The organism is Bacillus sp. AFS059628, from assembly GCF_002571225.1.
GTDB lineage: Bacteria > Bacillota > Bacilli > Bacillales > Bacillaceae_G > Bacillus_A.
The window spans coordinates 292,387-349,776 of the sequence record NZ_NVEC01000003.1; the positions used below are offsets into that span (position 1 = coordinate 292,387).

Genomic DNA, 57,390 nt, shown 5'->3' on the forward strand with positions numbered 1-57,390 from the left:
TGTGAGCTTATCCGAAGAACAATTGGCTTAGCACATGTAGCTGATTTAGATGAAATAGCAAATAAAGAAAAGAGAATTCAAGCCAAGAAACAAGCGTTATCCTTAGGTAAAGAACTAATAAAATATGAATCTAAGAACGCCGATATTCAACTGTTCCGAACATTATTTCAACAGACAGTTTCTGGAGGGGTAAAAGCATGAGTACAGTTGTTACTATTCCGAGGTCTGTCAGTTGGAAAGGTGATGCCATTGCAGTATTAAATCAAACAAAGTTGCCGCATAGCACAGAATACAAAACATTAACGACGATTGAAGAGGTATGGAAAAGTATTGTCATGCTAGAAGTAAGAGGAGCACCTGCAATTGGAATTGTAGCTGCATTTGGCTTGGCGCTTGCATCAAAAAAATATACTACTTTACATATTGAAGAATTTCAAAAGAAGTTTAATAGAGATTGTAATTATTTAGGGACGTCACGCCCGACAGCAGTCAATTTATTTTGGGCAATCAATCGTATGAGAGAATCTATTCAAGAAATTACTACAATAAAAGAAGCGCAAAAAATATTAGAAGAAGAAGCGCTTCTCATTCAGCAAGAAGATGAAGCGGTATGCCGAAGTATTGGAGAACATGCATTATCATGCTTTAAAGACGGTGATAACATTTTAACGATTTGTAACGCTGGCAGTATCGCAACTGCTAGATATGGTACTGCATTAGCGCCGTTTTATATTGGGAAAGAAAAAGGTGTACGGTTACATGCGTATGCGTGTGAAACGAGACCGGTTTTACAAGGCGGGCGTTTAACGACTTGGGAATTGAAACAGGCAAATATTGATGTAACACTTATTACAGATAATACGGCAGCGCATGCTATTCAAACGAAGGAAATAAACGCGATTATTGTAGGTGCGGACCGAATTGTCGCAAATGGAGATACGGCAAATAAAATCGGAACAATGAATTTAGCTATATTAGCAAAGTATTTCGATATCCCGTTCTACGTTGCAGCTCCGTTATCGACATTTGATATTACGAAACAAATAGGCACTGAAATAGTTATTGAAGAAAGAGACGAAACAGAAGTTACGAAAATTTTTGGGAAACAAGTAACGCCAGTTGGAACTACTGTTTATAATCCAGCATTTGATGTAACGCCAAACGAATTAATTACAGGCATTATTACTGAGCGAGGTATTATACGCGGGGATTATAAACGAGAAATTGCATTATTATTTGAAAGACAAGCTAATACATAATAGCTTGTTTTTTTATGCCTAACTGTTTCCTTTTCTCTTATTTATATAATGGAAGGAGGCGGAAAAGATGGAAGAGTGGATCAGGATGGTAGGTAATGTAGGGTTTCCGATTGTTGTAACATTATATTTACTCCACCGTATTGAAAGTAAATTAGATGGGGTAATTGTTGCCATCGAGAAACTCCCTAAACAATTACTAAAGTAGGAAGATCCCTGGGATAAAAAATAAAGTTTGCTCACAAAGAGCAAACTTTATTTTTATTGAGCGGTATAACCACCATCAATAACGACAGCTTGACCAGTTATACCTTTCGCTTTTTCGCTCGCTAAAAATATAGCATAATCCGCGATTTCTTGTACTTGTAATAAGCGTTTTTGTGGTACAAGTGGATAAATGACATCCTCTAAAACATTTTCAAGTGGTACATTTCGTGTTGTAGCTAAGTCGTTTAGTTGATTACGTACAAGAGGGGTATCGGCATAACCAGGACAAAGCGCGTTAACGGTAATTCCATGAGTAGCGCCTTCTAAAGCGGCAACTTTTGTTAATCCAATTACGCCATGCTTCGCGCTATTGTAGGCGGATTTCCCTGCAAATCCAACGAGACCATTAATGGATGCGACATTAATAATCCGACCATACTTTTGTTTTTTCATGATCGGGAAGGCATGTTTAATAGCAATAAAAGGAGCGATTTGCATAATTTTAATAAGTAGTTCAAACTTTTCGGTTGGAAAATCTTCAATTGGTGAAACGTGTTGCATGCCTGCATTATTAATTAATATATGTAATGAACCGAAATGATTAACTGTTTGAGAAATTGCAGCTGTAATTTCTTCTTCAGATGTAACATCACATTTTAAACCGATAGCTTGGTAGCCTTCTTTTTGCAATTGTTCAGCAGCTTCTTTTGCACGTTCTTCAAGACGATCGGTAATAACGACTTTTGCACCTTCTTTTGCAAAAGCGTTTCCCATTTCATAACCAATACCACTTGCAGCACCTGTTAAAAAAACAACTCGATTTGTAACCATGATGAAAAACATCCCTTCTTAATAAAGTTCTCCTATTGCTCTATTTAGAGAGTGGATAATAAAAATCCTGCAAAGATTTGGAAAAATGTTGTTAGCTATCTTGTTTTGCAAAATAGTCTCTGCTATACTATTTTGTAAAGCAAGATACTTACGCTTATCTATCTTGTAAAACAAGATAGTAGGAGGATTTGAATTATGTCGACAAGTCAAATGCTGAAAGGGATTTTAGAAGGTTGCTTACTTGCTATTATTTCTGAAGGTGAAATATACGGTTATGAAATGAGTGAAAAGCTGGCGAAGTATGGCTTTACAATGGCGAGTGAAGGAAGTATTTATCCGTTATTAATACGAATGCAAAAGGAAAGGCTAATAACAAGTGTAATGAAGGAATCTCCATCTGGCCCAAAGCGAAAATATTATACATTAACAGAAAAAGGCGAGGAAGCACTCGATGAATTTATGGATCGCTGGGAAGCGATGCAAAGTAGTGTAGAGCGTCTACTTGAAGGGAAGGGAAGAAAAAAATAATGCTATCAAGTGAAGCACGAAAGTTTTTATTAAATATGAGATTATTTTTAACGGCAAAGGGTGTGAAAGAAAGCGATATTGAAAATTTTATAGAAGATGCAGAACTTCATTTAATCGAGGGTGAGAGTGATGGGAAAAGTGTAGAAGATGTTTTCGGAAGCTCACCGAAAGAATATGCAAATGAACTTGTAAAAGTAATGGAAAAGGATAGACAGGAAACGTGGAAGCAAATTGGTTTTACAGTAATGAATATCGTATCGCTTTGGATTATTGCTTCTATTCTAATAGTGAATAACGGATTGTTACAGATGTCACTTATTCAGTGTGTTGGGTACAGTTTTGCATTGATTTTAGTTGTGATAGGTCCTAATTTTCTACTTCGCAAAATGACTTTTGTAACAAGTTTTTCAAAAACGTGGTTTTCTATGTGGTTTTTAGTGATGATAGCGCCAATGTTTTTAATGGGAGTTATTACGGTACTAGATGTGATATATCCTACAAAAATGTTTATATTCACTCAAATGCAAAGTTATATATTAGCTGGTGGGATTTTTATCATTACAGTAGCGATAAATATGTATTTTGATGGATGGTTTAAAAACTTATATTTAATTATTCCACTTTCAATTATGTTACTGTTTAAAACATTTACATCAGAAGATCTCGTGCCAACGTTATTTCAAATTATATGTTTATACGGAAGTTTGTTTATTTTAATCTTCCTTGAAATTATGATGAAGACGAATAGAAGAGAAGCAGTTAAATGAGGGAGGGATAACCATGCAAATTTCTAAAGAAGGTGAAAAGTTTTTAATCGATACGAAAGTATATTTAATAACAAAAGGAATGAAAGAAGATGATGTGGATGCTTTTCTAGAAGATGCAGAACTTCATTTAATAGAAGGTGAGAAAGAGGGAAAGACGGTAAGTGATATATTTGGTGATTCACCAAAAGAATATGCGGAAGAATTAGCGAAAGAGATGGAAACGGATAAAGGCGGGAGTATAAAGAGTATTCTTGCGATGATAATTGGTATTGGCGGGTATTGGCTACTAACTAATATATTATTTGAAAATCCTAATCATGAATTTACATTAACGAATGTACAGTTGATTGGGTACCCAATTGTTTTAATGATTACTATTGTGGGGACTATATTTGCTTTTAGAATGTCATCATTTAAGAGCAAAATAAAAGAATTTAGCATTATTTATGTAGCATCGTTGCTACCAATTTTATTACTAGTATTATTAATGTTTATGAACAAGTGGTATGGGACACCTGTATTGCAATTAACTACTATACAAAGTTATATATTAGCTGGAATTGTCTTATTAGTGCTGTTAATTGGTGAAGTATATGTTCTTGGCTGGATGGGTGTTTTTGTGCTAACTGTTCCTCTTACGATTATGTTCTTATTTAAAGACTTAAAAGAAAGTAATGTATTTTGGGGAATTGCAAAGGTCTTACTTATGTATGGAAGTATATATGGATTAATGAAATGGTCTTTAAAAATTGAAGAAAGAAAAAGTGTGAACTAGAAATTCAATAAAAAGCGGCTGCCTTGGATATACAAAAATTATTTCCAAAGAAATACTATATTTTGATTTTTAGAGGGATTCGGTGTAAGCGTATAGTGTATCCTTTGCAGCCAGTATATCGTTTATAGATTGGAATAAGTTGTTTTAAACAGTAACAAGATTGTTACTGTTTTTTTCTTTGCAATAAAGCACTTTGTAAAGAGAGTGCTTTTTGTTCGTTCGTTAATAGGGATTGAATATGGACATTTTCAGGACGAGGTACGATAGGGTACATAAGATTTGTTGGAGAAGGATGGTGCTCTGAGCCAGTTGGGGAATGAGGATCTGCGTGAGTAAGTTTTCCGTGAACACGTCTTGTAAATAAAATATGACCGATTTCGTGAGCGAGCGTATATATATTTTTCATGGGAGCAGCCGAATTTGTTAACACAATATAACCGGTAAATTGCTGTTGTTTTGCTAAGGAGTAAGCACAGGCAATTACTGCTGTTTCTTTGAAATAATCACTGCCAATGTAACAAATATAAAGGTCGCATTCAGGAGCTTCATTTACACATGTTTGGAAAAAGGATGCTAATTTTTCCTGACTTTGAATAGAATTTTTATAACTAATTTCGCGGTCAGAAAAACGAAAAAGTTCATTTAAAATAATTACTTCTTTAATTTGAAATGTAATCGGGTGCCAAATTGACTCTGCAACTGCTAAATCTTTTGCGATACGATCATTAGAAATATCGGCGCCTGGAGTAATGCAAATACATATATTGACGTATGGATCCATAAGGAACACCTCAACTGAAAAAATTCTTCCTATAATATATGTTGGGAAAAGACCCTATGTATGGATAAACGCCTCGTTTATTACAAGACAAAAAAATTTCATAGTTCTATAACGTAGTGTGATCATCTTTTTGATATAGTAAAGAAAAGGGGGAGAATATATGTATACATTAAAAATCGTTTCAGACAGAGAAGCACTGTATCAATTTGCAAGTTATGTAAGAGTTGTGCAAGGGGTGGAAGATGTATATGTAGAGGTGGGAGAACCTTTATATGAACATCCATTAATGAAATTTTATGTACATATTAAGTTGGAGGAAACATATGAGCAACAGAAAGCGTTACAAGAAATAGCAAGATTAGTAGAAATAGGGCGTTTTACATACGTCCATTATCGTAATGATGAAATTGAAGAAGCTTTCGAAGCTGTAAAATATGAAAGTTTTAAGAAATAGAAGTGGGAAAAAAGGAAGCGAAAGCTTCCTTTTTTTTCTTGGAAATTACATCAACAAAAGGAGAAAAATTTTGTTATGATAAGGGAGGGTGAGGAAAGGAGAGTTTACATATTGGGGTATATTGAAGAGTTACGCAAAGTCGTTGGGACAAGGCCACTTATTCTCGTTGGATCAGCAATCATTATATTAAATGATAATCAAGAAGTATTGCTTCAATATCGTTCAGATACATATGATTGGGGTGTACCTGGCGGCGCGATGGAACTAGGAGAAACGACAGAAGAAACTGCTCGTAGAGAATTATTCGAAGAGACGGGGCTACAAGCAAAAATTATGCAATTTCTTGGTGTCCTTTCAGGAAAAGAAGTATATTTCCGTTATCCTAATGGGGATGAAATTTTTAATGTCATTCATCTGTATCAGGGGCATCATGTAAGTGGAGAATTGAGGCTTGATCATGAGGGAATAAAGCTTCAATATTTTCCGGTAGACAAGTTACCAAAATTAAATGAAACGACAGAGAAAATTTCACAAAAATTTTTATACGCATTGACAGAATAGAAGGTTAATTCCTTCTATTTTTATTATATTAAATATTTTGATTTTTTAGTATGTTTATAGTATGATAGTTATAGACATACATCTTATGGAATTTCACCTAAAAACTGACTAGGGTACATAAGAGAGGGGCAAGTGCAAAATGCATAATGTTGTTATTACAGCTGCAGTTCGTTCGCCAATTGGAACTTTTGGGGGAGCGCTAAAAAATGTAACGCCAGTAGAATTAGCTGTTCCTGTACTTCAGGAAGCTGTAAAACGAGGCGGGGTAGAACCACACGAAGTTGATGAAGTGATTTTAGGTCATTGTATTCAAAGGACTGATGAAGCAAATACGGCAAGAACAGCTGCATTAGCGGCAGGATTTCCTGACACAGTTACAGGGTATACAATCCAACGCCAATGTTCTTCAGGTATGCAAGCAATTATGTCAGCCGCAATGCAAATACAATTAGGTGTAAGTGATGTTGTTATTGCAGGTGGAGTAGAAGCAATGAGTTCAAGCCCTTATGCATTGAAACAACACCGCTGGGGACAACGTCTACAGCACGGAGAAATTCGTGATACGGTGTGGGAAGTGTTAGAAGATCCGATTCATCATATTATGATGGGGGAAACAGCGGAAAATTTAGTTGAACAATATGAAATTACAAGAGAGGAACAAGATGAAGTTGCTCTTCGCAGTCATACATTGGCGCTGAAGGCAATCGAGTCTGGATACTTTGACGATCAAATTGTTCCTATTACAATAAAAGAACGTAGAAAAGAAGTAGTATTTTCAAAGGATGAACATCCACGTGCTGATATTACAGCAGAAAAATTAGCTGGATTAAAACCAGCTTTCCGTAAAGGCGGTTCAGTAACTGCAGGTAATGCATCTGGCCTGAATGACGGAAGCGCGGTTCTAGTATTAATGAGCGAAGAAAAAGCGAAAGAAAAAGGCTTACAACCGTTAGCTAGAATTGTTGGATATTCAGTAGCTGGAGTAGATCCGAAAATTATGGGTATTGGACCAGCGCCAGCAATTCGTAAAGGATTAGAAAAAGTAGATTGGTCATTAGAAGATGCGGATTTACTGGAAATTAATGAAGCTTTCGCTGCGCAATACTTAGCTGTAGAGAAAGAACTAGGTTTAGATCGTGAAAAAGTGAATGTAAACGGTAGTGGTGTAGGACTTGGGCATCCAATCGGTTGTACAGGAGCTCGTATTACTGTAAGTTTAATTCATGAATTGAAGAGACGCGGGTTAGAAAAAGGAATTGCCTCTCTATGCGTCGGCGGCGGTATTGGGGTAGCATTATTTATAGAAGCACTATAAAAAGAAGCAGCAATCGTTGCTTCTTTTTTTTAAGCATTGAATAAATGATGAAATAATCGATCACGATTTTCAAAGAAAAGTTTCGTCGTTTGGTAATGCTCGGTTTCTTCTAATGTGGATTCGTGGATCCCTTCTTGTGTTAAAGAGTATATAGTGGATTCAGGGTAAGCCATTAAAATAGGAGAATGCGTCGCGATAACAAATTGTGAACCTTGTTCCGCTAGTTCGTGCATTCGAATGAGCATGGAAAGTTGCCTCATTGGTGATAGAGCGGCCTCAGGCTCATCTAAAATGTATAAACCTTGTCCTGAAAAACGATTCATAAATAATGAAAAGAATGATTCACCATGGGATTGTTCGTGAAGTGAAACACCGCCATAAGATTTTATAGCATCTATTTCATCAATATAAGAAGCAACGTTATAAAATGATTCAGCGCGAAGGAAGAAACCATCGCTTGGTGTATTGAAACTTTTTGAAATGCGAAGGTATTCATGTAAAGATGAATGTGAATCGTTTGTGCTAAAGCGGAAATTCTTCGTTCCACCTTCTGCATTAAATCCTAAAGCGATAGCAATTGCTTCGAGTAATGTCGATTTACCCGTTCCATTTTCTCCAATAATGAATGTTACATTTGGGTGGAAAGCTAGTGAGTGTAATGTTCGGATAGCCGGTAAACAGTAAGGATATGTGGAAAAACTAGGGATACTTTCTTTTTTTAATGTGACATTTTTTAAAAAGGGTACGTCAATCAATATATAAACCTCAATTCATAACGGATTTTGATTCTAAAAAAGTAGCAAATACAATTGGTAATGGCACATGAGTCCTTCTTATTTTCTGAATATTTTATGTGGATTATAACATGTAAACTATCATATTCCAATGTGAAAATAAATATTGCATGTAGATTATTCATGTCGTTATGATAGTATGTAATCTATTGTAATTATAAAAAGGAGTTAAAACATGCCGTTTACATTTGCGCATCCAGCAGCAGTCCTTCCTTTTGTGAAAAAGCAGTCCAAATATATTTCAGTAACGGCTCTTATATTAGGGAGTATGGCGTCTGACTTTGAATATTTTTTACATTTTAGACCGCATGGTGTTATTGGTCATACATGGCTTGGGTTCTTGTATTTAAATTTACCACTTGTATTTCTGCTCGCATATATATATCATTACATTTTAAAAAAGCCGTTTATAACACATTTACCTAAACCGTTTGCTGGCTACTACACATATGCAGTAGATGAGAGGTGGGGGCTTCATACATGGAAGGATTTCTTTGTATTTTGCTATTCTGCTTTATTTGGTATGCTCACGCATGTCGTTTGGGATGCGTTTACTCATCATACGGGCTACTTCGTTATGAAGATACCATTTTTACAAAGAGAATTACATAGTATTCCAGTGTATAAATATATGCAACACGGGAGTACATTTGTTGGTTTATTATTACTAGTATACGTACTATGGAAGTATAAAGATGAAACAGGGAAAGATATTATGATAGCTTCAGAAAAAAGGAAGTATTGGATTTCGGCAATCATTGTGGCAGCTCTTATATTTGTCGTTCACGCGTTCGTAGATCCCTATTTTCATATTTTCCAAATAGGAGGTATAATAGTATCTGGACTGACAAGTTCGTTTTGTGGACTTCTCATTGTTTCTATAGTTTACAAAGCAAAGGACTAATTAATATTAATGAATGATAGTGTTAGGAGAAATTATATGATGAAAGCATGGAAAAGTATTTTTGTTTTATGTAGTTTTCTTCTTATGTTAAGTGGTTGCTTCCATCAAGAAGAAAAGAAAGTTGAACCGAAGAAGAAAGAGTCTATTCCTGAAACAAAAGAATATGGCGGGCGTGAGCTGAAAAAAGTAGGACAAAAAGTGAAAGAAACAGGTTGGGGTACTTTTAAGTTAGAACAGATTCATTCTGTGAATCAAACATTTGAAGTAGCGCCAATGAAAATTCACGTACAAGATGTGAAGGTAATCTCTTTATCACAGATGAGTAAAGATGCAAAAGATACATTAAAAGTATATACGGCATTAACTCCTGAAGAAGTAAAGCGTAGATTAGGAGATAAAGTAAGTCAAGAAGATGCAGAGTTATATGCATCGCTAAGTGGAACAGAGATTAGTGATACGATTCGTTACGTTGAAATTACATATAAGGTGGAGAATAGCGGGAATAAAAATATCCAATTTTTCTCTATGAATGATGTTGCAATTAATGATAAGCAACATTTTAAAGTAGCAACTCAAAACTTTTTATATGATGAAGATACGCTCGTTGGTACAAAGAATGTATCTAGAGAAGACTATAAGCCAGGTGAAACAAGAGATGGTATTATCGGGTTAATACTTGATGATGGAAAAGAAAAGGTAAGGGATATTAAGTTTACAACAGATAATGTAGTCGCAGCAGATACAGAAACGCAAGATGTTGTAACAGAGCCACAAACTTTTAACATCTCACTTTCTGAGTAATTTGTTTTTAAATATATGTAAGAAAAAACAGTCAGCACTGAAAATATTATGCTGACTGTTTTTTCTGTTCTTTTATGTATGAATCTACACTTTGAAAAGGCACCTTAATTTTAAACGCATCTTTTTGTTCATTAAATTGCTTTTCATTATAGGGACCAAACCGTTTATTATGCTTTACGTCAATAATCCAATAATGCTCACTTTTTTTATTTGCAATTGCTGCGTCAGGATTATTCGGATCTGACTTTTCCTCAGTTTGTTTTGCAATAATGTATTTATCATCCCAGGCTATGTCTGTAATTTTTGCGGGAATGTATTGTGTGGCATATACAGCATCTTGCGTGGGGAAAAGTTCAAATGCATTTCCAGAAGTACGTATGAGTTCGTATTCATCGTTAATCGTATATGTTATATGATTTGTATTTCCAGCACAACCGGCTAATAGGAATGCGATGAATAGGATTATCCATTTTTTCACTATGGGAACCTCCTTTACAATGCTGTTGTAACACATTGTACAAGAAAAGTAAGAGAAAGGCTAGTTTACAATGTTTTTTAGAAGTGGTACGATGAGACGGGTAAAGAAGGATATGAAGGAGTCGACATAAAAATGAAGTTAAAGATGCATCGTCCAGCGCTTGTAATGAATCGCATAGGTGCTTCCCTAATTGACATGTTTTTAATTTCGGTTATGTATGGTGCAGTAGTAGCTGTTATGACTGGAAATTATAGTGCTATTTTTAATCGCTTTAATATTAGTTTTGGCGATTATAGATATGATCTTGCAGTAGTTTTTATATTAATGGCAATATATTTTATTTTGGTACCCATTATTTGGAACGGTGTAACACTTGGTAAAAAGGTAACAAGAATAAAATTAATTTCATTGAAGAGTGAAAAGTTAACATTACAAACATTAACGATACGGTTTTTTGTATTGTTATTACCGAACATATTACTACTTGGAATTCCAATATTATGTAACGTATATATGATGTTATTCCGCAAAGATAATTGTGGTTTTCAGGATTTAATTACAAAAACGAAAGTGATAAGTCTTGTATAATGGAAAAAGACCTTTTTATATATAAAATAAGAAGGTCTTTTTTGTTATACAAATACATTTCAAAAGATAGATAATAATATCATTTTTAGTTTTAATAGATTGAAAATTAAGAAAATGTTATAATAATTAAAATAATATCTTTATATAATAAGGGGGAAATTGAAATGACTGGAGGTAGCGTAATATTTTGGGGGATTTTAATTTTTATCGGTTTAGCTTTCGATCAGCGTAATAGTAAGAAAAAAGAAGGAGTAAAAAGGTAACCGCTTACAAACTGATAAGCAACTTTTCTTGCTTGCAGACTAATCTCATAAAGCAGTATACTGAATAACGGTAAGACTTATAGAAGGGGTAATGAAAATGAAGCTTGCAGGAAAAGTTGCTATCGTAACTGGCGGTGGCATCGGTATTGGACGTAATACAGCTCTTTTGTTGGCTAAACAAGGCGCAAAAGTAATTGTGACGGACATTGATCAAGAAAGTGGACAAGCAACAGTGGAGGAGATTACGAATCTAGGCGGAGAAGCACTTTTTGTATCCTATGACATGGAAAAGCAAGGAGATTGGCAACGCGTAATCAGCATTACTTTGAATGCATTTAGTCGCATCGATATGCTTTTTCAAAATGCTGGTTTATATAAAATAGATTCTATTTTTTCACGCCAACAAGAGAACGATTCCAATGTACTTTGTATTAATGACGTATGGATAGAGATAAAACAATTAACGTCATCTTTTATGAAACAGCAAGAAGAAGTGGTGCTGAGTGACTTACCGATCTTCGGTATTATTGGCACGAAAGGACAATCATTTCATACAGTAGAAGCCCTCGTATAATAATGAAAACCGCCCTCAATATATGTGGACGGTTTTTTTGTATGTTATATTGTTGGAAATTATTTTTTAACGAATACGTTGTTCGGTTTGGCTATCAAAGAAATGTGCTTTATTCATATCAAATGCTAGTTTAATTTGGTCACCAGGTGAAAATGTATGTCTTGCATCAACACGTGCTGCAAAATCTTGATCTCCCAGTTTCATATATAAAATAGATTCAGCACCTAACAATTCAGCAACTTCGATTTTTGTTGTAAAAGCAGTAGATTGTGAAGCTTCTAAAAATAATAGTTCATCATGAATGTCTTCAGGACGAATACCTAAAACAATGTCTTTATTTACATAGCCTTGTTCACGTAACATCTTCATTTTGCCTTCAGTTACTTTAATTTTTATTGCATTGTCTATAACGAAAACGGTTTCAGTTAATTTACCACGGAAGAAATTCATCGCTGGAGAGCCGATAAATCCACCAACAAAAATGTTTTCAGGTGTTTCATATACTTCTTTTGGAGTTCCAATTTGTTGAATCTTTCCGTCCTTCATAACAACAAGACGAGAAGCCATTGTCATTGCTTCAGTTTGATCATGTGTTACATAGATTGTTGTCGTTCCAAGGCGATGGTGTAACTTAGAAATTTCTGAGCGCATTGCAACACGTAATTTAGCGTCTAAGTTAGATAAGGGCTCATCCATTAAGAACACTTTCGCGTCTCGAACGATAGCTCTCCCTAATGCAACACGTTGACGTTGCCCACCGGATAATGCTTTCGGCTTTCTATCTAAATATTGTTCCAGTCCTAAAATTTTTGCTGCATCTTTCACACGACGATCGATTTCATCTTTTGGTATTTTTCTAAGTTTTAATCCAAATGCCATATTATCATACACACTCATATGTGGATATAGAGCATAGTTTTGGAAGACCATTGCGATATCGCGATCTTTTGGAGGGACATCATTCATTAGCTTACCATCAATTGAAAACTCTCCTTTTGAAATATCTTCAAGTCCAGCAACCATTCGTAATGTTGTAGATTTTCCGCATCCAGAAGGACCGACAAATACGATGAACTCTTTATCTTGAATGTGTAAATTGAAGTCTGTTACAGCTGTAACGTTATTATCATATATTTTATAAATGTTTTCTAATTTCAGTTCTGCCATGGTATTTCCCCCTAGAAATAATTATGCAAACGTTTTCTTTGAGTTCATTATAAACGAATAGATTCAAAAAATAAACAAAAAAAATAAAACGTTTTCATACGTGAGAGGAATATTAGTAATTTTCATATGTTTTCCTAGAAAAATAAGAATAAAAGTTGTAAGCGCTATTTTAAATTGAGGTAGAATCTGTTATCATTCATTAATGAAAACGTTTGCGCCTTAAAAAAGAGAAAATTGAATTATGAATGAAATGGGGTAGCATAATGGAAAAACAATGGTGGAAAGAAAGTGTAGTATATCAAATTTATCCTCGTAGCTTTATGGATAGTAACGGTGATGGCATTGGGGATCTTCGCGGTATTATTTCAAAGTTAGATTACTTAAAAGAATTAGGGATTGATGTAATTTGGTTATCACCAGTCTATGAATCTCCAAATGACGATAATGGTTATGATATAAGTGATTATTGTAAAATTATGAATGAGTTCGGAACAATGGAAGATTGGGATGAGCTATTACATGAAATGCATGAACGTAATATGAAACTTATGATGGACTTAGTTGTGAATCATACTTCTGATGAACATAATTGGTTTATTGAATCACGTAAATCAAAAGATAATAAATATAGAGATTATTATATATGGCGTCCTGGAAAAGAAGGGAAAGAGCCGAATAACTGGGGAGCAGCTTTTAGTGGATCAGCATGGCAGTATGATGAATTGACAGATGAATATTATTTACATCTGTTTTCTAAAAAACAGCCAGATTTAAATTGGGATAATGAAAAGGTAAGACAAGATGTTTATGAAATGATGAAGTTTTGGTTAGAGAAAGGAATTGATGGCTTCCGTATGGATGTGATTAATTTTATCTCTAAAGAAGAGGGATTACCGACTGTCGAAACAGAAGAAGAGGGATATGTTTCAGGTCATAAGCATTTTATGAACGGCCCAAACATTCATAAATATTTACATGAAATGAATGAAGAAGTATTGTCTCATTATGATATTATGACGGTTGGTGAAATGCCTGGTGTAACAACGGAAGAAGCAAAATTGTATACTGGGGAAGAACGTAAAGAACTGCAGATGGTATTCCAATTTGAACATATGGATTTAGATTCAGGAGAAGGCGGAAAATGGGATGTAAAACCATGTTCACTCCTTACTTTAAAAGATAATTTAACGAAATGGCAAAAAGCATTAGAGCATACGGGATGGAATAGTCTGTATTGGAATAACCATGATCAACCTCGCGTTGTATCTCGTTTTGGTAATGATGAAATGTATCGCATTGAATCTGCGAAAATGTTAGCGACGGTGCTTCATATGATGAAAGGAACACCGTATATTTATCAAGGAGAAGAAATCGGAATGACGAACGTTCGATTTGAATCGATTGATGAATATCGAGATATTGAAACATTAAATATGTATAAGGAAAAAGTTATAGAGCGCGGTGAAGATATAGAGAAAGTGATGCAGTCTATTTATATAAAAGGACGAGATAATGCTAGAACACCGATGCAGTGGGATGATCAGAATCATGCAGGATTCACAACAGGTGAGCCTTGGATTACGGTAAACCCTAATTACAAAGAAATTAATGTGAAACAAGCGATCCAAAATAAAGATTCAATTTTTTATTACTATAAAAAATTAATTGAGTTACGTAAAAATAATGAGATTATTGTGTATGGATCATATGATTTAATATTGGAGAATAATCCATCTATTTTTGCATACGTAAGAACATATGGAGAAGAAAAACTTGTTGTTATTGCAAACTTTACTGCGGAAGAATGTGTGTTTGAATTACCTGAGGACATTAGTTATAGTGAGACAGAGTTATTCATACACAATTACGACGTAGTGAGTGGATCGATAGAAAACATGACATTACGTCCGTATGAAGCGATGGTATTCAAATTGAAATAAGAAAAAGCCTTATACCACTTCGGTATAAGGCTTTTTGGGTTACCATTTTAATATGGAGAATCCATATGGAGGAAGTGTAACTTGTAACACACTTGCTTCCGCTGAAAATTCTTCGTTTGTATAAATGTTAATGATTTTCTTTCCGGTAACATGGAGAGGGAGTGAAGCTGTAATGTCACTGTTAGTCGGATTTAAAACGAAAAAGATTGTTTCATCTTCATACGTTTTCGTATAAGAAATATAATTATGTTCATCATTTGCTTCAATGAATTGGAAAGTACCATGTCCTCCAAATGCTTTATATTGCATTCGTAATGAAATTAATGTTTGTACATGTGTAAATAATAGATGATCTTGTTCTTTCGTATCCCAAACCATACATTTGCGACAATCTGGATCCATACCGCCATCCATACCAATTTCGTCTCCGTAATAAATGCAAGGAGAGCCGATGAAAGAAAGGTGGAATACATAAAGTAACTTTAACTTATTTTTATCTCCGTTACATGTTGTCAATATTCTTGGTGTATCATGGCTATCTAATAAATGAAACGCTGCTTCATTTACATTCATAGAGTAGGAATGTAGAGATTCTGTGATTTGTTTCATAAATTCATTTGCTTTAATGGAATCGTTAGCAAAGTAAGACAGTAGAGCATTTGTAACGGGATAGCTCATTACAGCATCAAATTGATCTCCTTGTAGCCATGGAAGTGCATCATGCCAAATTTCACCTAAAATATATACTTCAGAATTTAATGCTTTTATCTCACTTCGGAATTCTCTCCAAAAGCTATGGTCGACTTCATTTGCTACATCAAGGCGCCAACCGTCTATGTTGAATTCTCTTACCCAATAACGCCCTACTTCAAGTAAGTATTCTTTTACATCTGGGTGCGCTGTATTTAATTTAGGCATATACGGTGTAAACGCGAAAGTATCATAATTTGGAAGTGGATCAGTTTTAATTGGGAACTCATGAATATGGAACCACTCTTTATATGCTGATTGCTCACCCTTTTCTAGTACGTCTTGAAATTTATCGAAAAAGTATCCGCTATGATTAAATACGGCATCGAGCATTACTTTTATACCGTGTGTATGACATGCCTGAACGAGTTCTTTGAAAGTTTCTTTTGTGCCAAATTGAGGATCGATTTCCATGTAGTCAATTGTGTCATACTTATGGTTTGAATGTGCTTTGAAAATAGGTGTGAAATATATTCCCGAAATTCCAAGCTTAACAAGATAATCAAGGTTTTGAATAATACCAGCAAAATCTCCCCCGAAGAAATTAGTTGGAGTAGGCTCAGCGCTGCCCCAAGGAAGGGTGTTTTCTGGATTTAATGCACAATCTCCATTAGCGAACCGTTCTGGGAAAATTTGATACCAGACAGTATCTTTAATCCAGGAAGGCGCTTTGAATACATCATGTGCATGAATAAATGGGAAACAGAAAAAGTTACCAACGTCATCATTTGGAATGCTAGAAAAAAATCCTCGCTCTGTATAAATAAGCGTTTCTGTCTCCGTGTTTAATTCGAAACCATAACGTAAGCGCTTAAATTTTGGTTCAATGGAAATGGACCAGAAATCAAACAATGCAGTAGAACCAGTTTTTTTCATCGGTGTACTTGATGTAATCCATTTCCCGTCTTTCCAATCATAAGGATCACCATAAACAAGAGTGGCACTTTGAATATCGTCTCTTTTCGTACGTATTCGGATATGAATTGTTTTTTCATCGTAAGCGTAAGCGTAATTATCTTTTGGCCTATGATAAATGGCTTCTTTAAGCATATAGAAAATCCCCCTTTAATATCTCCATGCATATTGTTTCCTTACGTATAAAAATAAAGCATATGTTGCAAACGATTGCTTTTTGCATAGATTTAATATTGCTTATAAGAGTAGTATTCATTTCATATAAAGTCAATGTATAAAGAGTGTAGTAATAATATTTTAAAATTAATATTTGCAAAATGAATAAAAGAATGTATAATGATAGACAAATAGCGCAAACGTTTTCATAGATTGAGATATTGTTTGCGCTTCTATTAAACCATTAAATGCAAACGTTTTCAATTAGTAAGGTACATATACAATTCAGGGAGGTTTTTGGGATGAAGAAAGCATTATCATTATTAACGGTTTCAGCATTATCAATTGGTATGTTATCTGCATGTGGACCGAAAGATTCAGGGGAAAAAGAAGAAAGTAAGGCAAAGAAAGATTACGATCTTCTCGTTTGGGAAGATGATAAAAAAGGTGTTGGTTTAGAACCAGCAGTGAAAAGCTTTGAGGAAAAATATAAAGTAAAAGTAAAAGTTGTGGAAATGCAAATGACCGATCAAGTGAAGAAATTACGCCTTGATGGACCAGCGGGGACGGGACCAGATGTTGTAACATTGCCACATGATCAAATCGGAAACGCAGTAACAGAAGGTTTACTTTCTGAAGTGAAAGCTGATGATGCTGTAAAGAGTAAATTTACTGATTCATCAATAGAAGCACAGACATATAACGGAAAATTATATGGTTTACCAAAAGCAATTGAGACACCAGTTTTTATTTATAATAAAAAATTGATGCCAAAAGCACCAGAAACGATGGACGAGCTGTTTAATTTCTCAAAAGAATTTACGAAAGATGGCAAGTACGGATTTTTAGCATTAGGAGATAACTTCTACTTTGCTAATGCATTCATGGCAGGTATGGGTGGTTATGTGTTTGGCGAAAAAGATGGAAAGCCAAATGCAGGTGATGTTGGGTTAAATAATAGCGGAGCAGTACAAGGTGCTGAATATCTTCAAAAATGGTATAAAGAAAAGCTATTCCCGAAAGGTATTATCGGTGAATCTGGTGGACCTGCTGCTGATGGACTATTTAACGAAGGAAAAGCAGCATCTATCATGAATGGCCCATGGGCGTTCCAAGCAATGGAAAAGAACGGAATTGATTATGGCGTTGCTCCAATGCCAAAATTACCGAATGGTCAACCAATGAAAACATTTGTTGGAGTTAAAGGATGGCATGTAACAAGTTTCTCTAAACAGAATGATTTAGCTACAAAGTTCACTGAATGGGTAACGAATGAAGAGAACGCAAAAATTCGATTTGAGAAAACAAAAGAAATTCCTCCAGTAAAAGCAGTAATGGAAGATTCAATTATTAAAGATAACGAAGCTGCGAAAGCAGTTGCAACGCAATCTGAAAATGGAATTCCAATGCCGAACATTCCAGAAATGCAAGAAGTATGGAAACCTGCTGGAGATGCGCTTCAATTAGTTGTTACGGATAAAGAGGCACCAAAAGCAGCACTTGATAATGCAGTGAAGCAAATTAAAGGTAATATTGAGGCAAATCATAGTAAGAAAAAATAAGGTGAAATTCGCGCCTCTCATATGAGGGGCACGAATTCTCTCCCAGAAAAAAGGGGGAAGGAACATGCAAACATCTATGGAACCAGCAAACGCTTTAAACGGTTCAAAGCATAGGAAAATGGCAACCATGTTATCTATCATTCCAGGCGTGGGCCAAATGTATAATAAGCAATTTGTAAAAGGTCTTATTTTTCTTGTATTAACAGGTTCATTTATTGTAGCCTTTGCTGATTTATTAAATATGGGATTATGGGGAATTGTAACGCTTGGTACAGAAGTTCCACGTGATCATTCTGTCTTTCTATTAGTAGAAGGAATCTTGGCACTCATTGTCATCGTATTTGGGCTCGGAATATATGCATTTAATTTATATGATGCATATCAAAACGGGAAAAAACGTGATATAGGAACACCATTAAACTCTGTAAAAGAGCAATACCGTAATTTACTAGATCAGGGTTTTCCATATTTAATGGTTTCACCAGGTTTTCTATTACTTATCTTTGTAGTTGTATTTCCAATCATCTTCGTAATTTTAATTGGATTTACGAACTATGATTTATATCATTCTCCTCCAGCTAAATTAGTAGATTGGGTAGGGTTTAAAAACTTTATTGATATCTTTACATTACCGATGTGGAGAGAGACATTTTTAAGTGTATTTTCTTGGACTGTCATTTGGACATTTGTTGCAACGACATTACAAGTTGCGCTTGGTATTTTTTTAGCGATTATCGTAAATCAGCCTGGTATTAAAGGGAAAGCAATTATTCGAACAATCTTCATTTTACCATGGGCAGTTCCAGCATTCGTATCTATTCTTGTTTTCTCTGGTATGTTTAATGAAACATTTGGAGCAATTAACAACCAAGTATTGGCTTTATTCGGAATCGAAAAGATTGCTTGGATGACAGATCCATTTTGGGCGAAGATTGCTTTAATTATGATTCAAACGTGGCTTGGATTCCCATTCGTCTTTGCGATGACGACAGGTATACTGCAATCGATCCCAGGGGAATTATATGAAGCAGCTACAGTAGATGGAGCTACAGCTTGGCAACAGTTTCGTAAAATTACATTGCCACTTGTTCTATATGCAACAGCACCAATATTAATTACGCAATATACGTTTAACTTTAATAACTTTAGTATCATCTATCTATTTAACGGCGGAGGTCCTGCTGTAGCTGGGCAAGACGCAGGGGGAACAGATATTTTAATTTCATGGATTTATAAGTTAACGATGACTTCGGCTCAGTACGGAAAAGCAGCAGCTCTTACAATGATCTTATCGTTAATCGTTATTACAGTTGCGTTATGGCAATTTAAGAAAACAAAATCATTCCAAGAAGAGGATATGATGTAAATGAATATTAAAAGACAAAAGATGTTACGTCTCTCATTAAGTTATCTCGTTATTTTCGTAATGTGTGCCATCATTTTCTATCCATTATTATGGATTATTGGCTCATCGTTTAATCCGGGTGATAGTTTATCTGGGTCAAGTATTATTCCACAAAACGCAACATTAGATCATTATCGTAAGTTATTAGATTTAGAGAATAGTAATTATTTACTATGGTATAAAAACACATTAAAGGTAAGTGTTTTAACGATGATTTTCTCAGTGTTGGCGATTAGTTTTACTGCTTATGCATTTTCGAGATATCGTTTTGTTGGAAGAAAAAATGGTTTATTAACATTTTTAATTCTGCAAATGATTCCAAACTTTGCAGCGTTAATCGCTCTATACATATTAGCGCAGTTAACAGGATTAATTGATACGCACCTTGCATTAATTTTAATTTATGTGGGCGGGGCAATCCCAATGAATACATGGCTTATGAAAGGGTATTTTGATACGATTCCGAAAGAATTGGATGAGTCAGCTCGTATGGATGGAGCAGGACATTTCCGTATTTTTTGGCAAATCATTATGCCACTTGCAAAGCCGATTGTAGCAGTTGTAGCGTTATTCACTTTCATCGGTCCATTTACAGATTTCATTTTAGCAAGTATTATTTTGCGCACACCAGAAAATTATACGTTAGCAGTGGGGTTATATGAAATGGTAGCGAAGAAATTTGGTAATGAATTTACAACGTTTGCAGCGGGTTCGGTATTGATTGCAATCCCAATTTCAATTTTATTCCTATCACTACAAAAATACTTTATCTCTGGTTTAACTGCTGGAGGTACGAAAGGATGAAAAATGGGACATTACGTCCCATTTTTCTTTTCATCTCCCTATAAANNTTTATAGGGAGATGAAAAGAGATTTGACATCACATATGAAAAGAAGTGAAATAAATAGTATATTATAGTATAGGAAAAAAGAGCTATATCCCTTACAATACATGGAGAGGGAGAATATGATAGGTTTTGCAATATAGAATCAATAAAAGTTTATGACTTCTCCTATTACTTGCAACGGGTGCAAGATTAAAAATATATATAAAATGGCAGAGAAGTGAAAGGAGGGGGATTTTTATGACAGTTACAATTAAAGATGTGGCGAAGAAGGCGAATGTAGCACCATCTACCGTTTCTCGTGTAATTGCTGATAATCCAAGTATAAGTGAAAAAACAAAGCGTCGTGTGCGGAAAGTAATGAGTGAATTAGGGTATCATCCCAATTTAAACGCAAGAAACTTAGCTAATCAAACAACAAAAACACTTGGTCTTGTTATGCCAAGTTCTGCAAGTAAAGCTTTTCAAAATCCGTTTTTCCCAGAAGTTATAAGAGGGATTAGTTCATTTGCACATGTGGAAGGGTATGCGCTTTATATGTCGACAGGTGAAACGGAAGATGAAATTTTTAATGGTGTTGTAAAGATGGTGCAGGGACGCCAAATTGGTGGCATTATTCTTTTATACTCAAGAGAGAACGACCGGATTATTCAATACTTGCATGAACAAAATTTCCCGTTTGTTTTAATTGGGAAACCATATGACCGAAAAGATGAAATTACATATGTAGATAATGACAATTATACAGCTGCAAGAGAAGTAGCAGAATATTTGATTTCATTAGGGCATAAACAAATCGCGTTCATCGGCGGTGGATCCGATTTACTTGTAACGAGGGATCGTTTGGCTGGTATGAGTGATGCTTTAAAATTAGCAGACATTGTATTACCAAAAGAGTATATTTTACATTTTGATTTTTCAAGAGAAAGTGGTCAACAAGCCGTGGAGGAATTAATGGGACTGAAGCAACCACCAACAGCAATTATGGCAACGGATGACCTGATTGGACTTGGTGTGCTAAGTGCACTTTCAAAAAAAGGATTTGTTGTACCGAAGGATGTTTCAATTGTAAGTTTTAATAATGCTTTATTATCAGAAATTTCGAGTCCGCCACTTTCAACAGTTGATGTGAATATATATCAGCTAGGATATGAAGCTGCAAAAGCTTTAGTTGATAAAGTAGAGAATGCAGAGTCTACTGCAAAGTGTATCATTATTCCGCATAAATTACTGAAGCGTCAAACTTGTGATCAGTATGCATAAAAAAGCTAAGAGTTTAACTCTTAGCTTTTTGTTGTAGAAAGGCTTCTAAACGGTCACAGCCTTCTTTTAACGTTTCGATACTATACGCATAGGATAAGCGGAGGTAGCCTTCACCATATTCAGAGAATGCTGTTCCAGGAACGACGGCAAGTCCAGCTTCTTTGACGAGATCAAGTGCAAAGTCAAAGGATGAAGTTGTTAAATGGCCAACATATGGGAATAAGTAAAATGCACCTGTTGGCTTTTCGACTGTTAAGCCCATTTGAATGAGTCTATTATATACGTAATCGCGGCGTTTTTTGTATTGATGACGCATCATTTTTGGTGCATCTTTAGCAGCTGTTAATGCTTCAATTGCAGCGTACTGAGCGATTGAGGTAGCGCATGTTACGTTGTATTGATGGACTTTTAATATATGTCCTGCTAAATAGCTTGGTGCGAATAATAGACCGATACGCCAGCCAGTCATAGAATGAGATTTTGATAAACCGTTAATGACGATAGTCTTTTCACGCATTTCTGGGAAATGGGCAATAGATGTATGTTTTTGTTCATATACAAGTTCGCTATAAATTTCATCAGAAAGGACGAAAATGTTTTTATCTTTTAAAACATCTACAATATCTTGTAGTTCTTCTTTTGATAAAGTTACACCAGTTGGATTAGAAGGATACGGCAGTACGACGCATCTTGTTTTTTCTGTAATAGCATTCTCTAGTGCTTCAGCTGTTAAGCGGAAGCCAGTTTCACGAACATCGATAAAAATCGGTGTTGCGCCGCATAATCGAATAATCGGCTCGTATCCTGGATAAATAGGGGCAGGTAAAATGACTTCTGTTCCTGGCTCTAAAATCGTTCGAAATGCAACATCAATTGCTTCACTGGCACCGATTGTAACGATGGTTTCGTTTTCAGGTGAATAATGTAAATCGTAGTTATCTTTTACAAAGTCACAAGCTGCCTTGCGTAATTCTAATAAACCAGCGTTATGTGTATAGCTCGTATAATTTTCTGTAATGGCCCGTTTTGCCGCTTCTTTTACGAGAGAAGGTGTAGGAAAATCAGGTTGTCCAATTGTTAAAGAGATAAGATTATCATAGTTTTGAATCATGTTAGAGAATTGACGGATACCAGAAATCTGGATGTCCTTCACTCTAGGATTAATGAATTGTTCCATTGTATCTCCCTTTCTTCCGTTTGAAAATTAAGTTCATTTTAACATATTTTCTATAATTTCGCTTGCGTACATGTTAGGGAGAAAAGGAGGGATAATAGAAAAAAAGCCGCTGTAAGCGACTTTTAATATCCGTACTCCCAATCTATTTCATCTTCATTCCAAAGTACAGAGGATACTTTGCCAAGGTGAACAACTGATTCATTCACAGCACATGTACAATTTTCATCTCCTGTTTTATGCTGCAACTCTTCATATACTGATTTTTCAACATTCTCTAGAACGACCAAATTTTCTTCTTTTAAAACAAGCGTAGTACCTGCCATATTTATCTTCCTCCTACTAAAATAATGATCACTTATTTGTAAACATAGATAGTATGGATTATATGCTGTATTTTGCTATAGTTGTCCGTCTCATGAAGTATTTTTTATTTTCTTTGTAATCCGTATTCATTGTATACTGCCAGGTAGAAATTTGGTACAGGGTTTACATTCATTTCGAAAATCTGTAACAATTATTATGCGTTGTTAACAAAGAATTAACAAATATGTTAAGAAAAATCAAAATCTTAAAACAAATACGTCTGTAAAATGATATAATCATATCAAAATACATATAGGGGATGAGAGGCTATGGAGCTTATCCGTGATTTAATGATCCAAATTGCCATCATAATTTTGCCACTATTTTTATATGAAGCGATTCGTTTAAATCGTTATCAAGAAATGCCTCCGAAGCCGAACCGCTACTTTATTATGTTTTTATCTAGCATTACACTCGTTCTCTCCATGACATACTCTATTTGTTTTGGTGATGTTTGTGGGTATAACTTTCACCCAATCCCGATTGTTAGTGGTTTTCTATATGGTGGGATTGTTGGTTTAATCCCGGCCGTTATTTTTGTTGCATATGAATGGACGCTAAAAGGAATAAACCTTCTTCCAGTCATAGAAGTAATATTTCTATTGATAATTCCATTATTTTTATCAAAGAAATGGTCGTTATTTTCAAGGGATAAGAAGCTAATTTTGGCATTTATGATTTCATCATTGTACGTACTTGTTTCTTTAGTGATCGGCATGATTAACGTTCTGTTAGAAACGGGGTTCACACCGTATGTTTCCCACGTATATAGCGGATATATATTTGCTTCGCTTATTATGGTTATGACAATGGTATTTCAGGTGTACTTAACAGAATATTTAAATGAAAATGCAATATTGCGTACGGAGATGCAAAAGTCAGAAAAGCTTAATATTGTAAGTGAGTTAGCAGCAAGTGTTGCACATGAGGTTCGAAACCCACTCACCGTTGTTCGTGGTTTTATTCAATTGCTAGAAAGTACAGAAGATGTGAAGAATAAGGATTATATGCGTCTCGTATTAGCTGAATTGGACCGGGCAGAACAAATTATTTCAGATTATTTGAATTTAGCAAGGCCACAAATTGAGAAGAAAGAACATATCTGCCTATCAGCTCAATTAATAGAAATGACAACTCTTATGTCATCATTTGCAGCGATGCAAGGGGTATATTTGCAAGTTGAGATTTCAGAAAGTCTTTATACGATCGGTGATAAGACAAAATTGAAGCAAGCTATTATGAATGTTGTTAAAAATGGTATTGAAGCAATACAAGGAAATAAAGGATATTTAAAAGTAACGGCTATGCAAAAAGATGAAACGATTGTAATAAGAGTTAAAGATAGTGGCGTTGGAATGACGAAAGAACAATTAGCAAGGCTAGGACAACCGTATTATTCTTTAAAAGAAAAAGGGACAGGATTAGGGCTTATGGTAACATTTAGTATTTTACAAGCGCATAATGGTACACTGGAATATAAAAGTGAAAGTGGAAAAGGGACTGAAGCGATTATTATATTGCCAGCTGTAAGAAATAAGGAATAAAAGTTACCGATGAAAGGTAACTTTTTATTTTATATAGGAAAAATATATTATTCATTTGTTTTTTCTTGTTTTGTTCGGCTAAATAAACTTCTAAATGATTGGAAAAAACTTTGTTCTTTTGAAGCTGCGACTAATCTTTTTGTTTCTTGAATTTCGCGAATTACTTGCATAAGTTGTGCATCACGATTGCTGTCTTTATTATAAATTTGATTTACGAGTTTATTCATTTTTTCTTCTTGCTTAGATTCGCGTTTATACATATGATTCATTAATAAGTCCATCTTTTCTTTTTGCAGGGCATCTGTTTGAGCGGCATGATCTACTAACTCTTGTAGCATTTTTTCTTGAGAGCCTTCTTTTACATAAACTTGTTGCATCAGTTCATCTAGCTTTTCATCTTTTAAACGATTTTGGGTAATAAGGGTAGAATTTTGATGAATAATTGCTTCGTTTAATTGAGCGAGCATTTCAAGTTTTAACATGAACTCCTCGAAGTTACGCCCATCTTCTTTTTCTTTCGGTTGTATTTCTTGCGTATCTTGTATAACTGGTACAGGTGGGGCCTCTTTTTCTTTTAAAATAATTGGTATCGTTTCTGAAATATCTTCTTGCAATGTAGCAGCTCTTTCATGTATAGATTTCAATAGTTTTAAATCATCCAGTTTATAAATACGAGCATCAGCTGTTTTGGAAATCATATAACCGTGTTCCTCTAACAGTTGACTATATTTGCGAACTATATGTTTTGGGATGCCTGTTTTATTCGTGACATCTTTCGTTTTATAGGTAGCTTCCATAATATTTCCTCCCCAAAAAGTATCGTATATATCATTTCAATCTTTTATGAGGACTTCCTTTGAAAAAGAATGTCGGAAGGTTATTAGTTTTCTACAGCATTAGTGAAAAGATGAAGAAAAATGAGAGTTTTTGGCGGAATGGTGAAGAAGAGCTAAAATAATGTCTGAAAACATATACAGGAGAAGTTTGTTATAATAACTGAGGAAAAGAAACTGGTAGAATCATGGAGGTATACATGAAGCAATTAAAAGGTATTATCATTTCAATTATTGCAATTCTTTCTATTGTAGTAGCGGTGTATGAAGTACTTGTTCCAGAGGAAACAAGTATCAAAAAAACAAATGCGTATGATCAAGTTCTAGAATTTCCGAAAGAGCGATATCCAGAGACAGGAAAACATATTACGGATGCGATAAAAGAAGGGCATTCAGAAGTTTGTACAATCGACCGTGGTGGCGCTGCGGATAGAAGAAAATTATCGTTAGCTCCATTTCCATCAAAAAAAGGATATGATCGTGATGAATGGCCAATGGCGATGTGTAAAGAGGGCGGAAAAGGAGCACATATTGAATATATAAGTCCAGCAGATAACCGCGGAGCAGGCTCTTGGGTAGGAAATAAGTTAGATAAATACCCAGATGGTACGCGCGTGAAGTTTGACGTGAAGTAGTAGTTGCATATTTCATAATGAAGGAGAAGGGAACTATGGAGTTAACAATTTCGTATTCGCAATTAATGTTGATGAACTATGACGGGGATCAGCCTTACGTTGACTGGACGAATGAAGATTTTGAAAGAGGTTATGCGAAGGCGGATGGAACTGTTATTTTTGAAGCACTTTCTGATTATACTTGTGAAGTAAAAGTGACCTGCGGGAAACATATTGAGAAAGAAGAAGTGATTAGAACCGTTACAGTTCCGTTTACAGTTGAAAATGAATGTATCGTTGTAACAAGTATTCTTTCAAATAAATTTCAAATCCCTATTCCAAATGGTGAGTATACGGTTGTACTACAAGCAACGCCTCTTGAAGAACCAACGGATGATGAATTATATAAAATACAATATGAATTCTTTTTTGAAAGTAAAGAATAAAAAATGGGTTATCCTCAACAAGGATAACCCATTTTTGTTATGCGTTTGTTTTTAGAAGGGAACGAGCATCTTTCGCTGCTTGCACCATGTGTTCTAAAGCCGGAATCACTTCTTCTGTTCTTCTCGTTTTTAACCCACAATCAGGATTAATCCAGAAATATTTAGGATCGCATACTTGTAGAGATTGTTCTACGATCTTATACATTTCATCTTTACTCGGTACACGTGGGCTATGAATATCATATACACCTAGACCGATGCCTTTTTCATATGTTGTATGTTTTAATGTATCAATAAATTCACCGTGACTTCTTGATGTTTCGATAGAAATTACATCTGCATCTAATGCGCGAATCGCATCAACAATATCTTCGAAGTTACTGTAACACATATGAGTATGAATTTGTGTTTCATTTGCTACAGAAGAAGTTGCTAAAAGGAAGGATTGTACTGCCCATGTAATATAAGCGTCCCAATCTTTTTCTTTTAACGGCATTCCTTCACGAAGTGCTGGCTCATCGACTTGGATCACTCGAATCCCCGAAGATTCAAGTAGTTCAATTTCGTGACGAAGAGCTAATGCAATTTGATACGAAACTTCTTTTCTTGGAATATCATTTCGAACGAAGGACCAATTTAAAATCGTAACAGGTCCAGTTAACATTCCTTTTACAACTTTCTCTGTTAAGCTTTGTGCATAAACAGTTTCCTTAATAGTCATTCCGTTAATAAAGGCTACATCACCATAAATAACAGGCGGTTTTACGCAGCGTGAACCGTATGATTGTACCCAACCGTTTTTAGTGAATGAGAAACCAGCAAGGCGCTCACCAAAATATTCGACCATGTCAGTTCTTTCAAATTCACCATGTACAAGGACATCAAGACCAATTTCTTCTTGGTAACGAATCCATTTTTCTGTCTCTTTTTCAATAAATTGTTCATATTGTTCATTTGAAATAACACCGTTACGCCATTCTTTTCGTGTTTGACGAACTTCAGTTGTTTGCGGGAAGCTACCGATAGTTGTTGTTGGTAACAATGGTAACTCCAAGGCAACTTGTTGCAATTCGTATCGTTTTTCAAATGGAAGAGGACGTGAAAAATCTTCTTCTTTTAATGCTGTTCGTGCTGCTTTAACATCTTCTCGGTTACGTGCAGCAGATGACCGAATTGTATGATGTACATTTCGGTATGTTTCCAGCTCCTTACTAATGCTTTCTGTACCTTGAGTCAGAGCGGAACGAATAAGAACTAACTCTTCTAATTTTTGATTTGCAAATGCTAACACGTCAAATAGCTCAGTCGATAAGTGAGTTTCTTCTGTTTTATCGATTGGTGTATGCAATAAGCTACAAGAAGGCTGAACGATGAAATCTTTTGTCTGGACTTGTTTTTGTAACGTTGTAAATAACGTAAGAACTTCATCAAGGTCAGCTCTCCAAATGTTACGGCCATCTATACAACCAACAGCTAAAGTTTTATCAGCTGGGAATCCATATTTTGAAATAGCATGTAGATTACCTTCTTTACCATGAACGAAATCTAATCCAAAACCAGATACAGGGAATGTAATGATTTCTTCATAGTTTTCTTCTACACTATCAAAATATGTTTGTAAAAGAAGAGTTGCATTTGGAACTTCTTTACGAATAGCTTCATAAATTTCTTTTGCTTGTTGAATTTCATCTTTCGTTAAAGAAGCGAAAATCGGTTCATCAACTTGAATGACTTGTGCACCAGCTGCATGTAGTTCTGAAAGCAATTGTACGTATGGTGCAACTAATTGTTTTAAAATAGTCGCGAATTGTTCTTGTGTATAACCTTTAGCTAATTTTAAGAAAGTATATGGTCCTAAAATAACAGGCTTTCCATCTACTCCTAATTCTTGTTTTGCCTCTTCATATAAGCGAAGTGGACGATTATCTTTTAAAGAGATTTGTAATCCCTCTTCATATTCAGGAACGATATAGTGATAGTTTGTGTTAAACCATTTTGTCATTTCGGAAGCTACGTGATCTTTAGAGCCACGGGCCATTGCGAAATATACATCAAGGTAAGATGTAAACTCAGAAAAACGTGATGGGATAAATCCTAGCATATAAGCAGTATCCAAAACGTGATCATAATATGTAAAGTCGCCAATTGGAATGAGTTCAATCCCTTTTTCTTGCTGTACTTTGACGTGTTGAAGGCGAATCTCTTTCATCTTTGTTAAAAATTGTTCTTCATCAATTTTATTAGACCAAAAAGCTTCCAATGTTTTTTTCCACTCTCGTTGTAGTCCGATGCGTGGATAACCTAAATTACTTGTTTGAATTGCCATTTTAAATTCCTCCCTAATTGAAAGTAAGCATTTCCGTTTACTAGGAAATACCTATAACAAAAAGCACAAAGGCATAGAAAATAAGCCTTGCTTTTTGTTTTAACACCTCATCATCATCCGTGAATCTATCAGTGTTGTTAAAACAGGCAGGTCTCCTGACTTATGCTTCATATAATTTCTTTTACCTTCCCGTTTTCACAGTGGCATAGAAAAGAAATCTCAGCATTTACAGTGGCGGGACCGTGTTGGAGTTTCACCAATCTTCCCTTTTAAACACGAAAAGAAATTTTCGTGTACCTATTTTCCTTTTGAAAGGAAGTTAACAAGCGATATGATATTGAAACAAATTCTAACACAATTTTTGGAATTTTGTCTACTGTTTTAAAATAAGAAAATTCTAAAGTTTTTTATTTTTATTATTCAGATTATTCCTGTTTTTTAGAGTGAAAAAAAGTAAGGGGAATTGAAAGGAAGTGCGATTAAACTTACAAAGAAGTAGATACTTGTACAAAGATAAGATGCTAGTTATGCAATTTAATAATAAATTCAATTTATATCGAAAATAAAACAAGCATAGCTCCGTCCTAAATTAGAACAGGGCTATGCTTTAAAATTTAACATGAAATAACTTTATCGTTTTTTACAACCTCTTCTTTATAATTTTACCCTTCATCTATATCAATTTCTGAAAGGCGTCCTGCAACTGCATCTGTAAGGAGGGTGTTTAACCATTGTAATTCAACTGTAATATGTTCAATAACGCTTTGTAAAATATATAGTTGTGCACGTGGAATTTGTCCTTTGCTACTATCATAAATAGCTTGCATTTTATGTAAATATTGAACGGTATCATTTTTCTTTTTTTCTAAAATAGGAACTAACTCTTGGTCATCACCAAAATGAGCGAAAGAGAGTGCCGAATAAATCGGTTTATATATTTGATTTTTTGCCTCGAATTGTTTTAATAGTAATTTGTGAAATAATTGTTTACCTTCTTCTGTTATATGAAAGATTGTTTTATCTGGTCTATTCGTATCTCGAACAATCGTGGTAATACAAATTGCACCTTGCTTTTCTAATTGCTCGAAGGCGTAGTAAAGTGAACCTTTTGCATATTTAATATAACAATCCATTTGTCTTTCTTTCATGATGTGTTGCACTTCATATGGATGTTTATCCCCTTCGAGTAGCAAACCGAGAATGACTAATTTCATGCTCATTCTGTCTCAACTGCTACTAAAAATATAGACAAATGTATATTCTTAGAGTATTCCTGCTTCTACGTGCCCTGCCTCGCTAATCACTTGCTACTACAGTTTGCTGTGATACTCCACAGGCGTAAATTCCGATGTAGCCCACCGTACATATATACAATCTATTTACGTTAGTATTGTATATTCTTTTGCTTGTAAAAGGTTGATCGCTGCGTTCAAATCTCTATCCATTACATTGCCACATTCACATGTATATACTCGGTCAGATAGCTTTAAATCCGCTTTCTTTTGACTGCAACATGAGCATAACTTTGACGATGGATAAAACCGGTCTACTTGACGTAATTCAATTCCATATTCCTCACATTTCGTCAAAAGCCACGTTTTAAAAGCAAAAAAAGACTGCTTGGCAATTGTTTTAGATAAATGTTTATTCTTCATCATACCTTTCACATTCAAATCTTCCACTGTAATAAACGTTGGCTTGGTTTTCACCACATTCGTTACAATAGACTTTACATACTCTATTCGAATATTCGCTAATCGAGCATGCAACTTTTGCACTCTAAGAACATTTTTATCTATATTCACTCTTTTATTAGTAACAGATTTTTCACCTCTCTTTTTTAGATTTTCAAATTTACGTGTTAAAGAGCGTTTTTCACGTTTTAACCGTTTTTCTATCTTTTTTACTTTTATTGTTTTGTTGATGTTTTCATGAACGATACCATCGCTACGTGTAGCAAAATCCTTCACTCCTAAATCAATCCCTAGACCTATTTTATTGAGTGCTAACTTTGTTGCCATTTCTTCCAATTCGCAAAGTACAGATACAAAATATCTTCCTGCTCTTTGATATACTGTGCCACTTTTTACAGTTGCATTTTTAGGGATATATCCATATTCTTTTAACCTTACCCAACCAATTGTAGGAACTTTTACTCTATGTCTTTCTACTGTCCAATCTGTTTTGTTGTTTTTCGGAAAGTAGCACTTCACATCTTGCTTCCTCTTTTTTTATATCGTGGAAACTTAGATAAACCTTTAAAAAATCGCTTAAAAGCTTTATCTCCATTCATAATCGCTTGTTTTACCGCTTTGCTCGACACTTCTTTAATCCACTGGTCACACTCTTTTGTATGAATATTGTTCAGCCATTTGGAAAAGTCATAGCCACTAAGAAATTTCCCCTCCGACTCATATGCCTCTTTATTTTTAGAGATATACAGGTTATATACATATCGACACACCCCAATAGTTTGACGGATTTTACTAACTTGTTCAGTTGTCGGTTTGATTTCTATTAAATATGCTCTTTTCATAAGTCTTCATCCTCCGACATTTTCTTTTTGTATTTTCTCAACCCATATATTCTACAGCTAAATACATGAATGATAGATATTAAATCCTGAACAAGTTCTTCTTGAATACCCATATATTCCTTATACTGTTCTTCTGTATAATATCTTCTTCCTTTTTGGTTTCGGTAAGCAGTTAAAACACCTTGATTGTCCCACCTTTGCAATGTCTTAACAGAGACATTAAGCATTTCTGAAAATTCTTTTGGTTTATATTGTTTCATAATTACTTTTTTGCTATATATGCACACTTTTGTCTATGTTTTTGTTTACTGTTTCTTTCTCCTGTATATAGAAACTTTATCCCGATTGGTGAGGGATAATAACCAGTGAGAATGGTTCCTTACTGATCAAAGTTTAACTTTATATATTATAAACGGCATATCCGTTTTCATAAAGGGATATGCCGTTTCTTTTCTATATATTAGCTTACTTGCTTTTGTTTTTGTTTCGTTTTTGGACCTGTAAATAGGCGTTCATTTCCCATAAGTAAAATACAAATAATACTTAGTACAGCCGGGATTAGTGCCCAGAAGAATGTGCTAGCAATAGATGTAGCGAGAGCCTCTTTAATGCCAGTCAATATTTCAGCTGGTATTTTATCGTTAGCACCTGGTGATAATAAGAAACTTGTGTCTCCACCCTTTGGAGCTAGTTTTGCTAGTTCAGGAGGGAAGAGAGTGTTTAGTTTATCTGTAAAAATGTGATTTTGAATGGTACCGAAAATTGTTACACCAAGTGTCATACCGAGTGAACGGAAGAATGAATTTGTTGATGTAGCAGAACCACGGTCTCTCATTTCTAATTTGTGAATCGAAGACATGCTTAAAACTGAGAACGAGAAACCAACACCAAGTCCAGCGAGAACCATAAATAGTGTTACGAGTAGGCGAGGTGTGTCCATTGTTAAAGTGCTTAGTAAATAAATACCAAGAACGAAGAAAACTCCAGATGCCATCATAATGTTACGATAACTTGTTCGAGAAGCTAACTGTCCACCTGTTTGGCTTCCAATTACAGAGCCAACCATCATAGGTGTTAAAATTAATCCAGCATTTGAGGCCGAACCACCGAGAACACCTTGAACGAAGATTGGGATATAAACTGTACAGATGATAAAAGCGGCACCATAGAAAAAGGCAACACCTTGGCTAGCTGCGAATAAAGGCTTTTTAAATAGATGGAAAGAAATGATAGGCTCGGTTGCTTTTCGTTCTACGAAGAAGAAAATAATAAGCATAATAACAACTGTTGTAAATAAGCCAATAATTACAGTGGAATCCCATGCGTATTCTTTACCACCAAGTTCTAAGGCGAACATTAAGCAAACAATACTAATAACAAGTGTAATAGCGCCAGCCCAATCAATTTTTTGTTTTCTAAATTCTAGAGACTCACTGTAGTATTTCGTAATGAAGAAGAAGGAGATAAGTCCTAATGGAATATTAATATAGAAGACCCAGTGCCAACTTATATAGTCTGTAATATACGCGCCTAATAAAGGGCCGAATACACTAGATGTCCCGAAAACAGCACCGAATAGCCCTGTCATTTTCCCACGTTTTTCTGGTGGGAATATATCGTACATAATTGTGAAGGCGATAGGCATAAGAGCGCCGCCACCAATTCCTTGAATTGCTCTATAAATACTTAGTTGCTCAATACTAGATGCTGTTCCGCAAAGTGCAGAACCGAACAAGAAAAGAATAAGGCCACCAATATAAAAGCGTTTCCGTCCGTACATATCAGAAAGTTTTCCGAAGATAGGCATACCGGCCATTGTTGCTACCATATATGCAGACGTGACCCAAACGAACTTGTCAAATCCTCCTAAGTCTCCAACGATAGTTGCCATAGCTGTTGCAACAATTGTATTATCCATTGCCGCCATTAAAATACCAAGTAGTAAACCAGCAACAACAAATTTTGTCTTGTTGGAGTCTTTTTTTGATAATTGAGATTCCAAATATAACCCTCCTTTAAAAATAAGTAAACTATATTAAGTTTTGAGTGCAGCGCATAAAAATGTAAAGTACAGTTCTTTCAAATCAGTTTACACAAGTGCACAAGCCATAAAGAATATTATAGTCAAATTTGACTAAAAGGCAAACTTTTTCTTCCGTCAAAATATTCTGTTGTATGTGCAGCAAAAGAGTGAGTAATACTTAATATGGGTATAAAGTCAATGAAGGAAATTGTAAAAAAATATTTCAGTAAGAATCCCTTCAGTTAACAGAGGAAAAATGGTTTTTTCTTTATATTGTCGAATAGGATAAAAGGAAGAGTAATAACTATATATCGTTTGTAACAAGTTGTGTAGAAAAGCAGAATAAAGCCGTATGAATGATGCATCTGAAATGGGGTGAATATTATTATGAAAATATGGAAACGAATTTCGGATCAAGGAAGACGTTCAATACCACTACAACCGGTATTATGGATTGATGGATCAAAAAAGGAAAACGAATGCCCGAATGTAGCAGTTACATTACAAATCCGTAGTATGTATAAAGAAAAATTTTCATATGAACTGACCTATGATGTAAACGACATACTTATTATACGAATTGAAGTTGAAAATAAAGGACTGGAAATGATTTCACGAGTTGTAGTAAGTCATATGATTCGAGATTATTTTGCATATATCCCAAATTCACTAAAGGCTGATAAGGGGATGAGTGAATTTTTGTTCCAGCTTGTAAGGTGGCGAATCGATAATTTATTACCAAATGAGAAGGTAGAATTAATTTGTAAAATAAAAGCAAATAAAGATAAAGCACTCAAAAGCGCATTATTTCAGGCTACATATACATTTCAATATAATGGAGTATCATATGGTCCGCTACAAACAAATGAAGTTGTTGTGCGACAATGATAAAAAGGAACCTGTATGAAAGGTTCCTTTTTTAGTGAAGGTTGTGCTTTTTGAGTACTTTTTTTTGCTCGATTCCTTTTTTTCCTACGTAATTATTTTTATAACCAAAATATAGAATGAACAGAAAGGAAACAACATTTACAATAGCGTCAATTTGATCGTTTGTAATAAAGTTTACACCGAAAGAGTTAAATAGTAATTTCAACGATAACAGAAAACCAGCTAGTAAACGTATAATATCTGATAGATTTTCTTTTTGTAGCATATAGGTCACCACCTTTCTAAAACGATATATAGTATATATATGAAATAGAATAGAAATGGTAGACAAGCTTAAGCGAAAATGTACACTCAATATGTACATTTTTTATTTTGTAGAAAAACATAATTGTTATAGAAACATATATTGGTATAGAAGGGAGGAGAAGTATGAAACATAAAGGGAAAATAAGTGGATTATTACTTGGGAATACAGTGGCAGTTACAGAATGGATTGCGCTTCAGGATGTAATTACAAAACTGGATTCGCGATCATTTTATACCGTCTTTATTATTTATATATTGCAAATGGTACTCAGCTATTATTTTGGACATTGGTATGATAAAAGAGCGAGCGGTCGTATGGAAATAGAAGTAGGGGGAATGGCAAGTAATGATTTTGTAGTTGATTTCTTTGAGAAAGTAGCTGCTCTATCAGAACGGGATTCTCATAATATTACAGTGTACATTCTTTCTGTGAAAGAATGGAAAGGACTAAAAGAAACAGTGCAAGAAAAAAAATTGGAGGTGTTAGTACAAAAATTGGAGAGTACGATTGTAAAGACAATTCGTAAAGGGGATGTCGTTACTAAGTGGGATGAAAATAAGTATGTAATTGTGGCAATTGATAACGGACATGAAAAGTCGACAATAACAAACCGATTAATGAAAAATATTGAAAGTGAAATAGAAAATGGCTTGTTAAGTATGAATCTATTATTTGGAGCTGCTAGTTATCCACTAGAAGGAAAAACTTTTGAAGAATTGTTAAGAAAAGCACAAAATCAGTTGTACCAGCATAGAGGTTTGTAAGAAAATGAATGAAACTTCGATTTGAAGAAATATGATATGAAGAAGTTTTGAATGTAACATTTTTTTGACTTTTATTACAAAAAGAACTTTTATTGTAATAAAAGTCTTTAAAAATATATGGAATAAGCATATAATTATGTTGGATGTGTCAATGCATTTTGCACAATGTGTTTCATTTTTAAAGTGTAGAGGAAAGCATGCTCTACACTTTTCCTTTTTAGGGAATGACAAGAATAATTGTAAGTTGTTGCAAGATGACATTTACACTGTGTAAAATGAACAAAGAGATTATTTGATAGAAAGCGGAAAGGGAATGATAGAATGATAGAAGTGACAGAACAACGACCATCTTTTATGAGGTGAATTATTACTGTTGTTCTCCAAATTATTATGGCTGTGATGAATTCCGTTGTACTTTTATGTAATACATAGTATAAACAGGTTTTAAAAAGTACCAATTAAAAGGTAGAGATGAAACTGCTATTTAGTTCGAAAATGTAATTTTGAGTAATACAATTTGTACAAGCATTATAAACAATATGAATGATTCTCGTAAAAAAAGGTGCGAGTATGGAGTTAATAAAGGATAAATAATTTCATAGCTTTTTACACGATGATCGTAAATAAGTAGGAGGAAAAGATGTTGAAGTATAGTAAATTAGCAATTGTAACTGCATTATCAATGATTTTACTAGCGGGTTGTTTCGGGCCGAAACCAGAAGAGGAATTATATGTTGCGTTTGAAAATGCTGCAAAGCAAGAAAAAACAATGTTTGAAGATGCGAAGAAACTTGAAACTTTAGAAAAAGAGGGACAAGAATTATATAACCAGATTGTTCAAGAAGGAAAAGATAATAATCAAACTGTTAAGGAAAAACTGAACCAAGCAGTGAAAAATACAGATGAAAGAGAAAAAGTGCTAAAAAAAGAAAAAGAATCTTTAAATAAGGCACAAGAAGAAGTGAAGTCAGTAGATAAATATGTGAAGAAAATTGAAGATAAGAAATTGAAAGATCAAGCGGATAAAGTGAAGAGCACATATGAGAAACGACATGATTCATTTAACAAAATGTATGATAGCTATAATAAATCGCTAAAACAAGAAAAAGAATTATATACAATGTTACAAGATAAAGGTACAAAATTAAAAGATATTAGTGAAAAAGTAAAAGTAGTAAATCAGTCTTATAAAGATATTGAATCAGAAAAAGATAAGTTTAATGAATTCACAAAAACTTATAATACAGAAAAAATAGCTTTTTATAAACAAGCAAATATTAAGATTAAAGAAGAGAAAAAATAAAACAGTTTGGCNNGCCAAACTGTTTTATTTTTTTGTATAAGTACGACTATACCATGGGACAGGTTCACTTAATTTTTTTTCTTGTTTCAGTGCTTCAGGACCAATATAATCTTGAAGCGTTTTCTTTGCTACTGTTAAAGATAAGGTTGTTTTCGGATTTCGATAGGAGGATTCAAGATGACCAAGGTGTGGTAGGATTCGAAAATCTTCTTTGGTAGGAGGAATATGGAAAAAATAATCACCTAAACGTATAAGAACATCAGATTGTTGTTGGCTAAAACGTGGATTTCTAGAAAAATGTAATCCTTCTTTAATAGCTTTTTTCTCGGCAATTAAGCGTTCTAAAGCCGTCTTTTTTAACCAGTATAAATACTTTGGATTAGTTGCAGCTTTAGCATGACGATTCACAACGAAAATAGATTGAGCTAGTCGATTAATAGAATGTTGGTTTTGTAATTGAGATTGTGGTTGTGAAGGTTTCATATTGAATCTCCTTTCAATTTTTCATTATTATACCATAAATAAAAGTGGTTTTTATTATATGCAAAAAGTGATTGTATATATTTTCAATATTAAAGCAATATTGTTACAAAAAACAACTATTTTGTATAATAGTAATAGAATGTGTTTTAGAAATTTGATAATGAAAGAGTGAGAAGTTTGAAAGAAATATTAAAACAGCAATATGCCATTATAGATATTGGGTCTAATACAATGCGTTTAGTTATTTATGAAAAGCAAAACGGAGGTTTTTATAAGGAAATTGAAAACACCAAAGTGGTTGCTCGGTTAAGGAACTACTTAGTCGATGGCATGTTGAATGAAGAAGGAATAGATGTATTGTTACACACATTATTTCAATTTCAAGAAAGTACACGATTCCACAAGTTGCATCATGTACTTTGTGTTGCAACAGCAACAATTAGGCAGGCTGAGAATCAAGAAGAAATTAAAAAACTTGTTGAAGGACAAACAGACTTTACTCTTAGAGTATTATCAGAATATGAAGAAGCACGTTACGGCTATTTAGCAGTTATGAATTCAACTTCGTTCTCTGAGGGACTTACAGTAGATATTGGTGGAGGAAGTACGGAAGTTACATACTTCCGAAATAGAGAGATTTTAGAGTATCATAGCTTTCCTTTTGGAGCACTTTCTTTAAAGCAACAATTTATTAAAGAGAATATACCTACTGAAGAAGAGTTGGAAAAGATTCAAACGTACTTAGAAGATCAATTTCGAACATTACCATGGTTAATTGACAAAAAATTGCCTCTTATTGCAATTGGTGGTAGTGCGAGGAACTTAGTGAAAATCCATCAAAATTTAATTTGTTATCCTATAGCAGGGGTACATCTATATAAGATGAAAGAAGAAGATATTCAAAATGTGAAAGAAGAATTGGAAGCATTGTCTTTCACAGAGCTTCAAAAATTGGAAGGGTTGGCAAAAGATCGAGCAGATACAATTATTCCAGCAGTCGAAGTATTTCATAAGCTTGTTAACGTTATAGAGGCACCAGCATTTGTATTAAGTAGAAAAGGATTACGAGAAGGTGTTTTCTATGAAGAGTTGACAAAAGATTTGGGGATTTCATATTATCCGAACGTAGTCGAAGAAAGTTTGCATTTATTATCACATGAATACGAAATGAATATGGAATTTGTTATTCAACTTGTTAAACATGGAAGATTGATTTGTCAACAGCTTGAAGGAGCAGGTCTTATTTCTATGTCAGAAAAAGACTGGGAAGTATTCCAGCAAGCAGCGAAAGTATTTAATATAGGAAAATATATAGATGATGAAGCGAGCCGCTTACATACGTTTTATTTATTAGCGAATAAAACAATCGATGGTATGATGCATAAAGATCGAGTTAGATTAGCGCTTATTGCATCTTATAAATCAAAAATGTTATTCAAACAACATTTGTCCCTGTTTGAAGGATGGTTTGATAAAAACGAACAAAAAAAAATTCGCTTACTAGGGGCTGTTTTACAATTTTCAGCAGCTCTAAATATAAGAAAAAGATCGCTTGTTGAATCGATATGTGTAACAGAAAGTAAGGAAGGATTAACATTTAAAATTGTATGTGAGCAATCGGCATTAGCGGAAAAAGTGCAAGCTGAAAAACAAAAAAAGCAGCTGGAAAGAGTGTTGAAAACGACTATTAATTTATCCTTCGAGTCAAAACGTTAAGTTGTACGGATGTCTTTACAAAAAATTAACACCTTGGAATATTGTAATTTGCTAAAATAAAAGTAACTAAATTATAGTAAAAAAGTTTCAGGGGAAGTGTGAAGAGGATGGAAATGTTGATGGGGAATATAGTAAATTTAAATGATACAGCTTATTACAACAATAGGGAACTAAGTTGGTTAGCATTTAATGAACGTGTACTACAAGAAGCACAGGATGAAAAAAATCCGCTCTTGGAAAGATTAAAGTTTATTAGCATTTTCAGTTCCAATTTAGATGAATTCTTTATGGTACGCGTAGCAGGATTGAAGGATCAAGTGAGTGCTGGGTTTAACCAACCAGAAAATAAGGCTGGCTTAACACCAAAAAAGCAATTAAATAAAATTGCGATAAAGGCCCATGAATTAATGACTGTACAATATGATACGTTTAAAAATTATGTGTTGCCAGCGCTGAAGTTAGAGGGGATTGAACGTTTAACATTCCACGATTTGACGAAAGAACAGAGGGGATTTATAGAAGAGTATTTTGATGAGCAGATTTTTCCAGTCTTAACACCTGTAGCTATCGATGCATATCGTCCATTTCCGATGTTATTAAATAAAAGTTTGAATTTGGCTACACTTTTATATGACGAGAAACAAGTGGAGGAAGAAAACCGTACGAAATTAGGAATTGTACAAGTTCCTTCATTACTTGAACGTTTCATATTTTTACCGAGTGAGGGGCAAAAGCATAAATTTATTTTATTAGAAGATGTAATTAGTGGTTTTACTCATAAATTATTTACAGGATATAAAGTATCGTCTGTTACTCGTTTCCGTATTACACGCAATGCGGATTTAACGATTCATGAAGAAGGTGCGAGAGATTTATTAAAGGTAATTGAAAAAGAATTAAAAAAGCGTAAGTGGGGAGCTGCTGTACGTTTAGAAGTTGGCAAAGAGCATATTGATGAAAGAGTATTAGCATTATTATATGAGGTGTTGGAAGTAAAAGATGAAGACGTATATATAATGGATGGACCGCTAGATTTAACATGTCTCTTCTCTTTATATAAAAAACTAGCTCCATTATATGAACATTTAGTATATCCGGCTCTTATTCCGCAACGCCCTCAAGATTTAGGGGATGCAGAAGATGTATTTGAAAAAGCAATTGAGCATGATATTTTATTACATCATCCGTTTGAATCGTTTCAGCCAGTAGTTGATTTTGTGCGTGATGCAGCAGACGATCCGAATGTACTTGCAATCAAACAAACCTTATATCGAGTAAGTGGGGATTCGCCGATTATTCAGGCGCTCAAGATAGCGGCTGAAAAAGGAAAGCAAGTGACGGTATTAGTTGAGTTAAAGGCAAGATTTGATGAAGAAAATAATGTACATTGGGCTAAAGAATTAGAAAAGGCAGGCTGTCACGTTATTTACGGTGTAAGTCATTTGAAAACACATAGTAAAATTACGCTAGTTGTAAGGAGAAAAAACGGAAAAATTGAAAGGTTCGTACATCTTGGGACTGGAAATTATAATGATGCAACAGCAAAGTTATATACTGATTTCGGTTATATTACATCACGAAAAGACTTTGGGGTGGATGCAACAAATTTCTTTAATTATTTAAGTGGTTATACAACAAAACCGCATTTTCATCACTTATCGGTTGCGCCATTCGATATAAGAGAGCAATTTATCGATTTAATAGATGAAGAAATTCGTTATCATAGACAATATGGAAATGGATATATTATCGCCAAGATGAATTCATTAACAGATAAACCATTAATAAAAAAAATATATGAAGCATCACAAGCTGGAGTAAAGGTTGAGCTCATCGTTCGAGGAACATGTTGTTTAAGGCCCGGTATTCCAAATGTAAGTGAAAATATTCGTGTCGTTAGTGTGGTTGGGAGATATTTAGAACATAGCCGCATTTATTATTTCCACCATAATGGAGAAGAGAAAATATACTTATCTTCAGCTGACTGGATGACGCGAAATATGGAGAAGCGAGTAGAAATATCTTTCCCGATATTAGATATTGAAATGAAGGCGAGAATTAAGGCAATTTTACAGCTTACTTTAGCTGATAATGTGAAAACGCGTGAACAAAATAAAGACGGTGACTATTATTATGTTATTAATAATGGGGCAGAAGAGATTGATAGCCAAGTGAAGTTATTTAAGATGGCGTATCAAAACACGGATGCTGAATAATGAGAACAAAGTAAAAAACCTNNAGGTTTTTTACTTTGTTCTCTACTTATTATAAAGGATGCGTAGAGAGAATACTTTTTATTATAAGCATGTTAATGGATCATGAATCGGTTAAGAAAGGAAATAACATTAGTAGAATTGTTGCGGTACATTAATAATAGAATGGTTGTTGACAAGGTCCACCATAACAAGGATAAGGCGCTGGCGGTGGGAAAGGTGGTGGATATGGTGGATAATACGGTCTAGGACCGAAAGCTAATGCTCCGCCAAGTAGTCCGCCAGCAATACCAGCTAGAAATGGGACGCCAAAAAACGGAAAAAAGCGTGAGTCGCCTACTGGACCAATAGGTGCTGAACGGACTGGGATTGGTTGATAATATGGATACATGACAAACCTCCTTTATTGGACTCACTTTTATCATATGGTAAATGAAACATGGATGAGCGCGTACAAGAAAGGTTATGTAAGAAAATAGGCGAATTATTACGAATGTTGGAGTGTGAAAATCGTAATTTCAGGTTTTGACATAAATCGGAATGGGACGCGTGTTCTGCCAAGCCCTCGATTGACATATAGGGCTAAATCTTGAATTGTATAGAACCCTTCTACATAGTTTTTAGCAAGTGATGGGGTAATAATTGCTCCTAAAAAGGGAATTTGTACTTGTCCACCATGGCTATGACCAGAAAGCTGTAAGTTAACTGGATATTGAGCAATTTGGGGTGCGATATCTGGCTCGTGAACAAGAACAATGTTATAAGTGTTTTGCTTCGCGTGATGTAGTGTCTCCTTTATTCTTGGTTTGCCTAGTAGTATATCATCAAGACCGAAAATTGAAATTTCACTATTATCTATTAGACGAATTTTCTTTTCGCTATTTAGTAACAGTTCAAATCCAGATTCGCGCATAATGTGTTCGTAGTACTCTGTTCCATATCCACCGTGATCATGGTTACCATAAATAGAAAATTTACCGAAGGGTGCTTGTATATTTTTTAAGATAGATGCAACGAAAGGAGTGTCAGTATATGTTTGATAATTATCAATGAGATCACCGGTAAAAAGGACGATATCGGGCTTTACAGCATTAATTTTAGAAACGATTTGAGATAAATGGTGAAGAGAGAAATAGTATCCGAGATGTAAATCGCTAAATTGAAGAATCTTCATACCATGAAAGCTTTTTGGTATGAGTTTTGATTGTAGTGTATGTTCTGTAATAGAAAGTAAATGAGGCTCAATATATTTAGCATAATAGTATCCGATACTAGTGGTTATAAATGAATATAAACAAGTGCGCATGCCAGTTTTTAAAAAATCTCTTCTTGTAATTTTCTTCATAAAAATATGAGTACACCTATTTGACTTATGTTGCATATGTTCGTTGTATTTATAGGTTACTCAAATCTCCTTTCAGTTTATTTAAAATATATTTTAAATAATACAAAAGTAGTATATATTACGAAAAAATGAATGAATAGAAACCTCTTTACGTTAAAATATCAGAAAAGTTTAAAAATATAAAGATTTCTATTAAATAAAATGATAAAATGAATGTGTATTCATTTTTTGGAGGGGATGTATGTGAAAGAAAAGGTAGTTATTATAACAGGTGGATCGAGCGGAATGGGAAAAGGAATGGCGACTCGGTTTGCAAAAGAAGGGGCACGAGTTGTTATTACAGGACGTACAAAGGAAAAGCTAGAGGAAACAAAGTTGGAAATTGAACAGTTTCCAGGGCAAATATTACCTGTGCAAATGGATGTAAGAAATCCGGATGATATTCAGAAAATGATTGAACAGATTGATGAGAAGTTTGGTCGAATTGATGTTTTAATAAACAATGCAGCTGGAAACTTTATTTGTCCAGCAGAAGATTTATCCGTGAATGGCTGGAATTCAGTCATTAATATTGTGTTAAACGGTACATTTTATTGTAGCCATGCTGTCGGGAAATACTGGATTGAAAAAGGTATAAAAGGGAATATCATTAACATGGTAGCAACATATGCATGGGATGCAGGTCCGGGAGTTATTCATTCGGCTGCAGCGAAGGCTGGAGTATTAGCAATGACGAAGACACTTGCTGTTGAGTGGGGCCGTAAATATGGAATACGAGTTAACGCTATCGCGCCAGGACCAATTGAACGCACGGGCGGTGCTGATAAATTATGGATTTCAGAAGAAATGGCTAAGCGTACGATACAAAGTGTTCCGCTTGGAAGACTGGGCACGCCAGAAGAAATTGCAGGTCTAGCTTATTATTTATGTTCAGATGAAGCTGCGTACATAAATGGAACTTGCATGACAATGGATGGAGGACAACATTTACATCAATATCCATTTTAAAAGGGATAAGAAAATGAATGTTTGATTCATTTTTTGACGGTTAAATGTGACGGAATTGTGACATATGGAAGAAAAGTGTTTACAAGAGGTCATATATACGGTATATTTAAGACCTCTTTTTTCTTCATAGTAGAATTGCTAATTCCCCTTAGCATTTTACCCCTCTAATCCCTTCAGGAAAACTGAAGGGATTTTTTATTATTTTTCCGTAAATATCATGTTATAATTTTTGAAAAGTAAAGGGAGGGAAGCACATTGATAGATGCATTAGATGTAATGAGTAACTTGGATAAAGTCCTTCCTTATTATCAAGCTATTTTTAGTGCTGATGAGCATACTGTAATTGGATATGAAGTCGTAGGACGTATTCAAACAGAAGAGGGCATACAAAGTTTAGCTTCTTTCTTTCACGATGATTCTATTCCAAGTGAGTTTCAACTAGAAGCGGATAACATTATAGTAGAAAAAGCTTTAAATCGTTATTTAGAAAGTGATCAAAAATTATTATTATTTATACATCGGAATGCTAACGTATTAATGAACGATGATGATGAAAGTTTACTTCAACTTTTATTGATGTATGAAGAGCAAGGTTTAAATTTGAAACACATTGTTTTAGAGATTACAGAACATGAATGTAAAGAAGATATAGAGCAATTTAATCATTTGCTTATGTATTATCGTACATATGGTATTCAAATTTCGATTAATAAAGTCGGAACGGGTACAAGTAATTTAGAACGTATTAGCGTGTTAGCACCGGATATTTTAAAGGTAGATTTAACAAACTTAAGGCAAACTGCACTTTTACAATCTTATCAAGATATTTTATATTCTTTATCATTACTTGCTAGAAGAATTGGTGCAACATTGTTATATGAAGAAATAGATGCTTTTTACCAGCTACAATATGCTTGGAAAAACGGTGGTAGATACTATCAAGGGAATTATTTGAAAGAATGCTTACCTGATTTTATTGAAACGAACGTTTTGAAAGAACGACTTGGCAATGAGTGTCATCAATTCATTCAACATGAAAAGAAGAAGTTACAAAAAATTTATAATTTAACAGAAATGTTACGTGATCGAATTGGTGATGTTTTAGCCAAGCAGAAAAAGAATGAAGATATAAATGATTGGTTATTACAATTCAGTCAAAGTGTATCACAATGTAGTTTTCGCATATTTATTTGTAACGAAGATGGTTTTCAACAATCAGGAAACGTTATGAAAAAAGATGGGGAATGGATTGTAATGCCTGAGTATTATATGAAGAACTGGAGTTGGCGCCCGTATTTTCTAGAGAATATTATGAAAATGCGTTTTGAGAATAAGGCAAGACTTTCAGATTTATATGCTGATATTGAAACCGGTGAGATGGTACGAACGTTTTCTTTCCCGATTGATGATGAAAACTTTTTATTTATAGATTTATCGTATGAATATTTATATGAGGAAGATGTTTTATTTTAATGCACGAAGAGATTCGTGCATTTTTTGTTTGTTTTTATCATAAATTGGTAATAGTGAAAATGGTGCCAAAAATACTGTCTATCGTTGTAAAGATTTTACGAACGAAATCAGCCCTTTCTTTGCATAATCATTGTTACAATGAATACTACAAAGACAAGTTTTCTTAAAAGGAAGGTGAAAAAATGAGGAAATATGGTATATGGTTAGTTCTATTTATATGCGTTGCCTTTCTAGTTGGTTATAGTGTTACAACTGTTTTAGGGAAAGAGGAAGTGAAAGTCGATCGGAAAGAAGTGTATACAACGATACAAAAGGGCTATGAAACCCAATTCTCAATTCGTGGGAAGCATTTGCCAATGAATAAGATGATAGAAACGTTATCACCGTATTTTACAGAGAATTTCCTTCAAGTATTTACAGATGAAAATAGTAGAAGTGATAAACAAAGTGGTGAATATTTACTTCCAGCAAAAGAAGCGCCGTTTTCTTTTAATTCAGAAACGAAAATGTCATATGATGAAGAGCATAAAATTTTATATGTATATGAACGGGCGAAAAGTGGACAATATCAAATTGTAACTTTGCAAAGAGATCAAGGGAAATGGAAATTGGCCGGATATCATGAAAGCCAAGAACTTTTAACGGAAATAAAAAGGTTACAACAATTATAAAGTGAAACTTTAATTAATAGGGGACATATTCCGCTGATTATTAGCCCTCTACAATTGAATGTTTACTTCCTAAAAACTAGCGGGATAAGAATAGGAATAGGTCTTTACCTATTCCTATTCTATATTGAGAAGTTGTTGTAATTTTTCAATTTGAAAACCAGCAACAACTTCTCCGTCAATTACAACCGTTGGAGTTGAATAAGAATCATAGTCATATAAAAGACGATTGCGTGCAGCGGCGTCTTTTTTTACGTCAAATTCTTCATATACAACGTTATTATGCTTTAAAAATTCTTTCACAATGACACATGGCGGGCAATCGGGTTGTGTGTAAACCTCAATTTTTTTCATTGTAATTCCTCCTTTTTACTGTTTTTTATTATATTCTTCCAGTATAAAAATCGCAATAAAGAAGGAAAAAGATGTTCTTTCTGTTTTTTCCTTCGTATTTCGACAAATTTTTAGTTGAGTTTCTGGCCAATAACCTTTATCCTAGAGTGTGGAACATTTTTTCTGCTATGACGGATAGAATGAGTATAGCTGTAAAACCTATTGGTAGGAAGATCAGAGAAAGGAGAGATTTCATGTCTCTACTCCAAGGAATTTTAACTCGACTTGTTAGTCTACAAGAACAAGCTCAAAGCGGTGAAGTAGCACAACGCTATTTTGAAGTGAACGGTGAGCGTAAATGTAGCGTGAAATTTTTCGATAAAAGTGAAATGTATGAGTTAGAAGTGTATCAACAAGGTGAAAAACCTCAAGTGTATCAATTCGATAATATCGACATGGTTGCAATTGAGATTTACGATATCATTTCTTGATACATATAAAAAAGGTGTTGCCATATGGCAACACCTTTTTTAGTTCTATTACTTTTCGCATATATGTATAGGGATTTTTCATTTTTCCTACAATGGTAATAAAGTGAAATTGTAATCAGTGAAAATTCTTTGTCCTATACTGCTTATTAGCCATCACTAATTGGAGGCGAATAGTAAATAGAGGGATAAACATAATGAGGAGGTGTGTTGTATGGAACGTTTACCAGTTGTCATTTGTCCTAATTGTCACAATGCTGCTGAGATTATTCATGTATTAACGGCTCAATCGAACCAAAATGTAATTTATACATGCCAAGTTTGCCAGTATGTAATTCGGAATATTGAAACGAATAAAGGGTAGGAAGTTATATTTTTTGTTTTTGTCCCATACAATGAGAATACGAAAAGTCTGTCTAATTGAAAGGACGTGACTATGTGGCCGGTGAACATAAATTTTATAATGTTTCAGAGAGACATTTAAATTTTGATATGGTCTTTACTCGTATTTGTAATTTCATTGAAAAGGATCCACGAAATTTATATCGCTTATCCATTGGGACAGACTCACAAGCACATCAAAAGGATACGAGGTTTATTACGGCAATTCATATTCATCGCGTTGGAAAAGGAGCCTGGGGATGTTTACACCATCAATCAGTAAAAGATAAGCCAGCAACCTTACGTGAGAAGATATATTTAGAAACGCAGTTTAGTCAAGAAATCGCATGCTTATTTACTCCAAATCACATACAAACAATATGGGATTTATTGCATCCATACGCTCAAGATGGGGCTGGATTTATAATGGAAATTCACTTAGATATCGGAAATGATGGTTTAACAAAAGAATTTATTCTAGATATGACAGCGAAAATTCAAGCGATGGGATTAACTGCAAAAATTAAGCCAGATGCTTATGCAGCGTTTAGTTATGCAAATCGATATACGAAATAAAAACAAATTTTATATATCTCTCACCAAAAACTGAATATTACATCTATTAAATAGGCTGTAAATTTTATATAATAATGGTAACGATGCGAGTATAAGGAGAGGGGCATATGAAAAGGGAATTTGTTTTAACGGAAGAAGAGGAAAATTTGTTACTAGATATTTTATTTCAGCAAAATTATGCGAGTGAAATTTTAGCTGTGGAACTTACAGATATTGAGAATGGTTTAAAAAAGACAGATGTGATGCAATATAAAAAAATCACAAGATTATTTTACAGATTAAAAAATAAAGGGTATTAAGCGCTACCGGAATGGTAGTCTTTTTTTTGCGTTATATGCTAAAATAGCTGTGTGATTTTGTTTTTTACTGAAATAATGTAAGGACAAAATAATAATATGAAAACGCTGTCATAAAATGTGAATAGAGCCGGTGATTATAAGCAGGAAAAAGGGAAAATGGGGGATGTAATATGATTAGTATTCCAAAAGACGAGTTTCAACAAATTTTTGTGAAAGATTTAATGATTTCATCAGAAAAAGTAGCGCACGTCCAAATAGGGAATGGCTTAGAGCATGCTTTACTCGTACTTGTGAAATCTGGATATTCGGCGATACCTGTTTTGGACCCGATGTACAAATTACACGGGTTAATTAGTACTGCTATGATTTTAGACGGTATGCTAGGGTTAGAACGTATTGAGTTTGAAAGACTTGACGAAATGAAGGTAGAACAGGTGATGAAGGAAGATATTCCGGTTCTTAAGTTAGAAGATTCATTTGCAAAAGCATTAGAAATGACAATTGATCATCCTTTTATTTGCGCTGTCAATGAAGAAGGGTATTTTGAGGGGATTTTAACACGTCGAGCGATTTTAAAATTGTTGAATAAAAAAGTAAGGCAACATAATCGATAATGTGAGAAAAGTGGCTTCATAGAAACGGGGAAGTCACTTTTTTTTCGTGCATATCAGTTGTGTATGTATTATATTTAAAAAGATAAAAAATATATGAGTATGTAGTTCAATTAAGGATGAAAAGCTTATTGAGATAAGGTGTATGGAAGCTAAGGAAAGAGGGAGAAAGTTGCAAATTGATGATTTTCAAATGATGGTTGTGTTAGCACAGGAATCAAATATGAGAAAAGCGGCGGAACGTTTATTTGTTTCACAACCTGCGCTTAGTCAACGATTACAATCTATGGAGAAACAATGGGGAATGAAGTTTTTTATTCGCTCGCAAAAAGGATTGACAATTACACCTGAAGGGGAAAAAGTCGCAAATTACGCAAAAGAAATGCTACAAAGGGAAGAAAATATTAAAAGTGAGTTAGCTGTTTTTAGAACAGAAACTCACGGAACGTTAAAAATAGCTGTTGCATCAGTTATTGGTCAATATTGGCTTCCTCCTGTTTTGAAGAAGTTTGTGAATAAATATCCTTCTGTGAAAATATCACTGTTTACTGGCTGGAGTAGTGAAGTGCAAAAGCAATTTTATGAAGGAGACGTTCATGTTGCTATATTAAGAGGAACACAAGAATATAAAGGGCAGAAACAACAATTATTTGAAGATGAACTTTATTTAGTGGATAAAGAAATAAAAGATATTTCGATGTTAAAAGAAACAAATAGACCTTTTATTCAATTTAAAAGTGATTCGACTTACTATGGACAAATACAAAATTGGTGGTATGGTTTATTTTCTAACCCACCTAAGAGAACGATTGTCGTTGATCAAATTGAGACGTGTAAACAACTCGTTTTAAATGGCATAGGTTATGCTCTATTACCTTCTACTGTTTTAAAGGAAGTACAGGAAAACATGTATAAAACACCTGTGCAATTAACAAGAGAAACATGGTTATTGACGAGTGAATCAGCTAGACAATTGAAGCAAGTACAAGCATTTTTAGAAATTATAGAAGAAATTCAAATGGAAAAATAGGATTATTATCTTGCTACTCGCTCTATCGTTTGGTAGAGTAACATTATAAATGGATTTAGGAGGCAACAAGAATGAAAATGATGGACGCTAACGAAATTATTTCGTTTATTCAAAAAAGTGAAAAGAAAACTCCTGTAAAGGTATACATAAAAGGGGATTTAAAAGAAGTAACATTCCCTGAAACGGTACAAGCATTTGTAAATAAAAAGTCTGGTGTATTATTTGGAGAATGGTCTGAAATTAAGACAATTCTTGATGAAAATAGCAAGCACATCGTTGATTACGTTGTTGAAAATGATCGTCGTAATTCTGCAATTCCAATGCTTGATTTAAAAGGTATTAAAGCTCGTATTGAGCCAGGCGCGATTATTCGTGACCACGTTGAAATCGGCGACAACGCTGTTATTATGATGAATGCAACAATTAATATCGGTGCTGTAATTGGTGAAGGTTCTATGATCGACATGAACGCAGTACTTGGTGGACGTGCAACTGTTGGTAAGAACTGTCACGTAGGTGCTGGTGCAGTACTTGCAGGTGTTATTGAGCCACCTTCAGCAAAACCAGTTATCGTTGAAGATGATGTTGTAATTGGTGCGAACGTAGTTGTGTTAGAGGGAGTTACAGTAGGTAAAGGTGCAGTTGTAGCAGCAGGAGCTGTTGTAACAGAAGATGTACCTCCATATACAGTTGTTGCAGGTACTCCAGCGCGTGTAATTAAAGAGATTGATGAGAAGACAAAAGCAAAAACTGAAATTAAACAAGAGCTTCGTCAATTAAACCCAGAGAAATAAAAACAAAAAAGCGTAAGAGCATAAACAGGCTCTTACGCTTTTTATAGATAGAGGTGCAAAAATGGCAGTAAGCAAATTTATTCAAATTCGTAGAGACTTACACAAAATACCGGAAATTGGATTTAAAGAGTGGAAAACACAGCAGTATATTTTAGATTACATTGGAACGCTTTCGAATGAACATGTGGAAGTGAAAGTATGGGAAACAGGTGTCATTGTTAAAGTAAATGGAAAAAATCCAGAAAAAATTATAGGTTATCGCGCAGATATAGATGGTTTACCAATTACAGAAGAAACTGGATATGAATTTGCTTCTATTCATGAGGGAATGATGCATGCATGTGGACATGATGTACATACGACAATCGGTTTAGGCCTTCTAACAGCAGCTGTAACAAAAAGGATAGATGATGACCTTGTGTTTCTATTCCAACCAGCTGAAGAAGGTCCAGGTGGGGCTCTTCCTATGTTAGAGAGCCAAGAGTTAAAAGAATGGAAGCCAAATATAATTCTCGGTCTTCATATTGCACCTGAATACCCTGTAGGAACAATCGCCACTAAAGAGGGGCTATTATTTGCAAATACATCAGAGTTATATGTTGATTTAAAAGGGAAAGGTGGACATGCAGCCTACCCTCATACTGCAAATGATATGATTGTTGCAGCAAGTCATCTCGTTACACAACTCCAATCCGTTATTAGTCGTAATGTGAATCCACTTGATAGTGCAGTAATTACAATCGGCAAAATAACAGGTGGTACAGTTCAAAATATCATAGCAGAAAAGTCTCGGTTAGAAGGAACAATCCGAACGTTATCAGTAGAATCAATGAGTCGTGTGAAAAGTAGGATTGAGGCAATTGTTGCGGGGATAGAAGCTTCCTTCCAATGTGAAGCGGCTATTGACTACGGAGCGATGTATCATCAAGTATATAACCATGAAGCATTAACGAGAGAGTTTATGCAGTTCGTAAGTGAACAAACTGATATGAATGTCATTACATGTACAGAGGCGATGACAGGTGAAGATTTTGGTTATATGCTTCAAGAGATTCCTGGATTTATGTTTTGGCTTGGAGTAAATTCAGAATACGGTTTACACCACGCAAAATTAAAGCCAGATGAAGAGGCTATTGAGAAAGCTATCGTATTTTTAGATCAGTATGTGAAGTGGAAAGGAACTAGAAAGTGAACTTGCTCACCAACTTCGAAACCATTTAAAGTGAAGGATTGTTAGTTCAAGGACGAAAAGGTCTTTCACATTTATTTTGGATGCACATCGACATACAAATGGATAAAATAATGAGCAGTGGTTTTGAGCCGCTGCTCATTATTCATTATCGCTTATTGAGCAGATGATTAGTTAACTAGCTTATATATGTTTACATTTCGTGTAGAAAGTGTGTAAAATCAAGGTGAAACATAGAAAAAGGGTGGGGAATTACGTGCAAATTAGCAGTGCAATGTTGTGTTTCGTCTTATATACGTATGTGATTATTGCGGCGATTTATTTTGGGATAAGTTTTTATGCCTACCGTTTAGTCGATAATCATGAATATGACGAAACATATAAATGGGTGAAGAGATATTTATCACCTGTATTAGAAATTATGAATGGGTTTGTGCTCTTTTTATTTATTGGATTAATTGCTTTCTCAACGAGTTTAGTAGGGAATAAAACAACATTATTTGTACTAGGTATCATTATTTTTATGTTGTTAGGTATACGGATTGGTAACACTGTGTTTTGGAATGAAAGAAAAGTAGATGGTTGGACTGGAATGTTAATCCCGTGTATGTTAGCGGCTATCGTGACAAACATAGAGCATGAGTATTATGAATTACATTTTTGGCTCATTATCGTTTTAACAATTCTTTCGGTCTTGTACATAAGTACAGTAGTACTAACATACATTGCGCATGAAAAAGGTGATGTTAAAGGAACTCGCTTCTTTAGAGGGCGCGCATTATTTTGGAGTGTGCCAACGATGGCGGTTATAGGAATAATTGCGATATTAGTAAATGGGTATCAATTTACGAATTGGCAACTGTTTTTAGAAAGTTGGTGGATTTTCATCCTTTCGTTTATCGCTTTTTTAGGTGCAACGCATTATTTATTCCATCAACATCATTACATATTGGCATTACTATTTGCATTTACACAACTATTATTTGCTTTCTTCGGACAAGAAACGTTATTATTCGTTTTTGAAACATTTAGTTCATTTGGAAACATATTTGTATTTGGTATGTTAATATTCAGTATCGCATTTTATTTACAACAGTATTTTTATATGCAAAAACAAAAATAAGAATGACATATAGGTTTTTGTAGCAAATCTAAAGTATGTTACAATAAAGTGAAACTTTAATCAGTGGGGGGGCTTCATCCCCACTGATTATTNNTATTAGTTGAACCAATCGGACTTTTAGGGGCAGTTGATCCCCCACCTAAATTCTTTGCTTTCGCTGAATTTTGAGGTGGGGGTCTTACTGCCCATTAAAGCGGGATAAAAATACATAGTATTCGATGTTATTGGAGGAATTCCTGTGGGTGAAAAAGAGAAAGAATTTGCTGTCATTGGGCTTGGGCGTTTTGGTGGGAGTATTTGCCGGGAACTCGCTCAATTAGGTATGGAAGTAATGGCAATTGACTCAGATGAGGATAAAATTAATGAATTTGCAAATATAGCTTCACATGCAGTAATTGCAGATTCAACAGATGAGATGGTATTAAAAAGTCTTGGTATTCGTAATTTTGATCATGTAGTCGTTGCGATTGGAGACAACTTAAATGCAAGTATTTTAACAACGTTAATTCTGAAAGAGTTAGGTGTAAAAAATATTACTGTAAAAGCTCAAAATGATTACCATGAAAAAGTATTAAGTAAAATTGGGGCGGATCACATTGTGCACCCAGAGCGTGATATGGGAAAAAGGATTGCTAATAATATAGCATCAAGTAATGTATTAGACTATCTTGAGCTTTCGGATGAGCATAGTATTGTAGAAATTATTGCAAATAAAAAAATTGATGGTCATTCTTTAATTGAATTAGATATTCGTGCGAAGTTTGGATTGAATATTGTAGCGATTAAACGTGGTAAAGAAGTTATTGTATCTCCTCGAGCTACGGAAAATATTCAAGCGGGAGATATATTAATTGTAATTGGTCATGACGATGAAGTAGATCGTTTTAAACACTTTTTGAGATAAGAGAAAAGGACAATACCGTGAAGGTATTGTCCTTTTTCTTATATCTCCATAATGATTGGTAAAATCATTGGACGACGTTTCGTTTTCTCATATAGGAATGGTGCCAATGTGTCTGTAATCTCATTTTTAATTTCAGACCATTGTGTTGTTTTACGTTCCATTACTTTTTCTAAATGAGTTGTAATTAATGTTTGAGCATCATTAATTAAATCACTACTTTCGCGCATATAAACGAAACCACGTGAGATAATATCAGGTCCTGCTGCAACTTTAAATTCTTTCATATCAATGCTTACAACTACAATAACAAGTCCTTCTTCAGAAAGGATACGACGATCGCGCAATACAATATTACCGATATCTCCAATACCATTTCCGTCAATATAGACAGATCCAGATGGTATTTTACCAGCTACGCTTGCTTCATCTGAACGTAAGGCAAGAACATCGCCATTATCCATGATGAAACAGTTTTCTTCTGGAATACCACAATCATTAGCTAACTTCATATGCATACGTTGCATACGATATTCACCGTGAATTGGCATGAAATACTTCGGTTTAATTAGACGAAGCATTAGTTTTTGCTCTTCTTGTCCGCCGTGTCCACTCGTATGAATGTTTGACAGTTTTCCATGGATTACATCAGCACCAGCACGATACAACATGTTAATTGTACGACTTACGCTAATTGTATTACCAGGGATTGGTGAAGAAGAGAAAACAACTGTGTCGCCAGGGATGATTTGAATTTGACGATGCGTACCATTGGCAATACGTGAAAGTGCTGCCATTGGCTCCCCTTGACTACCTGTACATAAAATAACAACTTTATTAGCCGGTAGGCGATTTAGTTGAGATGCATCTATGAATGTATCCTTCGGACAGCGAATATAACCGAGGTTTTGTCCGATTTCAATTGCTGCTTCCATACTGCGACCAAATACAGCCACTTTACGATTGTTTTCAACAGCTGCTTCAACAACTTGTTGTAAACGATGAATATTTGATGCAAAGGTTGCGAAGATAATACGACCTTCTACTTTGCGGAAAATATCTTGAATACTATCACCAACGCGACGCTCAGACATTGTAAAGTTTGGAACTTCACTGTTTGTACTGTCAGATAAGAGGCAAAGTACACCGTCTTTTCCGATTTCGGCCATTTTTGTTAAGTCCGCAGGTTCACCAACTGGTGTGAAGTCAAATTTGAAATCTCCAGTATGAACCACTTGTCCTTGAGGTGTTTTCACAACAACTCCGTATGAATCTGGGATACTGTGAGTTGTACGGAAGAATGAAACTGATGTCTTTTTGAATTTAATAACATCATCTTCTTGAATTTCATAAAGTTTTGCTTTACGAAGTAATCCGTGCTCTTCTAGTTTGTTTTTGATTAGCGCAATTGCTAATTTACCACCATAAATAGGAATGTTCACTTGACGTAATAAGTAAGGAATTCCACCGATATGATCTTCGTGACCATGTGTAATGAACAATCCTTTAATTTTATCTTCGTTTCGCACAAAATAAGTGTAATCTGGTATTACATAATCGATTCCGAGGAGTTCGTCTTCTGGGAATTTAATTCCAGCGTCAATTATAATAATTTCATCTTGAAATTGAACAGCATATGTATTTTTACCGATTTCACCAAGACCACCTAAAGCAAAAACGGCTGCTTGATCATTCTTTAGAAATTTCATATGACTATACGATTTCCGCTAATGTTAAATCAGCGTTTTCTTTTTCATATTCAAGATGATTGCCAGTAACAGACTGAACGAACTCGATATTATATGCGAACTTATTTAATTTCTTACGAACATCCTTTTCAGACGTAGCCTCTAAATATAAAACTTTTGTATTTTCACGTACTGGAACCTCAGTCAATTTTTCTTGATAAAATACTTTAAAAATCATTTGGAAAACCTCTCCTTGTCTATGTTTTGCATTATCTGTTACTTATTATAAAGCAAACAGTCACGATTTTCATGTTTTTTCGAATGAGAATGAAGAAAAAGCCCGAAATGGGCAAAATTTAAGCGATCGTCTTTTTACGGACTAGATCTTTTAAATAACGCTTGAGCTTTTTCTTCAGCTTCTTCAGCATGATTACTCCTTCCTTTCCTTATTTTAAACATGCATATTACTAGTGAAAACGCCGTCTCTGCTATAAGAAAGAGGACAAAAGTGAATGTTGAATCTTGTCCTTTCTCATACAGGGAAAGTTATTCTATAGTAACGATTAGTAGCCGTTAGTTATAGATATAGTATGAGAAAGAATAGAAAAGAAAATTCATACGAACAAGTATCCACATTTTTTACTAATATATATATGCAGGTTTCATAAATAAGGTTAGAAAGTGAACGCTTTCTTCACAGATGTTTAATATGTTATACTTTTTTTTAGAATTTGAAAAGCGATAATCAAAATAGGAATATAGAGTAACAGAAAGGATTTTGACAAATGAATGATAAGATTGTCTTTTTTGATATTGATGGAACATTATTAGATCATGATAAGGAGATTCCACAATCTACAAGGGATGCAGTAAGACAGTTACAAGAAAAAGGTGTGCATGTAGCAATTGCGACAGGACGTGCGCCATTTATGTTTGAAGATATTCGTGAGGAGCTTAATATCCACAATTATGTTAGCTTTAATGGACAGTACGTTGTATTTGAAGACGAGGTAGTATTTAATAATCCATTACATCCAGCTACCTTACATAAGTTTACTCAGTTTGCAAATCAAGAAGGATACCCGCTTGTATATCTTGATCATCAAGAAATGAGAGCATCAGTTGAATATCATGATTATGTGAAAGAAGGTTTTGGAAGCTTGAATTTTGAGCATCCGGCATATGAACCTAATTTTTATGAGAAGCGTAATATTTATCAAACACTTCTTTTCTGTGAAATGAATGAAGAGGAAAAGTTTATAAATCAATACCCAGATTTTCATTTTATTCGCTGGCATGCGTATTCCATGGATATTATTCCAAATGGCGGTTCTAAGGCAAAAGGGATTGAGAAATTCATTGAAAAATTAGGATTTAACCGTGAACAAGTGTATGCATTTGGAGATGGTTTAAATGATTTAGAAATGATCGAAGCAGTTGGGACAGGTATTGTGATGGGGAATGGTCATGAAGACTTGAAAAAACTTGCAAATCATGTGACAAAGGATGTTAGTGAAGACGGCATATATCATGGCTTAAAATGGGCTGGGTTGCTATAAGTGAATATGGAACCCATTTCATATAAAAAAGGCGGAAGATTAACTCCCGCCTTTTTTTATTATCGCTCTAGCGGTTTTGAATCGTCAGGAGCAGCAAATGGATTCTCTTTATTAATGTGGTCATAGAACATAACACCATTTAAATGGTCAATTTCATGCTGAAATACAATTGCTGGTAAACCTTTTAAACGCAATTTTACTTCTTCGCCGTTAATAGATGTTGCTTTCACTGTAATTCTTGTGTAACGAGGGACATAACCAGGTACTTCGCGGTCTACTGATAGACAGCCTTCACCACTTTGTAAATATGTACGCTCAACAGAATGACTAATGATTTTGGGATTGAATAATGCATGACTATATAACGTACCGTCTGTATCTGTTACATGAACCGCAATCATTTTCTTTGAAATACCGATTTGCGGAGCCGCTAATCCGATTCCAGGGCGTAAACTATATTTTTCAGCCATTTCAGGATCTTGGCTATTTATTACAAATTCAATCATTT

62 protein-coding genes, 1 pseudogene and 1 riboswitch (2 of these 64 cut by a window edge) are annotated in these 57,390 nt (G+C 34.5%); of the genes and pseudogenes, 41 read left to right on the plus strand and 22 right to left on the minus strand.

Annotation, left to right across the window (positions count from 1 at the left end; translation table 11 throughout):
- The 3 genes from mtnK to COL05_RS02480 form a co-directional block, all read left to right on the plus strand.
- A protein-coding gene (gene mtnK / locus COL05_RS02470; RefSeq protein ID WP_098667442.1) for an S-methyl-5-thioribose kinase crosses the window boundary here: on the plus strand, positions 1-201 show its end. Its footprint begins 981 nt before the window's first position; 201 of the gene's 1,182 nt are visible here — the last part of the coding sequence; its start codon lies off the left edge, out of view; its stop codon occupies positions 199-201.
- Positions 198-1,259: an S-methyl-5-thioribose-1-phosphate isomerase gene (gene mtnA, locus COL05_RS02475; protein WP_098667443.1), complete on the plus strand. Its 1,062-nt coding sequence runs from the start codon at positions 198-200 to the stop codon at positions 1,257-1,259. Before mtnK ends, mtnA begins: the two co-directional genes overlap by 4 nt.
- A 67-nt stretch (positions 1,260-1,326) precedes the next feature.
- Positions 1,327-1,464 (plus strand): YvrJ family protein, encoded by a 138-nt coding sequence (locus COL05_RS02480; RefSeq protein WP_000393345.1) that lies wholly within the window; start codon positions 1,327-1,329, stop codon positions 1,462-1,464.
- Between the two features lie 53 nt (positions 1,465-1,517).
- Here COL05_RS02480 and COL05_RS02485 read toward each other — a convergent pair whose 3' ends face one another.
- Positions 1,518-2,294, minus strand: a complete 777-nt coding sequence (locus COL05_RS02485) for a 3-hydroxybutyrate dehydrogenase (protein ID WP_098667444.1) — start codon at positions 2,292-2,294, stop codon at positions 1,518-1,520.
- 195 nt (positions 2,295-2,489) lie between these two features.
- On the opposite strand from COL05_RS02485, the gene COL05_RS02490 reads away from it, so the two are divergent.
- From COL05_RS02490 to COL05_RS02500, 3 genes are read left to right on the plus strand one after another with little or no spacing between them, the layout of a single operon-like run.
- Positions 2,490-2,822 (plus strand): PadR family transcriptional regulator, encoded by a 333-nt coding sequence (locus COL05_RS02490; RefSeq protein WP_098667445.1) that lies wholly within the window; start codon positions 2,490-2,492, stop codon positions 2,820-2,822.
- Positions 2,822-3,589: a DUF1129 domain-containing protein gene (locus COL05_RS02495; protein ID WP_098667446.1), complete on the plus strand. Its 768-nt coding sequence runs from the start codon at positions 2,822-2,824 to the stop codon at positions 3,587-3,589. The genes COL05_RS02490 and COL05_RS02495 overlap by 1 nt, the downstream gene beginning before the upstream one ends.
- 13 nt (positions 3,590-3,602) lie before the next feature.
- A complete protein-coding gene (locus COL05_RS02500; protein WP_098667447.1) occupies positions 3,603-4,364 on the plus strand; it encodes a DUF1129 domain-containing protein in 762 nt (253 codons plus the stop codon).
- A gap of 163 nt (positions 4,365-4,527) precedes the next feature.
- Here COL05_RS02500 and COL05_RS02505 read toward each other — a convergent pair whose 3' ends face one another.
- Positions 4,528-5,145 (minus strand): ImmA/IrrE family metallo-endopeptidase, encoded by a 618-nt coding sequence (locus COL05_RS02505; protein WP_098667448.1) that lies wholly within the window; start codon positions 5,143-5,145, stop codon positions 4,528-4,530.
- Between the two features lie 160 nt (positions 5,146-5,305).
- Here COL05_RS02505 and COL05_RS02510 point away from each other — a divergent pair, with 160 nt between their 5' ends.
- The 3 genes from COL05_RS02510 to COL05_RS02520 all read left to right on the plus strand — a co-directional run bounded on the left by COL05_RS02510 (position 5,306) and on the right by COL05_RS02520 (position 7,475).
- Positions 5,306-5,599: a DUF3928 family protein gene (locus COL05_RS02510; protein ID WP_098667449.1), complete on the plus strand. Its 294-nt coding sequence runs from the start codon at positions 5,306-5,308 to the stop codon at positions 5,597-5,599.
- A gap of 111 nt (positions 5,600-5,710) precedes the next feature.
- The gene (locus tag COL05_RS02515; RefSeq protein ID WP_142337324.1) at positions 5,711-6,160 is read left to right on the plus strand and encodes an NUDIX hydrolase; all 450 of its coding nucleotides are present in this window, start codon (positions 5,711-5,713) and stop codon (positions 6,158-6,160) included.
- 139 nt (positions 6,161-6,299) lie between these two features.
- On the plus strand, positions 6,300-7,475 hold the full coding sequence (locus tag COL05_RS02520; protein ID WP_048530803.1) for an acetyl-CoA C-acetyltransferase: 1,176 nt from the start codon (positions 6,300-6,302) through the stop codon (positions 7,473-7,475).
- A gap of 29 nt (positions 7,476-7,504) precedes the next feature.
- On the opposite strand, the gene COL05_RS02525 is transcribed toward COL05_RS02520, so the two are convergent.
- On the minus strand, positions 7,505-8,230 hold the full coding sequence (locus COL05_RS02525; RefSeq protein WP_098667451.1) for an AAA family ATPase: 726 nt from the start codon (positions 8,228-8,230) through the stop codon (positions 7,505-7,507).
- 214 nt (positions 8,231-8,444) lie between these two features.
- Here COL05_RS02525 and COL05_RS02530 point away from each other — a divergent pair, with 214 nt between their 5' ends.
- The gene (locus tag COL05_RS02530; RefSeq protein ID WP_098667452.1) at positions 8,445-9,173 is read left to right on the plus strand and encodes a DUF4184 family protein; all 729 of its coding nucleotides are present in this window, start codon (positions 8,445-8,447) and stop codon (positions 9,171-9,173) included.
- Between the two features lie 36 nt (positions 9,174-9,209).
- Positions 9,210-9,974, plus strand: coding sequence for a hypothetical protein (locus tag COL05_RS02535; protein ID WP_098667453.1), 765 nt, complete (start codon positions 9,210-9,212; stop codon positions 9,972-9,974).
- Positions 9,975-10,020: 46 nt separating this feature from the next.
- Here COL05_RS02535 and COL05_RS02540 read toward each other — a convergent pair whose 3' ends face one another.
- Complete coding sequence (locus COL05_RS02540) at positions 10,021-10,452, minus strand: DUF3997 domain-containing protein (RefSeq protein ID WP_098667454.1); 432 nt, start codon at positions 10,450-10,452, stop codon at positions 10,021-10,023.
- Between the two features lie 132 nt (positions 10,453-10,584).
- Between COL05_RS02540 and COL05_RS02545 the strand changes: the two genes are divergently transcribed.
- The 3 genes from COL05_RS02545 to COL05_RS02555 all read left to right on the plus strand — a co-directional run bounded on the left by COL05_RS02545 (position 10,585) and on the right by COL05_RS02555 (position 11,877).
- A complete protein-coding gene (locus COL05_RS02545; protein ID WP_098667455.1) occupies positions 10,585-11,040 on the plus strand; it encodes an RDD family protein in 456 nt (151 codons plus the stop codon).
- 164 nt (positions 11,041-11,204) lie between these two features.
- The gene (locus tag COL05_RS02550) at positions 11,205-11,303 is read left to right on the plus strand and encodes a flagellar motor protein (protein WP_098667456.1); all 99 of its coding nucleotides are present in this window, start codon (positions 11,205-11,207) and stop codon (positions 11,301-11,303) included.
- Positions 11,304-11,367: 64 nt separating this feature from the next.
- Positions 11,368-11,877: an SDR family NAD(P)-dependent oxidoreductase gene (locus COL05_RS02555; RefSeq protein ID WP_000218416.1), complete on the plus strand. Its 510-nt coding sequence runs from the start codon at positions 11,368-11,370 to the stop codon at positions 11,875-11,877.
- A 66-nt stretch (positions 11,878-11,943) separates the two neighbouring features.
- Here COL05_RS02555 and COL05_RS02560 read toward each other — a convergent pair whose 3' ends face one another.
- On the minus strand, positions 11,944-13,044 hold the full coding sequence (locus COL05_RS02560; RefSeq protein ID WP_098667457.1) for an ABC transporter ATP-binding protein: 1,101 nt from the start codon (positions 13,042-13,044) through the stop codon (positions 11,944-11,946).
- A 263-nt stretch (positions 13,045-13,307) separates the two neighbouring features.
- Here COL05_RS02560 and malL point away from each other — a divergent pair, with 263 nt between their 5' ends.
- Positions 13,308-14,984, plus strand: coding sequence for an oligo-1,6-glucosidase (gene malL / locus COL05_RS02565; RefSeq protein ID WP_098667458.1), 1,677 nt, complete (start codon positions 13,308-13,310; stop codon positions 14,982-14,984).
- A 39-nt stretch (positions 14,985-15,023) separates the two neighbouring features.
- Here malL and COL05_RS02570 read toward each other — a convergent pair whose 3' ends face one another.
- The gene (locus tag COL05_RS02570) at positions 15,024-16,784 is read right to left on the minus strand and encodes an alpha-glycosidase (RefSeq protein WP_098667459.1); all 1,761 of its coding nucleotides are present in this window, start codon (positions 16,782-16,784) and stop codon (positions 15,024-15,026) included.
- A gap of 323 nt (positions 16,785-17,107) precedes the next feature.
- Between COL05_RS02570 and COL05_RS02575 the strand changes: the two genes are divergently transcribed.
- From COL05_RS02575 to malR, 4 genes are all read left to right on the plus strand, one after another.
- Positions 17,108-18,367 (plus strand): extracellular solute-binding protein, encoded by a 1,260-nt coding sequence (locus COL05_RS02575; RefSeq protein WP_098667460.1) that lies wholly within the window; start codon positions 17,108-17,110, stop codon positions 18,365-18,367.
- Positions 18,368-18,431: 64 nt separating this feature from the next.
- Positions 18,432-19,733: a maltosaccharide ABC transporter permease MalC gene (gene malC, locus COL05_RS02580; RefSeq protein WP_098667461.1), complete on the plus strand. Its 1,302-nt coding sequence runs from the start codon at positions 18,432-18,434 to the stop codon at positions 19,731-19,733.
- Positions 19,734-20,576: a maltosaccharide ABC transporter permease MalD gene (malD, locus tag COL05_RS02585; protein WP_098667462.1), complete on the plus strand. Its 843-nt coding sequence runs from the start codon at positions 19,734-19,736 to the stop codon at positions 20,574-20,576.
- A gap of 281 nt (positions 20,577-20,857) precedes the next feature.
- A complete protein-coding gene (gene malR / locus COL05_RS02590; protein ID WP_098667463.1) occupies positions 20,858-21,880 on the plus strand; it encodes a maltose operon transcriptional repressor MalR in 1,023 nt (340 codons plus the stop codon).
- A 13-nt stretch (positions 21,881-21,893) separates the two neighbouring features.
- On the opposite strand, the gene COL05_RS02595 is transcribed toward malR, so the two are convergent.
- Both COL05_RS02595 and COL05_RS02600 read right to left on the minus strand, forming a co-directional pair.
- The gene (locus tag COL05_RS02595; protein WP_098667464.1) at positions 21,894-23,057 is read right to left on the minus strand and encodes an aminotransferase A; all 1,164 of its coding nucleotides are present in this window, start codon (positions 23,055-23,057) and stop codon (positions 21,894-21,896) included.
- A 122-nt stretch (positions 23,058-23,179) separates the two neighbouring features.
- Entirely contained in the window at positions 23,180-23,380 is a 201-nt protein-coding gene (locus tag COL05_RS02600) for a hypothetical protein (protein ID WP_000929281.1), read from the minus strand.
- Positions 23,381-23,689: 309 nt separating this feature from the next.
- Here COL05_RS02600 and kinB point away from each other — a divergent pair, with 309 nt between their 5' ends.
- Positions 23,690-24,964 carry a sporulation sensor histidine kinase KinB gene (kinB, locus tag COL05_RS02605; protein ID WP_098667465.1) on the plus strand — a complete coding sequence of 425 codons (1,275 nt, stop codon included), beginning with the start codon at positions 23,690-23,692 and terminating at the stop codon, positions 24,962-24,964.
- Between the two features lie 47 nt (positions 24,965-25,011).
- On the opposite strand, the gene COL05_RS02610 is transcribed toward kinB, so the two are convergent.
- Positions 25,012-25,761 carry a DUF3967 domain-containing protein gene (locus COL05_RS02610; RefSeq protein ID WP_098667466.1) on the minus strand — a complete coding sequence of 250 codons (750 nt, stop codon included), beginning with the start codon at positions 25,759-25,761 and terminating at the stop codon, positions 25,012-25,014.
- Positions 25,762-25,997: 236 nt separating this feature from the next.
- On the opposite strand from COL05_RS02610, the gene nucA reads away from it, so the two are divergent.
- Positions 25,998-26,432 (plus strand): DNA-entry nuclease, encoded by a 435-nt coding sequence (gene nucA, locus COL05_RS02620; RefSeq protein WP_098667467.1) that lies wholly within the window; start codon positions 25,998-26,000, stop codon positions 26,430-26,432.
- Between the two features lie 35 nt (positions 26,433-26,467).
- The gene (gene comJ, locus COL05_RS02625) at positions 26,468-26,857 is read left to right on the plus strand and encodes a competence protein ComJ (protein WP_074606329.1); all 390 of its coding nucleotides are present in this window, start codon (positions 26,468-26,470) and stop codon (positions 26,855-26,857) included.
- Between the two features lie 37 nt (positions 26,858-26,894).
- Here the strand turns inward: comJ and metE are convergent, their stop codons facing one another.
- The 5 genes and pseudogenes from metE to COL05_RS02660 all read right to left on the minus strand — a co-directional run bounded on the left by metE (position 26,895) and on the right by COL05_RS02660 (position 33,721).
- Complete coding sequence (gene metE, locus COL05_RS02630) at positions 26,895-29,183, minus strand: 5-methyltetrahydropteroyltriglutamate--homocysteine S-methyltransferase (protein WP_098667468.1); 2,289 nt, start codon at positions 29,181-29,183, stop codon at positions 26,895-26,897.
- Positions 29,184-29,311: 128 nt separating this feature from the next.
- Positions 29,312-29,499, minus strand: a riboswitch (cobalamin riboswitch).
- Positions 29,500-29,845: 346 nt separating this feature from the next.
- Positions 29,846-30,403 (minus strand): PadR family transcriptional regulator, encoded by a 558-nt coding sequence (locus tag COL05_RS02635; protein WP_098667469.1) that lies wholly within the window; start codon positions 30,401-30,403, stop codon positions 29,846-29,848.
- 159 nt (positions 30,404-30,562) lie between these two features.
- Positions 30,563-31,719: pseudogene (locus COL05_RS02645) on the minus strand (RNA-guided endonuclease InsQ/TnpB family protein).
- Positions 31,716-31,979 (minus strand): MerR family transcriptional regulator, encoded by a 264-nt coding sequence (locus COL05_RS02655; RefSeq protein ID WP_098667533.1) that lies wholly within the window; start codon positions 31,977-31,979, stop codon positions 31,716-31,718. Before COL05_RS02655 ends, COL05_RS02645 begins: the two are co-directional and overlap by 4 nt.
- A gap of 200 nt (positions 31,980-32,179) precedes the next feature.
- Positions 32,180-33,721 (minus strand): MDR family MFS transporter, encoded by a 1,542-nt coding sequence (locus tag COL05_RS02660; protein WP_098667472.1) that lies wholly within the window; start codon positions 33,719-33,721, stop codon positions 32,180-32,182.
- A 408-nt stretch (positions 33,722-34,129) separates the two neighbouring features.
- Between COL05_RS02660 and COL05_RS02665 the strand changes: the two genes are divergently transcribed.
- On the plus strand, positions 34,130-34,630 hold the full coding sequence (locus COL05_RS02665; RefSeq protein ID WP_098667473.1) for a hypothetical protein: 501 nt from the start codon (positions 34,130-34,132) through the stop codon (positions 34,628-34,630).
- Between the two features lie 31 nt (positions 34,631-34,661).
- Here COL05_RS02665 and COL05_RS02670 read toward each other — a convergent pair whose 3' ends face one another.
- Positions 34,662-34,895, minus strand: a complete 234-nt coding sequence (locus tag COL05_RS02670) for an SPP1 phage holin family protein (protein ID WP_000939453.1) — start codon at positions 34,893-34,895, stop codon at positions 34,662-34,664.
- Between the two features lie 164 nt (positions 34,896-35,059).
- Between COL05_RS02670 and COL05_RS02675 the strand changes: the two genes are divergently transcribed.
- Together COL05_RS02675 and COL05_RS02685 are read left to right on the plus strand one after the other, a co-directional pair.
- Complete coding sequence (locus COL05_RS02675) at positions 35,060-35,701, plus strand: diguanylate cyclase domain-containing protein (RefSeq protein ID WP_098667474.1); 642 nt, start codon at positions 35,060-35,062, stop codon at positions 35,699-35,701.
- Between the two features lie 640 nt (positions 35,702-36,341).
- The gene (locus COL05_RS02685) at positions 36,342-37,004 is read left to right on the plus strand and encodes a YkyA family protein (RefSeq protein ID WP_098667475.1); all 663 of its coding nucleotides are present in this window, start codon (positions 36,342-36,344) and stop codon (positions 37,002-37,004) included.
- Positions 37,005-37,028: 24 nt separating this feature from the next.
- Here COL05_RS02685 and COL05_RS02690 read toward each other — a convergent pair whose 3' ends face one another.
- Positions 37,029-37,487 (minus strand): YkyB family protein, encoded by a 459-nt coding sequence (locus COL05_RS02690; protein WP_000804864.1) that lies wholly within the window; start codon positions 37,485-37,487, stop codon positions 37,029-37,031.
- A gap of 168 nt (positions 37,488-37,655) precedes the next feature.
- On the opposite strand from COL05_RS02690, the gene ppx reads away from it, so the two are divergent.
- Together ppx and COL05_RS02700 are read left to right on the plus strand one after the other, a co-directional pair.
- The gene (gene ppx / locus COL05_RS02695; RefSeq protein ID WP_142337325.1) at positions 37,656-39,203 is read left to right on the plus strand and encodes an exopolyphosphatase; all 1,548 of its coding nucleotides are present in this window, start codon (positions 37,656-37,658) and stop codon (positions 39,201-39,203) included.
- A gap of 107 nt (positions 39,204-39,310) precedes the next feature.
- A complete protein-coding gene (locus COL05_RS02700; protein WP_098667477.1) occupies positions 39,311-41,419 on the plus strand; it encodes a polyphosphate kinase in 2,109 nt (702 codons plus the stop codon).
- Positions 41,420-41,570: 151 nt separating this feature from the next.
- On the opposite strand, the gene COL05_RS02705 is transcribed toward COL05_RS02700, so the two are convergent.
- Both COL05_RS02705 and COL05_RS02710 read right to left on the minus strand, forming a co-directional pair.
- Positions 41,571-41,807: a hypothetical protein gene (locus tag COL05_RS02705; RefSeq protein WP_048530745.1), complete on the minus strand. Its 237-nt coding sequence runs from the start codon at positions 41,805-41,807 to the stop codon at positions 41,571-41,573.
- Positions 41,808-41,903: 96 nt separating this feature from the next.
- Entirely contained in the window at positions 41,904-42,761 is an 858-nt protein-coding gene (locus COL05_RS02710; RefSeq protein ID WP_098667534.1) for a metallophosphoesterase, read from the minus strand.
- A 243-nt stretch (positions 42,762-43,004) separates the two neighbouring features.
- Here COL05_RS02710 and fadH point away from each other — a divergent pair, with 243 nt between their 5' ends.
- The 3 genes from fadH (at position 43,005) to COL05_RS02725 (ending at position 45,913) form a co-directional block, all read left to right on the plus strand.
- The gene (gene fadH / locus COL05_RS02715; RefSeq protein WP_048530742.1) at positions 43,005-43,769 is read left to right on the plus strand and encodes a 2,4-dienoyl-CoA reductase; all 765 of its coding nucleotides are present in this window, start codon (positions 43,005-43,007) and stop codon (positions 43,767-43,769) included.
- A gap of 255 nt (positions 43,770-44,024) precedes the next feature.
- Complete coding sequence (locus tag COL05_RS02720) at positions 44,025-45,242, plus strand: EAL domain-containing protein (protein WP_000564300.1); 1,218 nt, start codon at positions 44,025-44,027, stop codon at positions 45,240-45,242.
- A gap of 182 nt (positions 45,243-45,424) precedes the next feature.
- Positions 45,425-45,913, plus strand: coding sequence for a DUF3993 domain-containing protein (locus COL05_RS02725; RefSeq protein WP_098667478.1), 489 nt, complete (start codon positions 45,425-45,427; stop codon positions 45,911-45,913).
- Positions 45,914-46,027: 114 nt separating this feature from the next.
- Here the strand turns inward: COL05_RS02725 and COL05_RS02730 are convergent, their stop codons facing one another.
- Complete coding sequence (locus COL05_RS02730) at positions 46,028-46,264, minus strand: glutaredoxin family protein (RefSeq protein ID WP_000717880.1); 237 nt, start codon at positions 46,262-46,264, stop codon at positions 46,028-46,030.
- Between the two features lie 233 nt (positions 46,265-46,497).
- On the opposite strand from COL05_RS02730, the gene COL05_RS02735 reads away from it, so the two are divergent.
- The 10 genes from COL05_RS02735 (at position 46,498) to COL05_RS02785 (ending at position 53,638) form a co-directional block, all read left to right on the plus strand.
- On the plus strand, positions 46,498-46,734 hold the full coding sequence (locus COL05_RS02735) for a YkuJ family protein (protein ID WP_098667535.1): 237 nt from the start codon (positions 46,498-46,500) through the stop codon (positions 46,732-46,734).
- A gap of 211 nt (positions 46,735-46,945) precedes the next feature.
- Positions 46,946-47,095, plus strand: coding sequence for a hypothetical protein (locus COL05_RS31160; RefSeq protein WP_048530729.1), 150 nt, complete (start codon positions 46,946-46,948; stop codon positions 47,093-47,095).
- A gap of 74 nt (positions 47,096-47,169) precedes the next feature.
- Positions 47,170-47,688, plus strand: coding sequence for a ribonuclease H-like YkuK family protein (locus COL05_RS02745; RefSeq protein ID WP_000896650.1), 519 nt, complete (start codon positions 47,170-47,172; stop codon positions 47,686-47,688).
- 107 nt (positions 47,689-47,795) lie between these two features.
- Entirely contained in the window at positions 47,796-47,987 is a 192-nt protein-coding gene (abbA, locus tag COL05_RS02750; RefSeq protein ID WP_098667479.1) for an antirepressor AbbA, read from the plus strand.
- A gap of 170 nt (positions 47,988-48,157) precedes the next feature.
- Positions 48,158-48,601 carry a cyclic-di-AMP-binding protein CbpB gene (gene cbpB / locus COL05_RS02755; RefSeq protein ID WP_048530727.1) on the plus strand — a complete coding sequence of 148 codons (444 nt, stop codon included), beginning with the start codon at positions 48,158-48,160 and terminating at the stop codon, positions 48,599-48,601.
- Between the two features lie 142 nt (positions 48,602-48,743).
- Positions 48,744-49,628 carry a transcriptional regulator CcpC gene (locus COL05_RS02760; protein WP_098667480.1) on the plus strand — a complete coding sequence of 295 codons (885 nt, stop codon included), beginning with the start codon at positions 48,744-48,746 and terminating at the stop codon, positions 49,626-49,628.
- 71 nt (positions 49,629-49,699) lie between these two features.
- On the plus strand, positions 49,700-50,422 hold the full coding sequence (dapD, locus tag COL05_RS02765; protein ID WP_016086511.1) for a 2,3,4,5-tetrahydropyridine-2,6-dicarboxylate N-acetyltransferase: 723 nt from the start codon (positions 49,700-49,702) through the stop codon (positions 50,420-50,422).
- Positions 50,423-50,483: 61 nt separating this feature from the next.
- A complete protein-coding gene (locus tag COL05_RS02770) occupies positions 50,484-51,614 on the plus strand; it encodes an N-acetyldiaminopimelate deacetylase (protein WP_098667481.1) in 1,131 nt (376 codons plus the stop codon).
- Positions 51,615-51,867: 253 nt separating this feature from the next.
- Positions 51,868-52,734: a cytochrome C oxidase assembly protein gene (locus COL05_RS02775; RefSeq protein ID WP_098667482.1), complete on the plus strand. Its 867-nt coding sequence runs from the start codon at positions 51,868-51,870 to the stop codon at positions 52,732-52,734.
- Between the two features lie 238 nt (positions 52,735-52,972).
- Positions 52,973-53,638, plus strand: coding sequence for a potassium channel family protein (locus tag COL05_RS02785; RefSeq protein ID WP_001995050.1), 666 nt, complete (start codon positions 52,973-52,975; stop codon positions 53,636-53,638).
- Positions 53,639-53,676: 38 nt separating this feature from the next.
- Here COL05_RS02785 and rnjA read toward each other — a convergent pair whose 3' ends face one another.
- The gene (rnjA, locus tag COL05_RS02790) at positions 53,677-55,344 is read right to left on the minus strand and encodes a ribonuclease J1 (RefSeq protein WP_000670368.1); all 1,668 of its coding nucleotides are present in this window, start codon (positions 55,342-55,344) and stop codon (positions 53,677-53,679) included.
- Between the two features lie 4 nt (positions 55,345-55,348).
- The gene (locus tag COL05_RS02795; RefSeq protein WP_098667483.1) at positions 55,349-55,561 is read right to left on the minus strand and encodes a DNA-dependent RNA polymerase subunit epsilon; all 213 of its coding nucleotides are present in this window, start codon (positions 55,559-55,561) and stop codon (positions 55,349-55,351) included.
- Between the two features lie 547 nt (positions 55,562-56,108).
- Between COL05_RS02795 and COL05_RS02805 the strand changes: the two genes are divergently transcribed.
- A complete protein-coding gene (locus COL05_RS02805; protein ID WP_098667484.1) occupies positions 56,109-56,882 on the plus strand; it encodes a Cof-type HAD-IIB family hydrolase in 774 nt (257 codons plus the stop codon).
- A gap of 59 nt (positions 56,883-56,941) precedes the next feature.
- On the opposite strand, the gene def is transcribed toward COL05_RS02805, so the two are convergent.
- A protein-coding gene (def, locus tag COL05_RS02810) for a peptide deformylase (RefSeq protein WP_000957055.1) crosses the window boundary here: on the minus strand, positions 56,942-57,390 show its 3' portion. Its footprint extends 106 nt past the window's final position; 449 of the gene's 555 nt are visible here — the last part of the coding sequence; its start codon lies beyond the right edge, outside the window; its stop codon occupies positions 56,942-56,944.

What these genes read in the sequence shown, in the direction of transcription:
- mtnA (WP_098667443.1), top strand. Translation starts at nt 198, where the DNA reads ATGAGTACAGTTGTTACTATTCCGAGGTCTGTCAGTTGGAAAGGTGAT.
- COL05_RS02480 (WP_000393345.1), top strand. Translation starts at nt 1,327, where the DNA reads ATGGAAGAGTGGATCAGGATGGTAGGTAATGTAGGGTTTCCGATTGTT.
- COL05_RS02485 (WP_098667444.1), bottom strand. Translation starts at nt 2,294, where the DNA reads ATGGTTACAAATCGAGTTGTTTTTTTAACAGGTGCTGCAAGTGGTATT.
- COL05_RS02490 (WP_098667445.1), top strand. Translation starts at nt 2,490, where the DNA reads ATGTCGACAAGTCAAATGCTGAAAGGGATTTTAGAAGGTTGCTTACTT.
- COL05_RS02495 (WP_098667446.1), top strand. Translation starts at nt 2,822, where the DNA reads ATGCTATCAAGTGAAGCACGAAAGTTTTTATTAAATATGAGATTATTT.
- COL05_RS02500 (WP_098667447.1), top strand. Translation starts at nt 3,603, where the DNA reads ATGCAAATTTCTAAAGAAGGTGAAAAGTTTTTAATCGATACGAAAGTA.
- COL05_RS02505 (WP_098667448.1), bottom strand. Translation starts at nt 5,145, where the DNA reads ATGGATCCATACGTCAATATATGTATTTGCATTACTCCAGGCGCCGAT.
- COL05_RS02510 (WP_098667449.1), top strand. Translation starts at nt 5,306, where the DNA reads ATGTATACATTAAAAATCGTTTCAGACAGAGAAGCACTGTATCAATTT.
- COL05_RS02520 (WP_048530803.1), top strand. Translation starts at nt 6,300, where the DNA reads ATGCATAATGTTGTTATTACAGCTGCAGTTCGTTCGCCAATTGGAACT.
- COL05_RS02530 (WP_098667452.1), top strand. Translation starts at nt 8,445, where the DNA reads ATGCCGTTTACATTTGCGCATCCAGCAGCAGTCCTTCCTTTTGTGAAA.
- COL05_RS02535 (WP_098667453.1), top strand. Translation starts at nt 9,210, where the DNA reads ATGATGAAAGCATGGAAAAGTATTTTTGTTTTATGTAGTTTTCTTCTT.
- COL05_RS02545 (WP_098667455.1), top strand. Translation starts at nt 10,585, where the DNA reads ATGAAGTTAAAGATGCATCGTCCAGCGCTTGTAATGAATCGCATAGGT.
- COL05_RS02550 (WP_098667456.1), top strand. Translation starts at nt 11,205, where the DNA reads ATGACTGGAGGTAGCGTAATATTTTGGGGGATTTTAATTTTTATCGGT.
- COL05_RS02560 (WP_098667457.1), bottom strand. Translation starts at nt 13,044, where the DNA reads ATGGCAGAACTGAAATTAGAAAACATTTATAAAATATATGATAATAAC.
- malL (WP_098667458.1), top strand. Translation starts at nt 13,308, where the DNA reads ATGGAAAAACAATGGTGGAAAGAAAGTGTAGTATATCAAATTTATCCT.
- COL05_RS02570 (WP_098667459.1), bottom strand. Translation starts at nt 16,784, where the DNA reads ATGCTTAAAGAAGCCATTTATCATAGGCCAAAAGATAATTACGCTTAC.
- COL05_RS02575 (WP_098667460.1), top strand. Translation starts at nt 17,108, where the DNA reads ATGAAGAAAGCATTATCATTATTAACGGTTTCAGCATTATCAATTGGT.
- malC (WP_098667461.1), top strand. Translation starts at nt 18,432, where the DNA reads ATGCAAACATCTATGGAACCAGCAAACGCTTTAAACGGTTCAAAGCAT.
- malD (WP_098667462.1), top strand. Translation starts at nt 19,734, where the DNA reads ATGAATATTAAAAGACAAAAGATGTTACGTCTCTCATTAAGTTATCTC.
- malR (WP_098667463.1), top strand. Translation starts at nt 20,858, where the DNA reads ATGACAGTTACAATTAAAGATGTGGCGAAGAAGGCGAATGTAGCACCA.
- COL05_RS02595 (WP_098667464.1), bottom strand. Translation starts at nt 23,057, where the DNA reads ATGGAACAATTCATTAATCCTAGAGTGAAGGACATCCAGATTTCTGGT.
- COL05_RS02600 (WP_000929281.1), bottom strand. Translation starts at nt 23,380, where the DNA reads ATGGCAGGTACTACGCTTGTTTTAAAAGAAGAAAATTTGGTCGTTCTA.
- kinB (WP_098667465.1), top strand. Translation starts at nt 23,690, where the DNA reads ATGGAGCTTATCCGTGATTTAATGATCCAAATTGCCATCATAATTTTG.
- COL05_RS02610 (WP_098667466.1), bottom strand. Translation starts at nt 25,761, where the DNA reads ATGGAAGCTACCTATAAAACGAAAGATGTCACGAATAAAACAGGCATC.
- nucA (WP_098667467.1), top strand. Translation starts at nt 25,998, where the DNA reads ATGAAGCAATTAAAAGGTATTATCATTTCAATTATTGCAATTCTTTCT.
- comJ (WP_074606329.1), top strand. Translation starts at nt 26,468, where the DNA reads ATGGAGTTAACAATTTCGTATTCGCAATTAATGTTGATGAACTATGAC.
- metE (WP_098667468.1), bottom strand. Translation starts at nt 29,183, where the DNA reads ATGGCAATTCAAACAAGTAATTTAGGTTATCCACGCATCGGACTACAA.
- COL05_RS02635 (WP_098667469.1), bottom strand. Translation starts at nt 30,403, where the DNA reads ATGAGCATGAAATTAGTCATTCTCGGTTTGCTACTCGAAGGGGATAAA.
- COL05_RS02655 (WP_098667533.1), bottom strand. Translation starts at nt 31,979, where the DNA reads ATGAAACAATATAAACCAAAAGAATTTTCAGAAATGCTTAATGTCTCT.
- COL05_RS02665 (WP_098667473.1), top strand. Translation starts at nt 34,130, where the DNA reads ATGAAAATATGGAAACGAATTTCGGATCAAGGAAGACGTTCAATACCA.
- COL05_RS02670 (WP_000939453.1), bottom strand. Translation starts at nt 34,895, where the DNA reads ATGCTACAAAAAGAAAATCTATCAGATATTATACGTTTACTAGCTGGT.
- COL05_RS02675 (WP_098667474.1), top strand. Translation starts at nt 35,060, where the DNA reads ATGAAACATAAAGGGAAAATAAGTGGATTATTACTTGGGAATACAGTG.
- COL05_RS02685 (WP_098667475.1), top strand. Translation starts at nt 36,342, where the DNA reads ATGTTGAAGTATAGTAAATTAGCAATTGTAACTGCATTATCAATGATT.
- COL05_RS02690 (WP_000804864.1), bottom strand. Translation starts at nt 37,487, where the DNA reads ATGAAACCTTCACAACCACAATCTCAATTACAAAACCAACATTCTATT.
- COL05_RS02700 (WP_098667477.1), top strand. Translation starts at nt 39,311, where the DNA reads ATGGAAATGTTGATGGGGAATATAGTAAATTTAAATGATACAGCTTAT.
- COL05_RS02705 (WP_048530745.1), bottom strand. Translation starts at nt 41,807, where the DNA reads ATGTATCCATATTATCAACCAATCCCAGTCCGTTCAGCACCTATTGGT.
- COL05_RS02710 (WP_098667534.1), bottom strand. Translation starts at nt 42,761, where the DNA reads ATGAAGAAAATTACAAGAAGAGATTTTTTAAAAACTGGCATGCGCACT.
- COL05_RS02725 (WP_098667478.1), top strand. Translation starts at nt 45,425, where the DNA reads ATGAGGAAATATGGTATATGGTTAGTTCTATTTATATGCGTTGCCTTT.
- COL05_RS02730 (WP_000717880.1), bottom strand. Translation starts at nt 46,264, where the DNA reads ATGAAAAAAATTGAGGTTTACACACAACCCGATTGCCCGCCATGTGTC.
- COL05_RS02735 (WP_098667535.1), top strand. Translation starts at nt 46,498, where the DNA reads ATGTCTCTACTCCAAGGAATTTTAACTCGACTTGTTAGTCTACAAGAA.
- COL05_RS31160 (WP_048530729.1), top strand. Translation starts at nt 46,946, where the DNA reads ATGGAACGTTTACCAGTTGTCATTTGTCCTAATTGTCACAATGCTGCT.
- abbA (WP_098667479.1), top strand. Translation starts at nt 47,796, where the DNA reads ATGAAAAGGGAATTTGTTTTAACGGAAGAAGAGGAAAATTTGTTACTA.
- cbpB (WP_048530727.1), top strand. Translation starts at nt 48,158, where the DNA reads ATGATTAGTATTCCAAAAGACGAGTTTCAACAAATTTTTGTGAAAGAT.
- COL05_RS02760 (WP_098667480.1), top strand. Translation starts at nt 48,744, where the DNA reads ATGGAAGCTAAGGAAAGAGGGAGAAAGTTGCAAATTGATGATTTTCAA.
- dapD (WP_016086511.1), top strand. Translation starts at nt 49,700, where the DNA reads ATGAAAATGATGGACGCTAACGAAATTATTTCGTTTATTCAAAAAAGT.
- COL05_RS02770 (WP_098667481.1), top strand. Translation starts at nt 50,484, where the DNA reads ATGGCAGTAAGCAAATTTATTCAAATTCGTAGAGACTTACACAAAATA.
- rnjA (WP_000670368.1), bottom strand. Translation starts at nt 55,344, where the DNA reads ATGAAATTTCTAAAGAATGATCAAGCAGCCGTTTTTGCTTTAGGTGGT.
- COL05_RS02795 (WP_098667483.1), bottom strand. Translation starts at nt 55,561, where the DNA reads ATGATTTTTAAAGTATTTTATCAAGAAAAATTGACTGAGGTTCCAGTA.
- COL05_RS02805 (WP_098667484.1), top strand. Translation starts at nt 56,109, where the DNA reads ATGAATGATAAGATTGTCTTTTTTGATATTGATGGAACATTATTAGAT.